Origin of the sequence: Polaribacter marinaquae (assembly GCF_038019025.1) — a bacterium.
In the GTDB taxonomy this organism is placed as follows: domain Bacteria; phylum Bacteroidota; class Bacteroidia; order Flavobacteriales; family Flavobacteriaceae; genus Polaribacter; species Polaribacter marinaquae.
Window position 1 is genome coordinate 2763986 of record NZ_CP150496.1, and the last position, 57671, is coordinate 2821656.

Genomic DNA, 57671 nt, shown 5'->3' on the forward strand with positions numbered 1-57671 from the left:
GTAATAAGACTCAGCATTTTTAATCTTATCTAAAAAATTACTGTAAACAAGGTTGTAAAAAGAAACATCGTCTTTTAACAATTGATTGTCAATTTCATATTTATATTTCGAGAATTTTTTAATGTCTTTTTGAGTAAAGTATCTTTTATTTGGGTCTAAACCATCAATAAAACTATTAAATACTTGCTCAGAAAAATTGTCATTCATGTCTTTTACAACAAAATGACCTCTTGTTAAAATGTTTTTTAAAACATATACTAAGATTTTATCTTTTTCTGGGTCTGGTTCACTAAACTTAGTATTTGCTTGTAAGCTACTAAATAGCATTAAAAATGCTAGAAACGATATTTTAATTCTAAATGCTTTCTTCATAAACCTTCTGTCGTGTGATGTTTTGTATAATTACTGTTGTGCTGCTACTAAACTACTAAAATAATGCCAAATATTTAAAGTTACTAACGCTAATGTTAATTTTTACTTTTAGCACTAAAATTTATTAGTTACAAATTTAACCAAATGTAAACGCTTAGATTCTTTACAAATTGTTAAAAAGAAACTCCTATAAATAAATTACATTTGTATTTAAATTTTACAATTATGCAAGAAAAGCCTTTAATTTTAGTTACAAATGATGACGGAATTACTGCTCCTGGTATTAGAGCATTGATAAAAATAATGAATAAAATTGGTGATGTAGTTGTGGTTGCGCCAGATAGCCCGCAAAGCGGAATGGGACATGCAATTACTGTTGATAATGTTTTAACTTGTAACCCAATTACTATAGATGAAGGACCACAATTAGAATATACTTGTTCTGGTACGCCTGCAGATTGTGTAAAAATGGCAATTAGCGAAATTTTAAATAGAAAACCAGATTTGTGTGTTTCTGGGATAAATCATGGCGCAAACTCTTCTATAAATGTAATTTACTCTGGTACAATGAGTGCAGCGATAGAAGCAGGAATAGAAGGTGTGCCGGCAATAGGTTTTTCTTTGTTGGATTTTAAATGGCATGCAGATTTTAAACCATCAGAAGAATTTGTAAAAAATATTACTTTAAATGCACTTTTAAACGGAATACCAGAAGGTGTGGTTTTAAATGTAAATATTCCTGATTTAAAAAAGGATGAAATAAAAGGAGTAAAAGTTTGTAGACAGGCTAGTGGTTATTGGAAAGAAGATTTCGACAAGCGTAAAAGTCCTTTTGGTAAAGAATACTATTGGCTTTCTGGGCAATTTGTTAATAAAGATAAAGGGCAAGACACAGATGTTTATGCGTTAGAAAATGGATATGTTTCTGTAGTTCCTGTTCAATTTGATATGACAGCGCATCATATGATTCAAAAACTAAATTCTTGGGAACTGTAAAAAAAGATATTTTAATAGGATTTTTAGTGGCACTATTTGCCACTTTTGGTGGTGTTTTTTTGTATTTAGAATACTTTTCTAAATTTAGTTTTGATGATACCTTAAAAATGATTGAAGAAGGAAAGTTGTATGGTAAAGTTTTGTCTTTAGCCGCAATACCTAATTTATTTGTCTTCTTTGTTTTTATAAAAAAGAAACAAGATCATAAGGCAAAAGGTGTTTTATTAGCAACAATTCTTATCGCGTTAACAACATTATTATTAAAGTTTTTCTAAATGAAATATTATATAATTGCTGGTGAAGCTTCTGGAGATTTACACGGTTCTAACCTAATGAAAGAACTGTTGAAAAAAGATACTGCTGCAGATATTCGTTTTTGGGGAGGCGATTTAATGAAAAATGTTGGCGGAACTCTAGTAAGTCATTATAAAGAAAGAGCTTTTATGGGTTTTTTTGAAGTTCTAAAAAACCTTTCTAAAGTTTTAGGATTTATAAAAGATTGCAAAAAAGATATTGAAAAATTTAATCCGGATGTAATTGTTTTTATTGACAATTCTGGTTTTAATTTGCGTGTTGCTAAATGGGCAAAAGAAAAAGGTTTTAAAACTAATTATTATATTTCTCCGCAAGTTTGGGCAAGTAGAGCAAGTAGAGTTAAAGATATCAAAAGAGATGTAGATCAATTATTTGTTATACTTCCGTTCGAAAAAGAATTTTACAAAAAATACGATTACGATGTTACGTTTGTTGGGCATCCTTTAATAGATGCAATTGCAAATAGAGAGCGGGTTTCTGAAAGTGATTTTCGTAAAGAACACAATTTATCTGATAAAAAAATTATTGCTTTATTACCTGGTAGTAGAAAACAAGAAATTACAAAAATGCTTTCTGTAATGTTGTCTTTGGTGTCAGATTTTTCTGAATATCAATTTGTAATTGCAGGTGCGCCAAGTCAAGATTTTTCGTTTTACCAGCAAATAATACAAGATAGAGAAGTAGCGTTTATCAATAACAAAACCTACGATTTGTTAAGTAATTCTTATGCAGCATTGGTTGCATCTGGTACAGCAACTTTAGAAACAGCGTTATTTAAAGTTCCGCAAGTTGTTTGTTATAAAGGTGGTTATATTTCTTACCAAATAGCAAAAAGAATAATTACTTTAAAATTTATTTCTTTGGTAAATTTAATTATGGATAAAGAAGTGGTAACAGAATTAATTCAAGAAAACTTTAATAAGAAGAATTTAAAAAAGGAACTAAATCTTATTTTACAAGAAGCGTCTAGAGAGCAAATGTTTTTAAATTATTTTGAATTAGAAAAAAAACTCGGTGGCCAAGGAGCATCTAAAAACGTAGCTACGGCAATTGTAAATTCATTAAAATAAAAAATTTGAAGATGAGAAATTGGTATGTTGTTGTATTACTGTTATTATCTTTTGTAATTACGTCTTGTTCGTCAACTAAAAATGTAAGTAATTCAGCAAAGAAATCAGTAAATAAGCCAATTTCTAAAGTAGATAGAGTTGTTGCCAATGCTTTAAAATACAAAGGGGTTAAATATCGATTTGGCGGAACAACTGCCAAAGGTATGGATTGCTCTGGTATTGTTTATGTTTCTTACTTAGACGAAAATGTACAATTGCCTAGAATTTCTAGAGATATGGCAAAAAGAGGAAGAAAAATTGCCTTAAAAAATGCCAGAAAAGGAGATTTGCTATTTTTTAAAACTTCAAAAAAAGGAAGAGGTATCAATCATGTTGGACTTATTGTAGCTGTTTCTTATGGTAAAATTAAATTTATTCATGCTACTACATCTAGAGGTGTAATTGTTTCTGATTTATCTCAAAAATATTGGAAAAACGCCTATGTTAAAACAAACAGAATCTTATAGTTTTTTTTAGTAACTTGACGTTGCTATGAAAAGGTTAATTAAATACGTGCCTTTACACTTTTTGGTGTTTTTAATTTTAGGAATCTGTTTGCAGTTTTATTATGAAATTTGGCAATATGGTTTTCTAAAATTATCTGTTGTATTTAGTGTTTTTCTTGTTTTAAACATTCTTAATATTAAAAAGCAGTTAACTACAATAACTTCTTTTTTAATCTATTTCTTTATAGGTGTTTCTGTAACGTTTCTCAACGATTCTCGAAATTATAAAAATCATTACGGTAATTTTAATAAAGAGGAAGCGCAAGTTCTTTTAAAAATTACAAAGGTTTTAAAACCAGGAAACTATTATCAAAAATATATTGCTGAAATTATAGGTTTAAATCAGCATAAAACTAGAGGAGAGGTTTTATTAAATGTTCAAAAAGATACTATAGATCTTAGGTTTTCTATTGATGATCAGTTGTATGTAAAACCTATTTTTAAAGAGTTAATTCCGCCTTTAAATCCGTATCAATTTAATTATAAATCGTATTTAGCAAAACAAGGAATTTATCATCAAATATTTATAGAAAAAGAACAATACCAAATATCAAATTTAGTAGAAACTTCGGTGGCTGGTTTTGCAGAAAAAATTCGGAATAATATTATTACGTCTTTAGAAAAAAGAAGTTTTAGTAATGATGAGTTGGCTGTAATTAAGGCGCTTTTATTAGGTCAAAGACAAGATATTTCTAAAGGTTTGTTAACAGATTATCAAAATGCAGGCGCAATACATATTTTAGCAGTTTCTGGTTTACATGTTGGTATTTTACTATTAATTCTAACTTTTATATTAAGACCAATAGACAGGTTTAAAAACGGTAAATATATCAAAGCAATAGGTATTATTGTTTTCTTATGGATGTTTGCATTTATAGCAGGTTTATCTGCTTCTGTGGTTAGGGCGGTTACTATGTTTTCTTTTGTAGCAATTGGGCAGTCATTTCAAAAGAAAACACTAATAGAATTCTCTTTAATTACCTCAATGTTATTCTTATTGCTTGTAAAGCCAATGTTTTTATTTGATGTTGGTTTTCAGTTGAGCTATCTAGCTGTATTCGGAATAATTTGGGTTCAACCAAAACTAGATTCTTTATATGTTCCAAAATATTATTTAGATAAAAAAATATGGCAATTGCTAACCGTTTCAATTGCAGCCCAAGTAGGTATTTTGCCCTTAAGTATATATTACTTTCAACAATTTCCGGGTTTGTTTATGCTTTCCAATATAGTAATCATTCCTTTTTTAGGGATTATTCTCGTTGCAGGAATCGTTGTAATAATATTATCCGTTTTAAATATTTTACCACAGTTTTTAGCTGATTTTTACGGAATAATAATTTCTTTAATGAATAGTTTTGTTCGCTTTATTTCTCGTCAAGAGCAGTTCTTATGGCAAGAAATTGCTATTTCATTTAAAATAATGTTAATCTTGTATTTTATCATTTTTTCGGCTGTTTTCTTTTTATTGAAGAAGAATTCAAAACGCTTGGTAATCTTTTTAGTATCAATAGTATTGTGTCAAAGTATTTATTTTTTAGAGCACAATAAAGCAAAAGAACAAAACGCTTTTATGGTTTTTCATAAGAGTAGATTTTCTGTTGTTGGAAATAAAATTGGAAAACAACTAAATATTCAGCATAATATAGATTCTGTTTCTGTAGATGATATTAAAGCTGTTAAACCTTTTATGCTTTCAGCAAAAATAGAGAAGATTAATAAAGTTGATTTTAAAAACTATGTAAATTTTAAAGGAAAAGATATTTTAATAATTGATAGTTTAGGAGTATATCAATTAGAGAAAATAATTAACCCTATTGTGATTTTACAAGATTCGCCAAAAATAAATTTGGAAAGAATGTTGAGTATTCTAAAACCAAGTTTGGTTATAGCTGATGGCTCAAATTACAAAAAAGACGTGTTGTTTTGGGAAAAAGTATCTTTAAAATTAAACGTTCCGTTTCATTATACAGGTCAAAAAGGCGCTTTTATTTTAACTGATTAAAATTACAAGCTACTTTTAAAGGCTTTATCGAAATCTTTCCAATTGGTAGTTTTGTATTTATCCGCAGAAAAATAAACTAATATTTTTTCAAACATTTCTTTTTGTTGATAACCAGGTATATTTTGAAGTAATTCTTCATCTTCGGATAGAAATATGGTTGATGGATACGATAGTTTTCCGTTCATTATAGTAGCTGGTAGTTGATGAAATCCTCTTCTGCCACTTTTTTGAAACTTAAATGTATGACCGTTGTAGGTTATATCTTTTTTCTCTTCTCCGTTTAACTTAATTGCGTAAAAATTATCATTAATTATTTTGATAATAGTCTTGTTAGAGTAGGTTTCAATATCCATTTTTTTACAGAAACCACACCAATCTGTATACACGTCAATTAAAATTGGTTTAGGTGTTTTTGCATTTAATGCAATTGCTTCTTCAAAAGACAACCATTTAATTTTGTCTTGCGAGTGCAAAGACAATGATACTAATGTTAACGTTAAAATGAAGATTAATTTTCTCATGATTTATTATTCGCAATTATAATACCAAACTTACAAATAAACTTTTAGGTATAAAAAAACCTCATAAACATAATTTATGAGGTTTTTTTTTAAGTATTTTTTTATTAATGTACGTTACCCATTAATTTTTTCATTAACGGAGAAAACAATAAAACTACTGCTCCTGCTCCTAATGCATAAAGTGCAATTAAATGGAAACCATCAGTATATACACTTAGAGTATCTAATGGATTAATAACTTGACCAGGAACATTTTCTATGGCTAATTCTTCAGAAATAAAACCTACAATTTGAAATGCAAATGCAGAAGACAAAAACCAAACTCCCATCATAAAAGCAACAATGTTTTTTGGTGATAAATCTGTAATTTTTGATAAACCTACAGGAGACATAAATAACTCACCTACAGAAATTATAAAATACATTGCAAACAAATAATAAAAAGGAACCATTCCATTTTCGTTAGCACTTAAACCACTTATAGATAAAATGTAAAAACTTGCACCAGCTAATAATAAACCTAAACCAAATTTATACGGCGTTCTAGGGTTTAATTTGTTTTTAGATAAATAACCCCAAAGTAAAGAAATAGGAATTGCTAAAATGATAATAAACATAGAGTTTAATGCATTTGTTTGACTAGCACTCATTATACCTTCTAAGGCAACATTTCTAGATGCAAAAAGTGTAATTACACTTCCAGATAATTCATGGAAACCCCAGAATAATGTCATAAAAAATGTAATTAAAACTGCCATAAATAACTTTTTACGTGCAACAGTATCTAAACTATACATTATATAACCTAAGTATGCTAAAACTGCAAAACCAATAAATTTAAAGATTCCGCTAACGTAATTCGCTTGCCAAGAAGAAAGTAAATAAGCAATCACCGGCACAAATAAAACAGCTATTATTGGAATCAAAGTTTTTTGAGGAATACCTGCAACTTTCTTTTCGTACACTTCTTGACTTGGTGGCATACCTTTGTCTCCAAAAACATTCTTTTTAATACCACTCCAAAAGAAAATTAAACCTGCCATCATACCTATACCAGCTAAACCAAAACCATAATGCCAGCCATATTCTGCAGCTAACCAACCACATAATAAAGGCGCAACAAAACCACCAATGTTAATTCCCATGTAGAAAATGGTAAAACCAGAATCTTTACGTACATCTCCATCTTTATAGAGAGCACCTACAAATGTTGAAATGTTTGGTTTAAAAAAACCATTACCAACAACAATTAACGCGAGTGCTAAGAAAAATGCAATATCATTTTCTATAGCTAATACAAAATGACCAATGGCCATTAAAATTCCTCCTAAGAAAATAGAACTTCGCATTCCTAATATTTTATCAGAAATTTGACCACCAATTACTGTTGATGCATATACTAAAGAACCGTAAGAAGCATAAACTACTGCTGTAGCTGCATCTCTCTCTGCGATTGCTTTAAAGATTTCGTTTACCATGTAAAGCGTAAGTAACGCTCTCATTCCGTAGAAACTAAAACGTTCCCATAATTCTGCAAAAAATAAGTAAAATAACCCTTTTGGGTGACCAAACATTTGTGGGTCTTCAGTAGCTGTACTAACTCCTTTGTCTAACATAATTATCCTTTAATTTTTGTTGTTGAATTTGATTTATTAATTAAATGCGTTTCTACAAAATTTGTCATTTTTGTATATAAATTTAAACGCGTATTTTTTCCTTTGTAAATGCCGTGTGTTCTATCTGGTACAATAAACATATCAAATTGTTTATTGGCATCAATTAAAGAATTTATCATTCTGTAACTATTTTGTACATGTACATTATCGTCTCCTGTACCATGAACCAGTAAATAATTTCCTTTTAATTTTTCTGGATAATTAACAGGCGAATTATCATCATAACCAGCAGGGTTTTCTTGTGGTGTTCTTAAAAAACGTTCTGTATAAACAGTGTCATAAAATCTCCAAGAAGTTACAGGTGCAACCGCAATTGCAGTTGTAAAGATATCACTTCCTTTTAAAAGTGAATTTGTACTCATATGTCCGCCAAAAGACCAACCCCAAATACCGATATTATTTTCGTCGATATAAGAGCGTTTTGCCAATTTTTTTGCTGCAGCAATTTGATCTTCCGTTTCGTATTTTACTAAATTTAAATACGTAGATTTTTTAAAATCACTTCCTTTAAAACCTGTTCCTCTACCATCTACGCAGACAATAATCATCCCTTTTTGGGCCAACATATTGTGCCAATAGTCGTTACTTGCATTCCATTTATTAGCAACTTGTTGTGACCCCGGACCCGAATATTGAAACATTAATAAAGGATATTTTTTATTTTCATCAAAATCTGCAGGCTTAATCATCCACATATTTAATTCGTTACCATTAATAGAAATTGTAGAAAATTCTTTCGGACTCATTTTGTACTCAGATAATTCTTCTTTTAATTCTGAATTATCTTTGATAACCTTTAGCATTTCTCCTTCTGCTGTATATAAAGAATAAATTGGAGGAATTTCTGATGAAGAAAAAGTATTGATAAAGTAATTTAAGTTTTTACTAAATGAAGCAGTATTTGTGCCATCTTTATTACTAAGTAATTTTTTATTTTTTCCGTTTAAATCTATAGAATAAACGCCTCTATTGGTAGAACCATTTTCTACAGATTGATAATAAATTGTTTTTTTAGATGCGTTATAACCGTAATAATTTGTTACTTCCCAATCTCCTTTTGTAATCTGATTGATTAATTTTCCAGAGAAATCATAATGATAAATATGGTTAAATCCGTCTTTCTCACTTGTCCAAATAAAGCTGTTATCATTTAAAAAAGTAAGATTGTCTGTAATATCTACATACGCTTTATCAGTTTCGTCTAATAACAAACTAGAACTGCTTCTTAATGCATTTACTTTATGTAGTTTTAAATTGTTTTGATGACGGTTTAAAGTTGTTGCAACCAATACATTTGCATCATTAGACCATTTTATTCTTGGGATGTATTCATAATTACCTAAAGCAATTTTTTTGGTATTTTTAGAAGAAAGAGTATACATGTGTAAAGTTACTTCTGCATTTTTTTCACCTGCTTTTGGGTATTTAAATACTTGCTGATTTGGGTAATTTGCTGTACCAACCATGTCCATGGAAAAAGTAGGAACATCACTTTCATTAAAACGTAAAAAAGCTAAATATTTACTGTTGTTACTCCATTCGAAAGCTCTAACAAAACCAAATTCTTCTTCGTAAACCCAATCTGTAATTCCGTTAATTACATTGTTAAATTTACCATCTTTGGTTACTTGCGTTACTTTATTTCCGTTGGTAAGATTTAAAATATAAATATTGTTATTTTTTGCGTAAGCAATTTTTTTACTATCCGGAGAAAAAGTAGGCTCTTGAATATCTTTACCAATTAAAGTTAATTTTTTAGAATTAATATTATAGTAATAAAATGTACCTGTAAAAGAACGTCTGTAGATTTTTTTAAAATCTGTGCCTAAAATAACAGAAGATTCTTCTGCATTAAAATTATAAGAATCAAAACTTTTTAAATCCTTTAAACTAGCACTATTTACTATAGTCTCTACTTTTTCTAAAGTTTTATAACTGTATTTATCTACAGTTGTATTTCCTTCATCATCAGTATTTAGTAAAGAATAAAAATCACCATTCATAGAATTTAAAGCATTCATTCTTTTAGCCGAAAAAGTGCCATTCCAGATTTCTTCTAAAGTGATTTCTTTGTTTCCTGTTGTGTAATTAGTTGATGTTGTGGTTTTTTCTTTGCAACTAACAAGTAGAGATATAGTTGCTAAAATGAAGATTTTTTTCATTATAGACATCGTTTTAATAAAAGTTTGTCAAGTTTACGTAAAAATCCGCAAAAAATGTTTTAAAAATTGAGAAAACTTGAATATTGTATAATGTTTTAACGGATTGAATTATATTTGTTGCTGATAGTTTATAGCATATAAAATGAGTAAGAAAATAAAGGGTTTTTCTAAATTAACAAAAGAAGAAAAGATCAATTGGATTGTAGAAAATTATTTTAATAATAATTTAAATGTTGTTGATATTATAAAACAATATTGGAATTCTGATGCGCAACTACAACAGTTGCACGACGATTTTATAGAGAATACCATTTCTAACTTTTATTTGCCAATGGGTGTTGCGCCAAATTTTCTTATAAACGATAAAGATTATGTTGTGCCAATGGTAACAGAAGAGAGTTCTGTTGTAGCTGCAGCTTCTTTGGTAGCTAAGTTCTGGAGTACAAAAGGCGGATTTAAAACAACCGTTTTAGGTACTACAAAAATTGGGCAAGTACATTTTATGTTTGCTGGCAATAAAGAAGATTTAATCTCTTATTTTAATAAAAATAAAACCGAATTGTATGCGGCAACTGCATCCATAACTAAAAATATGGAAAAACGTGGTGGCGGAATTTTAGACATACAGTTAATAGATAAAACAGATCAGTTAGAGAATTATTATCAATTACATATTACTTTCGAAACCAAAGATTCGATGGGCGCTAATTTTATTAATTCTTGTTTAGAAGCTATTGCGGCTAAGTTTAGAAATGATGAAATTGAAATTGTAATGAGTATTTTATCTAATTACGTTCCAGAATGTTTAGTTAGAGCAGAGGTAAGTTGTAAGATTGAAGATTTGGGTGTAGAAAATCCACAGAAATTTGCAGAGAAATTTTACCAAGCTGTTAAAATTGCCGAAGTAGAACCTTACAGAGCAGTAACGCATAATAAAGGAATTATGAACGGAGTTGATGCGGTTGTAATTGCTACTGGTAACGATTTTAGAGCTGTAGAAGCTGGTGTGCATGCGTATGCTGCAAAAGACGGAAAATATACAAGTTTATCTCATTGTACGATAGACAACGGAATTTTTAGATTTTGGATAGATTTACCTTTAGCATTAGGTACGGTTGGTGGTTTAACGGCACTACATCCGTTAGCAAAATTATCTTTAGAGATGTTGCAAAAACCGTCTGCAAAAGAATTAATGCAGATTATAGCAACTGCTGGTTTGGCTCAGAATTTCGCTGCTTTAAGAGCACTTACAACAAAAGGAATTCAGCACGGTCACATGAAAATGCATTTACAAAATATATTAAATCAATTAGGTGCTAATGCAGAAGAAAAAGAGATTATTGCAAATCATTTCGAAGGAAAAACAGTTTCGCATGCTGCGGTTGTATCTAAATTCGAAGAAATAAAAAAAAAATCTATTAATTGGGTAGATTTTAAAAATGAATCTAGTTTAAGAGGTTTACTTAACAGTCTAGAAATAGAAACTCCTGCCATTTTTGGTAAAATGAATGGACAACAAATGGTAGAACATTTGGCTTTGTTATTAAAGGTTTCTAACGGCAAAATAGATGCAGATTTTTTTGTTGAAGAAGAAAAATCATCTAGAAGAAAAGCTTTTTTAGACACAGATAACGAATTACAAGTTGGTTTTAAAGCCTCGATGCTATCAGAAGAACCAGTTCCTGCAAAGTTTTCTACCTTAAAAGATTCTATTGAAGATTTGATATTGCAAATAGAGAGTTTTGAAACTCATTTTAAAACAAATGCAACAGAGAATCATCCATTTTTTGGAGAGTTAGATTACCAATATTGGTGCAAGTTTCATGTAAAACATTTTACACATCATTTTAAACAATTTAATTTAGTTTAATGAATTATTACTCAAACGGAAAACTGTTATTAACAGGTGAATATTTAGTCTTAGATGGCGCAAAATCTTTAGCGTTACCTACTAAGTTTGGGCAAGATTTAATTGTCGATCAAATAAAAGAAGCGCAATTAATTTGGGGAAGTTTTACAGATAAAGGAGAATGCTGGTTTGAAGCAGTTTTTGATTTGAAAAAAATGCGATTGGTTAATTGCACATTTAATTCAGAAAAAGAGGGTGGCGGAGATATTATTGCTGAAACATTATTAGATATTTTAAGAGAAGCAAAGAAATTAAATCAAAATTTTTTAGAAGTCGAACACGGTTTTGTTGTAAAAACAATGCTTACTTTTCCTAGAAATTGGGGTTTAGGCACATCGTCTACTTTAATTAATTCTATTGCAAGTTGGGCAAATGTAAATGCTTTTGATTTGCTATGGAATTCTTTTAAAGGGAGTGGTTATGATATTGCTTGTGCTCAAAATAATACGCCAATTTATTATAAAATTAAAGCAGAAAAACCAGTTGTAGAGCAAATAGAATTCAATCCAAAATTTAAAGAAAATTTGTTTTTTGTGCATTTAAATCAGAAGCAAGATTCTAAAGAAGGTATTGCAAAGTTTAGAGAAAGTAATTTAAATTTTGATAAAGAAATTAAAAGGATTTCTCAAATTTCTGAAGAGTTTGTTCAATCTAAAAATCTACAAACTTTCGAAAATTTAATAGTAGAACACGAAAATATTATTAGTAGTATTATCAAACTTACACCGGTTAAAGAAAAATTATTTCCAGATTATTTTGGTGCTATTAAAAGTTTGGGAGCTTGGGGCGGAGATTTTGTATTAGTTACAGGAAACGAAAAAACACCTGCTTATTTTAAAAACAAAGGTTACAAAACAATTCTTTCATATTCAGAAATGATTTTGTCATAGAATCATTTAGATTAATTAAATACGTAATTCAAGTTTAATCACATAGATTTTTGAATTTATAACAAATATAAAATGAAAAAAATAGTAATAATAGGTGGTGGTGCAGCAGGATATTTTACAGCAATAAATGCAAAAGAAAATAATCCTGATTTAGATATTACTATTCTTGAAAAAGGAAAAGATGTCTTACAAAAAGTTAAGATTTCTGGTGGCGGAAGATGTAATGTTACACATGCTTGTTTTGAACCTAAAGAACTTGTTAAATTTTATCCGAGAGGAGAAAAAGAATTGTTAGGTCCTTTTCATCAGTTTATGACAGGTGATACCTTTGAGTGGTTTGATGATAGAGGTGTTCCTTTAAAAATTGAAAATGATAATCGTGTTTTTCCAGAAGCAAATACAAGTCAGGCAATTATAGATTGTTTTCAAAAGTCTGTGAGTAACTTAGGAATTAAAGTGTTGACAAATTCGGGTGTAAATTCAGTTTCTAAAGAAAATAACAAATGGAGTCTAAACACTAAAGAACAAGTTTTTGCAGCAGATCAATTAGTGATTGCAGCAGGAAGTTCTAAAAAAGTGTGGGATTTATGCAAAACCTTAGATCATGCAGTGGTAGAGCCAGTTCCATCTTTGTTTACATTCAATATAAACGATAAAAGATTGGTCGATTTATTAGGAACTTCTGTACCAAATGCAACTGTAAACATTATAGATTCTAAATTAGAAGCTTCTGGCCCATTATTAATAACGCATTGGGGTTTAAGCGGTCCTGCAGTTTTAAAATTATCTGCTTTTGGTGCAAGACTTTTAGCGGACAAAAATTACCAATACAATGTTGCTGTAAATTGGTTGTCTAGACCAACCGATAAAGTTTTAAATGTGCTTTTAAATTTAAAAAAGAAAGAACCTAGAAAAACAGTTATTTTAAAATCTCCTTTTACAGAGATTTCTAAAAGATTATGGGAACGTTTTGTATTGTTTGCATCGATATCTAAAACTCAAAATTGGGCAGATTTAAGCAACGCACAATTAGAAAAGTTGGCTAAAGAGTTAACAAATGGTATTTACAATGCAAATGGCAGAACTACGTTTAAAGATGAATTTGTAACTGCTGGCGGAATCGATTTAAAAGAAATTAATTTTAAACGTTTTGAAAGTAAAAAGCATAAAAATTTGTTTTTTGTAGGCGAAGTTTTAAATATTGATGCAGTAACAGGAGGTTTTAATTTTCAGAATGCTTGGACAGGTGGCTTTATCTGTGCGAAAGCATTGGCAGAAGAAGAGTAAATGTTTATAAAAAAAAATCATAAAAAATTATAAAATGGCAAGAGCAGAATCTAACGAGTTTTTAATAGGAAAAATAGCGCCAGATTTTAACTTAATCAATACTGTAGATAATTCTTTTGTGAGCTTATCAAGTGCAAAAGGATCTGTTGGTACCGTAGTTATGTTTATTTGTAATCATTGTCCGTTTGTAATTCATGTAAACCCAGAATTGATAAAAATGGCCAATGAATTTCAAGAAAAAGGAATTCGTTTTATTGCGATTAGTTCTAACGAAATAATAAATTATCCGCAAGATGCACCAAAGTTTATGAAAGAAGTTGCAGAGGATTTAAAATATCCATTTCCTTATTTATTTGATGAAACACAAGAAGTAGCCAAGGCATATGATGCCGCTTGTACGCCAGATTTTTATGTTTTTGATAAAGATTTAAAAGCAGTTTATCATGGGCAATTAGACGATTCTAGGCCAGGAAATGGCGAATCATTAACGGGTAAAGATATTAGAGCAGCAATACATAATTTATTAGATAATAAGCCCGTTTTAGAAAACCAAAAACCAAGTGTTGGTTGCGGAATTAAATGGAAATAAATTAAAAATTAAATAATTCATTAAAAATTATAAGTAGAAATGAATATAGAAAACGCACAAAAACAAGTAGACGATTGGATTAAAAATCATGGAGTTCGTTATTTTAATGAACTTACAAATATGGCACAGTTAACAGAAGAGGTTGGTGAAGTCGCACGAATTATAGCTAGAAGATATGGAGAGCAAAGCGAAAAAGAATCTGATAAAAGTAAAGATTTAGGTGAAGAGTTAGCAGATGTAATGTTTGTAGTTTTGTGTTTGGCAAATCAAACCGGAATAAATTTACAAGATGCTTTTGAAAAAAAGTTAGATATTAAAACCAAAAGAGATCACGATAGACATCATAACAACGACAAATTAAAATAAAATGAGTTTTTTTAGGAATTTTGTAGCTGGTGCTAAAATTGTTGCAGCTAAATTACAAACTAAAATATTTTGGATTAACTTTTTAAAAGTGGCGCTTCCTTTTTTTGTTTTAGTAACCATAATTAGTTTATTAATTAATAGTTCTAGTGCTATTTTTTCAGGTGATTTTGCTAAAGTGAATGCAACAAATTTTTCTGAAGGAAAATGGAAAAACTTTTGGGGTTTAAAGTTTTTTATTAGTGTATTTTACGGCATGTACGTAACACTTAAAAAAATGTCTTAAACGATACTTTTAGTTTCTCTACCAAAAATAGGAATTATAATAAAAAACAAAACGTATAGTAATAAAAGAAAAGAAGCTGCATGAAATAATAACTGCATTTGTTGTAGCTTATTAACTTTTATCTCAGACATTTTTTGATATTCTTCTACAATTTTATCCATAGAAACTAAGAATCCGTTCTCATTATCTCTAATTGTTTTTAAAGATTTTACGAACAACGTGTCATTATGAATGTCGTTTAAAATAGCAGAGGATGCGTCTTCTAAATTTTTATAATACGATTGGTTTTCTTTGTACAGATCGTTTAAATCTTGATTGTTGTAAAATTTTAAAACGATATTATTGATGTAGTAATTTCCTATTTTAAAATCTTGATACGTTTCTCTAAAATCTAACATTTTATCTTCAAACGAATCTGTATTCATAGCATTACTTGCAAAAAAAGCATCTTTTGTCAATTTTTGACTATACATTCTTTGCTTACCTGCTTTATTAATAATTTCGGCGTCGTAAGATTGCCTTTTGATGTCAAAGTGAAAGATAATTTGATTTGATACAACAAGTAAGGTAAAAAGTATAAAAGATAGGGTAACCTTTTTTTTCATTTCTGGGGATTTTGAATTGCAAATTAAATTAAAATAGTTTGAATAATAAAAAAAGCGACTATAAAGTCGCTTTTTTTAATTTCTATTTTACAAATTAGTCTAATTGTATAAGGTCTATATCACTTTCTTTTACTCTTCTATTTAGCTCTTTTACGCCATTTGTAAATAAAGCATTTAGTTTTAATAATTCAGCATCAATTTCTTTAGTAATTTCATTTTTAAATTCGATAGCTTGTTGTGTAGGTGCGTAATTACCGGTTCTAGTTAACGAATTTAAATGTGCTAATTTATTGTTTAGTCGAATAGGAAAGTTTAATGGATCTTGTCCGCTTTTAGATTTTGTTTGATATAGAGTTTCTTCAATTTTAGTAATATCTTTTACCAATTTGTTTGCAAAGTCTAAAAGTTCTTTATGTTTTTTTCTGTCTTTAATAGATTTCTTTAAAGCACCAACCTGAGTTCTAATTTTCTTAACATTTTTTAAAGCTTTATGAATTTCTGTCATTTTAGCATTAATTTCATTAATAAAATCGAACTGAGCCTTCATTTCTTCTTCAGAAACTTCAGAAGAAGGGTTTCTTAAAATATTAAAATCTTTAGTTATGTTTTGGTTATTAACGGTTAATGTAACTTTGTATTTACCGGGTAAGGCCATTGGGCCATTTAAAGAAGCCCACCAAAGAATCATACCTTTTACAGATTCTGCACCTGTATACATCATATCCCAATAGAAAATGTTATTACCATCTTTTACAGATAATTTTGCTTCTTTTTCTTTTGTATTTGGTTTAGTACTAAACTTTTTTATTAAGTTATTATTTGCATCAAAAAATGAAAGCGAGATGGTGTCTTTTTTATTTTCTTCTTTTATAAAATAAGAAACAGCAACACCACCTGGATGATTAGTGCCAGCAGTTCTAGAAGTTCTTCCTCTACCACCGCTCATGTTATAAGCATCTTTTGGTTTGTAAAGAATTACGTTTGCGTTTGTATTTCTTTCAAGTTGATGTAGAGGTGTTAAATCATCAATAATCCAAAGAGCTCTACCTTGTGTAGCTGCGATTAAATTATCGTTTTTAATTGCTAAATCAGTAATTGGTACAATTGGTAAATTTTTCTGAAAAGTTTCCCAATTTTTACCGTCATCAAAAGAAACGTACATTCCTTTTTCTGTACCTGCATATAATAAGCCTTTACGTTTTGGGTCTGCTCTTAAAGCTCTCGTAAAACTTTCATTTTCGATTCCGTTTACGATTAATTTCCATGATTTACCATAATTCTCGGTTTTATAAATATAAGGTTTGTAATCACCAGATTTGTATTTAGTACCAACAATATATGCGCTTCCTTTGTCAAACGGACTAACTTCAATACAATTAATCATCATCCATTCTGGCATTTTTTTAGGCGTAACGTTTGTCCATTTTTCTCCGTTGTTTTTAGAAACGTGTACCAAGCCATCGTCAGATCCTGTCCAAATTAATCCAGGTTCTAGAGAAGATTCTGTAGCTGCAAAAATAGTTCCATAGTATTCTACACCCGTATTATCTTTTGTAATTGGTCCTCCAGATGGCCCTAAAGTTTTTGGGTCGTTTCGAGTTAAATCCGGACTAATTAATTTCCAAGATTGTCCTTCATTTTCGGTAATATGTAAATGATTAGAAGCTGCATACAATCTCTTTTTATTATTTGGAGAAAAGAATATTGGAAAATTCCATTGAAAACGATATTTAAAATCTTCAGCACCATGTCCCATTGGGTCGTCTGGCCAAACATTAACAGCTCTTGTTTCACCTGTTTTATGATTTTTTCTAGTTAGCAAACCTCCGTAACTTCCACCATAAACAATATCATCATTTAAAGGATCTACAGCAATGTGTGCACTTTCTCCTCCTGCAGTAGGTTCCCAATCAGAATCTGTAATAAATCTTCCTGCGGTTCTATGTGCAATTCTTATTGTAGAATTATCTTGTTGTGCTGCCAAAATTCTATATGGAAAATGGTTATCAGTAGTTACTCTATAAAACTGAGAAGTTGGTTGGTTGTTCATTGTACTCCAGTTTTCTCCAGCATCAAAAGAAACTTGTGCGCCACCATCATCACCAATAATCATTCTTTGGTTATCTTCTGGTGCAATCCATAAATCATGATGGTCTCCGTGTGGTGCATTGTATGTTTTATAAGTTTTTCCTCCGTCTGTAGATTTATGATAACGAACATTTAAAACATATAAAATGTCTTCATCTTGCGTGTCTGCATACAAACGTGTGTAATACCATGCTCTTTGGCGTAGTTTTCTTTCAGCATTAATTAAACGCCAAGTATTACCTGCATCTGTAGATTTGTACACACCACCTTTTTTGTTTTCTATTAAAGCGTAAACAATATCAGAATTTACAGGCGAAACAGTCACTCCGCTAATTCCCCATATTCCATCAGGAAGCCCTTTGTTTGTAGAAATGTTTGTCCATGTTTCTCCTTCATCGGTACTTTTCCATAAAGCAGAACCATCTCCACCAGAAGATAAACTGTACGGAGTTCTTCTGATATTCCATGTAGTTGCATATAAAATTCTTGGGTTATTAGGGTCTATAATTAAATCTACTACACCAGAATTTTCATTAGAAAATAAAACTTTTTTCCAATTTTGACCACCGTCTATAGATTTATAGACACCTCTTTCTTGCGTTGGTTTGTATAAATCTCCCATAACGCCAGCAAAAACAATGTTAGAATTTTTAGGATGAACTCTCATTCGCGGTATGTGTCTGGCACTTTTTAAACCAATATGTGTCCAAGTTTTACCAGCATTTTCAGATTTCCAAACGCCATCACCAGAAGAAACATTTCCTCGAACCGTTTTTTCTCCCATACCTACGTAGATAACGTTGTTATCAGATTCAGAAACAGCAACAGCTCCTACAGAACCACCAAAAAATCCGTCGGAAATATTTTGCCAAGTATTACCTGCATCATTAGTTTTCCAGACACCACCACCGGTTGCGCCCATATAAAATAGATTTGCCTTACCAGGTACGCCTGTTACAGCAGCGCTTCGACCACCTCTAAACGGACCAATATTTCTCCAAGTAATAGGATTAAAATTTTCGCTAGAAACTTTGTTAGCATTTTTTTGTGCATTAACTTTGACATTTACACACAAGAGCATGCAAAAGACTAATAATAAGTGTTTTTTCATGTTGGTTAGTTGTAATTAAAGGTTTAAAAATAAGAATTAAAATCAGTTTTTAGAATGGACATATTGTTAAATGTTTTAAAGAATAGTAAAATAAATGAGGAAATCACAATTTCTGGTTCTAAAAGCGAATCTAATAGATTGCTTATTTTACAAAACCTTTTTCCTGAAATAACGATAAATAATTTATCAGATTCTGATGATTCTGTACACATGCAACATGCACTTTCTACTGATAAAGAAATTGTAGACATTGGTCACGCAGGTACAGCAATGCGTTTTTTAACATCTTATTTTGCAGTTAAAGAAAATAGAGAAGTTGTTTTAACAGGTTCTGAAAGAATGCAAAACAGACCAATTGAGATTTTAGTAAATGCATTAAAAGATTTAGGTGCAGATATTAGTTATGAAGATAAAGTTGGATACCCACCAATACGTATTAAAGGAAAAAAAATAATAAAAGATAAAGTTGCAATTAATGGTAATGTATCTAGTCAATACATCTCATCTTTACTATTAATAGCATCAAAATTAGAAAAAGGATTAGAAATTGAATTGGTTGGTAAAATCACTTCGATACCTTATATAAAAATGACTTTAACGTTGCTAAATCAAATTGGAATAGAAACTTCATTTGAAGGTAATTTAATTAAAGTTTTACCCAAAACAACTGTTGATAAACAAACTGTTGTTGTAGAGTCTGATTGGTCTTCTGCAAGTTATTTTTATTCGATTGTAGCTTCATCGCAAATAGGGTCTTCAATTCAATTGTCTGCCTATAAGCAAGAAAGTTTACAAGGAGATTCTTGTTTAGCAGAAATTTACAAGCACTTTGGTGTAGCTACTAGTTTTTCTGATAATTCTATTACATTATCAAAAGAAAAAGTAAGCAGCAAAGAGGTTTTAGAGATCGATTTAAAAAACGCCCCAGATATTGCACAAACAATAGCAGTAACTTGTTTTTCTGAAAACATTGCGTGTAATTTAACGGGTTTACATACACTTAAAATTAAAGAAACCGATAGGTTAGAGGCTTTAAAAGAAGAATTGACAAATTTAGGTGCATCAATTTCTGTGACTAATGAAACGTTACATTTAGAAGAACGTTCTTCAATCAAAGAAAATATAGCAATAAAAACCTATAACGATCATAGAATGGCAATGGCTTTTGCACCTTTGGCGTTAAAAGTTCCTATTAAAATTTTAGATGCAGAAGTTGTTACAAAATCGTATCAAAAATTTTGGAAAGACATGCAACAAATTGGTATTAAGGTAGAAGAACTTTAAATTAATAGGCCAAACACTTGACAACGCCTATCTCGATATCGTATATTTGCATCTTTTACAAGAAATACATATATGAAATTATCGCATTTTGAATTTGAATTGCCAGAAGAATTATTGGCAGTTTATCCTGCAGAGCACAGAGACGAATCTCGTTTAATGGTGTTAAATAGAGCAGATGGTACTATTGAACATAAACAGTTTAAAGACGTTATTAATTACTTCGACGAAGGTGATGTAATGATGTTAAATAATACCAAAGTTTTTCCTGCTAGAATGTTTGGTAACAAAGAAAAGACAGGTGCTAGAATAGAGGTTTTCTTATTAAGAGAATTAAATGCAGAAAATAGATTGTGGGATGTTTTAGTAGATCCTGCAAGAAAAATTAGAATAGGAAATAAATTATTTTTTGGTGAAGACGATAGTTTAGTAGCAGAGGTGATAGATAATACGACTTCTAGAGGAAGAACTTTACGTTTTTTATTTGACGGTTCTTACGAAGAATTTAGAGCTAAATTATTAGAATTAGGACAAACACCATTGCCTAAAGAAATTAATAGAGAAGTAGAGCCTTCAGACGAAGAAAGATACCAAACTATTTTTGCCAAAAATGAAGGAGCTGTTGCTGCACCAACTGCAGGTTTACACTTTTCTAAACATTTATTAAAACGTTTAGAAATAAAAGGAGTTGATTTTGCAGAAATGACTTTACACGTTGGTTTAGGTACATTTAGCCCAGTAGAGGTAGAAGATTTGTCGAAGCATAAAATGGATTCTGAGCAAATTATCATTCCAGAAGCTTCTGCAAACATGATTAATAAAGCTAAGAAAGACAAAAGAAGAGTTTGTGCAGTTGGTACAACTGTTATGAGAACAGTAGAATCTTCTGTATCTTCTAAGCAAGAATTAAATGCTTTTGAAGGTTGGACAAACAAATTTATTTTTCCACCTCACGATTTTAGTATTGCTAATGCAATGATTACTAATTTTCATCCACCAAAATCTACTTTGTTAATGCAAGCCGCCGCTTTTGGAGGTTATGATTTTGTAATGGAAGCTTACAAAGAAGCAATTAAAGAAGGATACAAATTCTCTACTTACGGAGATGCAATGTTAATTCTATAATATTTTTAATATTTAGAAATACAATATATTAAAACTGACACTTTTTTAAAGTGTCAGTTTTTTTATGCATATTTTTGCAACAGAATTTATTTTGAAATCATTTAATTTTTAATCCTTCTATTTTGAATAAAAAGAAAGACATAAGAGCCTTAACAAAAGAACAATTAAGAGATTTTTTTGTGGCAAATAATGATAAAGCATTTCGTGGTAACCAAGTTTACGAATGGTTATGGAGCAAGTCTTTACATACTTTTGAAGATATGACAAATATCTCTAAAGCTACCAGAGAAATGTTAGAAGAAAACTTTGTGATTAACCACATTAAGGTAGATTCTATGCAAAAAAGTAAAGACGGTACCATAAAAAACGGGATTAAATTACACGATGGTTTGGTTGTAGAATCTGTTTTAATTCCTACAGAAAAAAGAACTACAGCTTGTGTTTCTAGTCAAGTTGGTTGTAGCTTAGACTGTAAGTTTTGTGCTACTGCAAGATTAAAAAGAATGCGTAATTTAAATCCTGATGAAATTTACGACCAAGTAGTTGTTATCGATAAACAAAGCAGATTATATCATAACAAAAAACTAACAAATATTGTTTTTATGGGAATGGGAGAACCATTAATGAACTATAAAAACGTATTAAAATCTATAGAGATGATAACGTCTCCCGAAGGGTTAGGAATGTCATCAAAAAGAATTACAGTTTCTACATCGGGTGTACCAAAAATGATTCGTAAAATGGCAGATGAAGAAGTTAAATTTAATTTAGCAGTTTCATTACACTCAGCAATAGACGAGGTTAGAACATCAATAATGCCTTTTAATACAAATTTTCCTTTAAAAGACTTAAAAGAATCTTTAGAATATTGGTACGAGAAAACCAAAAGAGCAATTACTTATGAGTATGTTGTTTGGGATGGCATAAATGATAGAAAAGAAGACATCAAAGCTTTGGTAGATTTTTGCAAATATGTACCGTGTAAAGTTAATTTAATAGAGTACAATCCAATAGACGATGGTGAGTTTCAACAAGCAAGTTCATCAGCAATAAATAATTATATTTCTAATTTAGAAATGCACGATATTACAATAAATGTAAGAAGAAGTAGAGGTAAGGATATTGATGCGGCTTGTGGTCAATTAGCAAATAAATCTTAAATAGTAAAAAAACAATTTTCGACCTATGAATTTAGTGGAACAAATTAAACAACCAATCATAAAAGAAATGGAACTTTTTGAAGAAAAGTTCAAAGATTCTATGTTGTCTAAAGTTCCGTTATTAAACAGAATTACCTACTATATTGTTCGTAGAAAAGGAAAACAAATGCGACCAATGTTTGTTTTTTTAGTTGCTAAAATGGTTTCTGATGGTGGTTTTGATGAAAGAACTTATAGAGGCGCATCTGTTGTAGAATTAATTCATACAGCAACATTGGTGCATGATGATGTGGTAGATGATAGTAATAGAAGAAGAGATTTTTTCTCTATAAATGCCTTATGGAAAAATAAAATTGCAGTTTTAGTAGGCGATTTTTTATTGTCTAAAGGTTTATTGCTTTCTATTGATAATGAAGACTTCGATTTACTAAAGTTGATATCTATTGCTGTAAGAGAAATGAGTGAAGGAGAACTACTTCAAATTGAAAAAGCTAGAAAATTAGACATTACAGAGGCAGTTTATTTTGATATTATTCGAAAAAAAACAGCAACTTTAATTGCAGCTTGTTGTGGTATTGGTGCAGCATCTGTAGGTGTAAACCAAGATTGTGTGCGTAAAATGCGAAAGTTTGGAGAATACATCGGAATCGCCTTTCAAATTAAGGATGATTTATTTGATTATTCTGATGCTAAAATCGGAAAACCTACCGGAATAGACATTAAAGAGCAAAAAATGACTTTGCCATTAATTTATACTTTAAATAATTGCTCTAAAAAAGAGAAAGCATGGTTAATCAACTCTATTAAAAAGCATAATAAAAATAAAAAAAGAGTAAAAGAAGTAATTGCATTTGTAAAAGCAAATGGTGGTATCGATTACACAATCGATAAAATGAACAGTTACAAATCGAAAGCCTTGGCGATTCTTAAAGACTTTCCAGATTCAGAGTATAAAAACTCTTTATCAACTATGATTGATTATGTAGTAGAACGTAAAATATAGTTTGCTTATTCTAATAGTTTTGTTAAATTTGGTTTTATTGCTATAAAACTGAATTTAATACTATGAAAATTTATCAAAGCCTTGTGCTTTTATTTGTGCTAACATGTACACAAATATTACAATCTCAAAATTCTTTAGGGTTTACTTTTCCTGCTACTAACGCAGAGAGAAATCAAAAATGTAGTTATTTTACAAATGCTTTTAGACAAAAACCTAAAGAAGTTGGTTTTGGAATTAAAAGAGAAGGAAATAATTTATATTTTACTACTAATAATAAAAAATGGTTTACTGCTCTATTTAAAAAATCAGGAGATGGTATTGCTATTGATGTGGTTTCTAAGTCTAGATATAAATGTGAAAATGAATTAGATGCTTCTCAAATTAAAGGAACCGTTTTACCTGCAGTTTTTGCACAGAAACTATTAAGAGGTTTTAAAAAAGTTACTGGTACTAATAGTTTTAGAACATTAGTAGGTTCTGTACCTGCTGCTTTGGCAAAAGAAGAGTTAGAGTTTAATATCTTATTTCTAAACAACAAAGCATTATGTAGATATCAAACTACTTACAATTTAGATTCTTATGGTTGGGATTTGTTAGATATGGGTGTTTATTTAGATTCATTAACCTATAAAGATAAAAGCATCAACACTTCAGATAAATTTATTACAAAATATAAAACTTTAAAGTTTGTAATACCTTTTCAAAAGAATAAATACGACTATTCATCAGAAGATATTAAGCCGTTATATGATAGTTTAAGATTAACAGATTTTAATATTAAAAAGATAAATATTAAAGCTTACGCATCGATAGAGGGTAGTTTAAAAAGAAATATAGAACTCCAAGAAAAAAGAGCCAATAGTATTGTAAAATCTTTACAAACTTTTCAAAAACCAAATATAGTTACAGAGATTTCGTCTTCAGAAAATTGGGTAGAATTTTTAAATGATATTTCTAAAACAAAGTATAAAAGTTTTAAAACTTTGCCAAAACAAACAATTAAAAATAAGGTTGTTGGCGAAGTTTCAAAAGATTTAGAAAAATATTTACAAAAGCATCGAAAAGCAGTTGTGATATTAGAATTAGAGCGAAAAGACAAGTATAAAAATATGTCGAAAGAAAAGTTGGTAGCAACATTTAACGATCTTGTTCTAAAAGAAAATATAGAAGAAGCTTTAGTAGTGCAGAATTCTATTTTTGAAAAACTTAAAAGAGAAAGTTCGCCAGATTTATTAAATACTTTAAATGTACCTAAACAAAGAAAATTTGTACCAATTCTTAATAAGAATAGTATTTATAAGTATATATTAAACTTAAGTTATGCTAAAATTGCTTTTGATGAACTAAAAAAAATCGAAAAGTTAGATCCTAAGAATAGAAACATAAAGTATAATTTGATAGTTGTAAAGTTTATCATTTGGAAAAATAATTGGGAAAAAATCGAAGCAAATTCGTTTAAACAAGAAATTTTAAAGTTAAAATCTTACGGAATCAAACAACATTTAATTGATAGAATGTTGGTGAATTTTCATATTGTAAAAGCAGAAAAAGATATGAGAGCTAGAAAGTACGATGAAAAAGATGCTTCTGTAGAATTTATTATAGATACTTACGAAAACTTTAATTTATCGAATTACGATTATCTAAGTTTAGCACAATTTTTAACTTATTATGCAAACACAGATGAAGCTACAGAGGTTTTAGATGAAAAAGTAAAAACAATTACCATAGATGAAGATTTACTTTTTTATTATTTAAATTTAACAATAGTAGATGAGTACGCTGTAGATTCTCAAAATTACAGAACAATCATGTTAAATGCTATCGAAATGAATAGAGACCGTTTTTGTAAGTTATTTAATTCTTCTTTAGAAGATGGTGTTACTTTTCAATTACTAGAAAATAAATATTTAAGAGCTACTTACTGCGAGAATTGCACTAAATAGATAAGTTTTATAAACTTAAAAGCTCTTCTATAAACTCTCTAGAATTAGACAATCTTGGTACTTTATGTTGTCCGCCAAGTTTGTCTTTTTTCTTTAACCAACTATAAAACAAGCCTTCTTTAGCTAAATGAACTTTAGGAGGCATTAATGTAATATTTAAATAACGTTTAGCTTCGTAATCAGAATTTATAGACTTTAAAGCATTGTCTAAAACTTCAGAAAAATACCCCATAGATTCTGGTTTATTAATAAATTCAATAATCCATTCATGGCCACCTTTTTCTTTTCCTTGCATAAAAATTGGTCCAACGGTATAATCTGCAATTGTTGCAGCTGTTTTTTCACAAGCCAATTTAAGAGCATCTTCTACATTTTCGATATTTAATTCTTCACCAAAAACATTAATATAATGTTTGGTTCTACCTGTAATTTTAATTCGATAAGGTTCTAAAGATGTAAATCTAATTGTATCACCAATTAAATAACGCCATAAACCACCGTTTGTAGTAATAACTAGTGCGTAATCTATATCTTTTTTAACATCAGCTAAAGTAATTGCATTCGAGCTTTCACCTTTATATTCGCTCATCGGAATAAATTCATAGAAAATTCCGTAGTCTAACATCAACAATAATTCCTTCGAATTATTTCTGTCTTGTATTGCGAAGAATCCTTCGGAAGCATTGTAGATTTCGTAGTATTTAAAATCGGATTTTGGTATGATTTTTTTGTATTGTTCTCTATACGGATTAAAGTTAACACCACCATGAAAATAAACTTCTAGATTGGGCCAAACTTCTAAAATATTGTCTTTGCCAGAGCGTTCTAAAACACGATTTAAAAGAACCAACATCCAACTTGGCACACCAGCTAAACTTGTAATATTTTCGTTAATAGTTTCATCAATAATTGCATCCATTTTTGTTTCCCAATCGCTCATTAAAGCAACTTCTTGACTCGGTGCTGAACTAAAATCTGCCCAAAAAGGCATGTTTTCGATGATAATTGCAGACAAATCGCCAAAATAAGAGCCATTGTCTTGGTAAACTTCCGAGCTTCCGCCCAAACGCAAGCCTTTACCAGTAAAAAGTTGGGTTTTAGGGTTGTTGTTTATGTATAAACACAACATGTCTTTACCAGCTTTCATATGGCAATATTCTAACGCATCATCAGAAACGGGTATAAATTTACTTTTAGCATTTGTTGTACCACTCGATTTTGCAAACCATTTAATGTGCGATGGCCAAAAAATATTTTGTTCGCCTTTTCTACAGTTTTCTATAAGTGGCTCAAATGTTTCGTATTTCTGAATCGGAACATGTTTAGCAAAATCTGCATGATTTTTAATAGAACTAAAATGATGTTCTTTACCGAAAGAAGTTTGTTTGGCAGTTTGAATCAATTTTAAAAGCAATTCATTTTGTACATCTTTTGGGTACTTTAAAAACAGTTCAATTTGGTGTTTTCGTTTCTTCAAAAACCAAGAAATTATAGAATTGATAATCTGAAAAGCCATAGAAATTCGTAAGTTTGTTTAGTACGATTTTTATGCAGTTTGCAATTTAAAATCGAAGTTTAAAAATACTAAAATTTGTGAGATGATTTACCAAGGAGTTTTAAAAAAAATGATGACCGAAAATGCAGAGGAAATTCAGTATTATTTAGATATGAAAACTGATTTTTTAAACATGAACCAGTTAATTAACAAAGAAATATCTTTAAGTTTTGTTACTTACGAGTGTTTAAATTGTGGTTTAGAAAAAACCATATATAGACAAGGTTTTTGTAAATCTTGCTTTTTTGAAACGCCAAATGCTGGTGATTGGATAATGAAACCAGAATTAAGTAAGGCACATTTAGATGTTGAAGATAGAGATTTGGCCTACGAAAAAAAGGTGCAATTACAGCCGCATATTGTTTATTTAGCTAATTCTAGTAATGTAAAAGTTGGTGTTACAAGAAAACAACAAGTACCAACCCGTTGGATAGATCAAGGTGCGCATGAAGCTATAGAAATTGTAGAGGTGCCAAATCGATATTTAGCTGGTATTACAGAGGTTGCATTAAAAGAACATGTTGCAGATAAAACCAATTGGCGTAAAATGCTTAAAAATGATATTGAAGATGTAAACTTAGTCGAGTGGAGAGAGAAGTTAAAAGAGTTTATACCAGAGGAAGCAAAAGAATATTTTATCGAGAATAATTCTGAAACAAACATCAATTTTCCTGTACGTAAATATCCAGCAAAACCTAAAAGTTTAAACCTTATTAAAACCCCTAAATATACAGGTAAATTAGTTGGTGTAAAAGGGCAGTATTTAATCTTTGATGACGAAACTGTTTTTAACGTTAGAAGTAATGAAGGTCTGGTTGTAAGTATCGAGGTTTAAATTTGAATTGATGAAAAATTTTATAAACCTTGCTTTTTTACTTTTATTATTTGTTTTTCCAGTTTCTGGACAAGAACTTTTAGAAGGACAAAAAAGATGGAGTGCAACCGAAAAATTATCTTTAGAAGATTATAGTATTAAAAAAAACTATGATGATGCTATTCTTAGTCAGTTTTTAATCTCATACGAATCTAAAGGTTTCGATTTTTTTAAAAAAAATCTGAATAGTAGAGTTGAGAATATTTTTATTGGGAAAGGTTCTTATATAGATACTACAAAAATTAATAACTTAGAGAAGCAACTAGAATTTCAGCAATTGCAGTTCGATTTAGCAGAAATACAAGCAAGAAAATTTAGAAAAAGGCTTTTTTTGGGAAAAAAGAAGTTAGTTAAGGGATTTGAAGTGATGAAATTAATTAGTAATGAAATATCGAATGAGTTTGCCGAAATTCGAATGAGATTCATAAATGAAACAAATAATGGTAATAATTTAAAGGTTTTAGAAGTTTGGAAATCGAAGGTGAAGAGTGAGTTGAAGGAATTAAATGAATTTCGCTTTGAAAACAGAAAGAAAATAAAAAAACGAGACTAATAGTTTACGATAATTAAGAATTATGAAAAACAATTTACTAAAAGTTGCATTGGCACAAATTTCACCGGTTTGGTTAAACAAAGAAAAAACAATCGAAAAAATACAAAAATCGATTGTAGATGCTTCAAAGGAAAATTGTGAACTCATTGTTTTTGGTGAAGCTTTGCTACCAGGATATCCGTTTTGGGTCTCTTTAACAGATGGTGCTGCTTGGGATTCTAAGGTTCAAAAAGAAATTCATGCACATTATGTTAGAAATTCAATTACCATAGAAAAAGGCGAATTAGATGCTATTTGCGATTTAGCTAAAGAGTATAAAATTGCTGTCTATTTAGGAATTATGGAACGTGCTCAAAATAGAGGCGGACATAGTATTTACGCTTCTTTAGTTTATATCAATGCTGATGGAATTATAAAATCTGTCCACAGAAAATTACAACCAACGTACGAAGAACGTTTAACTTGGGCGCCTGGAGACGGAAATGGTTTACAAGTACATCCGTTAAAAGAATTTACCGTTGGAGGCTTAAATTGCTGGGAAAACTGGATGCCTTTACCTCGAACTGCTTTATATGGTTTAGGCGAAAATTTACATATTGCTGTTTGGCCTGGTAGCGATTACAATACAAAAGATATTACACGATTTATAGCAAGAGAATCTCGTTCTTATGTAATTTCTGTATCTAGTTTAATGAGCACAAAAGATTTTCCTACAGAAACACCGCATTTAGATAAAATACTAGAAAAAGCACCTGCTGTTTTAGCAAATGGAGGTTCTTGTATTGCTGCTCCTAACGGAGAATGGTTGGTTGAACCTGTTTTACACAAAGAAGGTTTAATTATCGAAACTTTAGATTTTAATAGAGTTTTAGAAGAAAGACAAAACTTTGATGTTGTTGGGCATTATTCGAGACCAGATATTACCAAATTGCAGGTAAACAGAGAAAGACAAAGTACTGTTTCTTATAAAGATTAAGTATGATTTTTGAACAAAAGGAAATTCGACTAAAACCTTATGCAAGAGGTTTTCATTTAATTACTGATACAATTATAGCGGAATTTCCGGCATTTAGTAAAATTGAAAAAGGAATTTTAAAGATATTCATAAAGCATACATCTGCCAGTTTAACTATAAACGAAAATGCAGATGCTACAGTAAGATCAGATTTTGAAAAACACATAAATATTTTAGTGCCAGAAAATGCGGCTTATTACGAACATATTTACGAAGGTAGCGATGATATGCCAGCACATATTAAAGCATCACTTTTAGGCTCTTTTGTAGAAATACCCATAACCAAAGGAGTGTTAAATTTAGGTATTTGGCAAGGTGTTTACTTAGGAGAACACAGAAATAATGGTGGTTCTCGTTCTATTGTTGTAACAGCTTTTGGTGTTTAATAGTTAAGCCTTAGCTAATTTTTCTAAAACACTTTCTACTCCAAAATTATCATTACTTGTAGTCGCATAATTTGCAATTTCTGTGATGTCTTTATGAGCATTTTCCATTGAAAAACTAAAAGCAGCTTCTTTTAGCATTTCAATATCGTTATGGTAATCACCAAAAACCATGGTTTCTTTTTTAGAGACATTTAATAAGTTTTGCACTTGTCTTAAAGCATTGCCTTTATTGGCTTTGTCTGTAGAAATATCTAACCAATTTTTACCAGAAACTTTTAAAAGATATTCATTTTCTAAATGTTTTATTGCTGGTAAAATATAAGCTTCTGATGATTTAAAGTTATATACCGCTATTTTTAAAATAGGAGTGTGTTTTACAACATCTAATAAGTCGTCTACTTTGTTATAATTATGGTAATATTCTTTAAAATAACCAATAAATCGCTCGTCTTTACTTTCTATAAAAGCAGCGTCTTTGGTACATAAAACAAAATTGGTATCTTCTATGTCTCTTAAAATCGGAATAATTTTCTGAATCTTAGAAGCTTCTAAAGATTCTTGTAGTAATATTTTATCTGCTTTTTTTGCAATTGCTCCATTTTCTGCAATAACATAAATATCATCTTTAATTGTAGCTAATTTATCTACAATACTGTGGTATTGTCTTCCGCTAGCGGCACAAAATGTGATGTTTTTTTCTTGTAGTTTTTTAAAAAGTTCGAAAAATAACGGACTAACTTCTCCTTTTGAGTTTAGTAGTGTTCCGTCCATATCAGAAACTACTAGTTTTACGTTACTTAAATCCATTTATTTAAGATTTTTTAGTAGAGTTTCGTTCTACTAAATCTGTTTTAATAATTACCGTTTTAGGTTGGTCTTTAGGAGCCGCTTTGTTTTCTAATCTTTCAATTAATAGTTTTGCTGCAGTTGCGCCCATTTTTTCTCCATGCTGACTCACAGTAGTCATTTTTGGTTGAGAATGTCTCGCTAAAATTCCGTTAGAAAAACTAACAACGGCAAAATTTTCGGGTACTTTTAAACCTTTTTTCTGTGCAATTTTCATTGCTGCAATTGCAGAAGATTCGTCTGTCGCAATCACTGCATCTATTTCATTTGCATCAAAAATAGGAGCTAAAATACTTTCATATTTTTTATAATCTTCTTCAATAATATTTATAATTAGTTTATTATTCACCGGCAAACCAGCTTTTTCTAAACCTTTTAAATAACCTTGATGTCTTTTTTTACCAATTTCTAAATTGCTAATTGTAGAGATAAATGCAATATTTTTACTACCAGCTTTAGCTAAGTATTTTACAGTTTTAGAAGCACCTTTAAAATCGTCTGTAATAACTTTATCGCAATTAATAATTTCTGCAACTCTATCAAACATTACAATGGGTGTGCCATTGTCTAAAATATCTTCGCAATGTTTAAAGTCGTTTTTTAACACGGTTTCTTCTGCCAAAGAAAGTATAAATCCATCGATACTTCCGTTAGAAAGCATTTCCATAGTTTCTACTTCCTTGTCATAAGATTCGTTAGAAATACAAGAAATAATTTTATAGCCTTTTTCGTTGGCAACTTTTTCGATACCATTAAATACCTGTGCAAAAAAGTAGTTTAACATATTTGGTATAATAATACCAATTGTTTTTGTAGACCTGTTTTTAAGGCTTAACGCATTAAAGTTAGGTTTGTAGTTGTTTTCTTTTGCGTATTTCTGAATTTTTTCTTTAGTACTTACGCTAATTTCATAACTGTCGTTCAGCGCTTTAGAAACCGTTGAAATAGATACACCAAATTGTTTAGCTATGTCTTTTATTGTAAGTCTTTTCATATATGGTAAAAAATTAGTGACCAAAATACAAAAAACTCAGTAGATAAGAAGAAGTTCGCTGTAATTTTACAATTTCTTCATTTTATAGTCTTGCCAAAGTTCGTAACTTATAAAAGAATAAAGCACAAAATACTCTAAGAAAACAATAGATAAGTTTTCTTGCCAAGGTGTATTTGCATAGGCTTGATACGTTAAAATTATTAGTAAAGACCAAACTACCGGAAACTTGTATTTTGTAAATACACTTAAAATTAACGGAGTAGCAACGTACCAAGGGTGCACAGTTGTTGCGGTAAAATAATAAAAACACAAACCAAATAGCATCGCAGTAATTAACTGAATGCTGCTTTTGTTTTTTCTAAAAAAAGTTACATACAGTAAAAAAAGTATTGTTAAAACAGGTGTTATTTTACCAATGATAGCAATTTCGTTGTAACCTCTAAAAAAGTAGCCAATTTCTCGAAAGATATAGTAAAAACTTGCATTAAATTCAAAGTTACGAAACCACAAACCAACCGAATTAGAATAGTTGTGAATTAATTCTGATGAGAAAAATGGTAAGAATAACAAAGCTGTTACAATTAAAATGATACTATTAAATGCTATGAATTTTAAGAGCCCTTTAAAATTGATTTTAAAACCCAACCAGTTTTCTTTTGCTTTAAAATTAACTTTGCTATATACAAACCATTGAAAAAATAATGGTAAAAATAACAACGGAATTAATTTTACCGATACTGAACATGCAATTAATATGGCTGCAAAAATCCATTTTTGCTGTTGCAATTTATACAAGGCCCAAACTAAGAAAAAGAGCATTACAGATTCGAAATGTAGATTACCAGTCATTTCTATAATAATAAATGGATTTAATACATACCAAAAAATGTTTTTAATTGGTAAGTTTAGATTTTGTAGAAGTTTTTTTCCGAAGTATAGAATTCCTAAATCTGCTAAAATAATTAGCGTTCTTAAAACAATTACAGATCCGAAGATGCTCTTACTAGCAAATAGTGCAGCAATTAAAAAACATAACTGATTTAATGGCGGATAATTGGTGAAATGACTTCCGTTTAAAGAACCCATACCAGCATACAGCTCTTTGGCATCTGCAATGGGCTGTATGTTTTGTTGGATAAAAGTTTCTGGTAAAGATAAATACGGATTAAAGCCGTTTAATAGCATTCTTCCATCCCAAATAAATCTATAAAAATCTTGTGATAGATTCGGAATCGAGAATAGAAAAACCAAGCGAAATAGAATGGCTATTGCAGCTAATGTTTCAAAAGAAGTTTGTTTGTTTTTTATCAGTATAAAAAAACCGGTAAACAAAGAAAACCATAAAAAACACACGGTATAAAAAGCAGTTCTTTCAATAAAATAAGCAAAAAGAAAATAAGCAATTATACTTAAACAAACTGCAAATGCTGTGGTGTATTTTTTTAAAAAAGCCATTATGCTTTAGAAAAAACAGATTTAAAAAACACGTAGCTAAAACCTACAAAAAGCATAAAGTGAAAAGGAAACAACCCGAAATCACCACCTTGATTTCCTACTACAAAAGCACTGTACATTCCAAAAACAAAATAAATAGCTAAAATGCCTTCTAAAACAACATGAATAGAAGGTTTCTTTTTGATGTATTTATTGTTTTTCCAACCGTCTTTAATTGTTTTAATATTAAATTTAGGAGTTCTCACAAACTCACTTTTCTTACCTAAATGCCCTTCTAAAACCGCAATTGTATTGTGTAAAGAAAAACCCATTGCAATAGAGAAAAAGGTAAAGAAAGCACCAATATATTTTATGAAATTTTTAAATCCGCCGCCATAAATATTCTTGTACATATGCCAATAACAGATAAAAAAGATAAGCGAGCTTACCACGAAGAAGCTCATTACATAAAAGTAAATTTTAAGATGCTCGTATTCGTTTTTAATGTATAACATAGGTATACTTAAAACGGCTACTAAAAAAATACAAGTAAACATAGAACTGTTTAGTAAGTGCAATAAACTGTGAATTTTAGTTTTAAGAGAAACATTATCACTTTTTATAACACGTTTCATCATTTTTTGAAAATTCTCTGCACCACCTTTGTTCCATCTAAATTGCTGTGATCTAGCTGCACTAATAATTACCGGCAATTCTGCTGGTGTTTCTACATGCTCTAAATATTTAAACTCCCAGTTTTTCAATTGTGCACGGTAACTTAAATCTAAATCTTCGGTTAACGTATCGCCTTCCCAATTACCAGCATCATAAATACACTCTTTACGCCAAACACCAGCAGTACCATTAAAATTGATAAAATGGCCTTTACTATTTCTACCAACTTGTTCTAAAGTAAAATGTGCATCTAGGGCAAAAGCTTGTATTTTTGTAAGTGTAGAGTAATTTCTATTGATGTGTCCCCAACGAGTTTGCACAACACCAATGTTTTCATTTTTAAAATAAGGTACAGTTTGTAATAACCAATCTTTTTGAGGTAAAAAATCCGCATCAAAAATGGCTATGAATTCTCCTTTGGCAATTTTTAGCCCTTCTTTTAAAGCACCTGCTTTAAAACCTTGCCTGTTGGTTCTTCGAATGTGTTGTATATCTATTCCTTTATCTTGAATTTCTTTGATATGTTTCGCAGTAGTTTCTACAGATTCATCTGTAGAGTCATCTAAAACCTGAATTTCTAATTTGTCTATAGGGTATTCAATTTTAGCAATATTCTTTAGCAAGCGTTTCATAACATACAACTCGTTATAAACAGGCAATTGTATGGTAACAAACGGAATTTCTTTTGGGTTAGAAAAATCTAGTTTTTCTGATGTGTCTTTTTTCTTTCTTGCTTTTAAGTAATTAAAAAGTAAATTTAATTGTGCTATTGCGTACATTAAAATAAGCAAAAGAGATATAGAATAAATGATAATTACGATGTATTCTAAAACCATTATTTAAAACTGTATTTGAAGATCCAACCTAAAATTTTTATGCCCGCAAATATACTACCTTTTACGGTTCCTGAAACTTTAGAGACACCTATTCTGTTTCTATATTTCATAGGTATTTCTACATACGTTAGTTTTTGTTTTAATGCTTTTAACTGCATTTCTACTGTCCATCCGTAAGTTTTATCTTCCATTTGCAATGCCAGTAACTTATTGTATTTAATAGCCCTAAATGGTCCTAAATCTGTAAAATTAGCATTAAAAAACAGTTTCATTAGGCTTGTAGCTAGCCAATTACCAAATATTTGTTGCGGCGTCATTGCACCTGTTTCTCTTAATTCTTTTACTCTTGCGCCAATTACAAAATCTAAATCTTGTTGCTCTATTGGTGCAATTAATTCTGTAAGTTGCTCTGGATAATCAGAGTAATCTCCATCTAAAAAAACAACAATTTCTGGCTTTATTTCTTGTTTAGAAATGTAATCCATTCCTTTTAAACAAGCATAACCATACCCTTTTCTGTTTTCTGTTAAAACAGTTGCACCAGCTTTGGCGGCGTTTTCTTCAGTTTTGTCGGTTGAGTTATTGCTAACTACAATAATTTCGTCTACTATTTTGGGAATGTCTCTTATAACGTTTCCTATAGAATCTTGCTCGTTATAAGCAGGAATGATTACTTTAATATTTGAATTCATTAAAATTTTGCGTTCGGATTGTCTTTCTTAAAACTATAGTAAGAAGTCCATTCTCCAATTTTTTTATTAGACTTGTAGCGTTCAGATTTTTTTAAACGGTTGTTGTAGTATATTAGCGAATAACCATCTTTTAGGCCATTCTTATACTGAATTTTTATTTTTTTGTTTTTAGAATAAAAAATCCACCAGTTACTTGCTTTATTGTTTTTATAACCACCTTCTTTAAGTAGGTTATTATTTTCGGCGTAAAAATACCAATAACCCGTTTTTTTACCACTATTAAAATGACCTTTTTTTTCTATGGTTCCGTTTGTGTAGTAAAAAGTCCAATAATCTGTTTTCTTATTGTTTAGCATCCATCCTTCGGATGTTAAATTTCCTTGATTATCGTAATTTTTAATAAATTCTTTTTGATTAAAGTTCGTTAGAAAAAATAAAATTGTTAGGTATTTAAAAAGCATACTATTGGTTATGTGTTTAAGTTGTCGTTATAATAAGTGTAAACTTTCAGGGGGTACTTTACATACGTAAAATTTTTTTTTTGGTTTTTTTTAAAAAAAATAAAACCGCACTTCTTTTTTTCTCGTAGGTATGGTGTCACTAACAATTAAAAAACAAACATTATGACAAAAAAAATGAAAACACTTTTAGGTTTATGCCTTTTAGTATCGAGCTTTACAATAGCTCAGAGTCCGGTAAATGGTTTTATGAAAAAATCTGGTGAAGGTTCTGTAGTCGTTTCTTATTCTAAAGAAAATTACAGTAAAGTATTTTTAGTACCCAATGAAATTGATGGCGTACCTGTTTTTAACGATGTAAGTATTAGTAGTATTTCTTTATTCGGAGAAATTGGAGTTTCAGACAATTTTAATATTGTATTAAATGTGCCTTACATTAAATCCGAAGGAAATGCATCTGATGCAGTTTTAGAAAACAACGGTTTTGAAAATGTAAGAAAAGGAGTACAAAATTTAAAAGTGTATGCTAAATACAGATTACACACTTTAAATTTTGAAAACAGTAGTTTAGATTTTATTGGTGCAGCGGGTATAGAAACACCAATTGGTAATTACAGTGCAAACGAAGGTTTACAATCTATTATTGCAATAGGTAACGAAGCAACAACCTACAATGCTTTTGGTGTTGCTACGTATAAAATGAACTCTGGTTTTTTTGCAACAGGGCAATTAGGATACAGTGTTAGAGGTAACGATGTGCCAAATGCTTTATTAAGTGAGTTTAAATTAGGGTATGCAGCTTCTAAGTTTTACGTAGATGCTTTTGTAGCAAACCAATTATCAGATGATAGTGGTGTAGATATTTTAGGCGAAGGGTTTACAGGGTTTTTTCCTGCAACACGTGTAAATTATACAAGAATTGGTATCAACGCATTTTATCCTTTTACAGATTCAATTGGTATTACTGCGGGTACAAACACGTATATCTCTGGTAGAAATTTAGGAAAAGCTACAGGATCTTACGGTGGCGTTGTCTACTCATTTTAATTAAAAACTTAATAAAACATACAATCATGAAAAATTTATACAAACTAAAATATATATTTATTACAATTTTAACAGTAAGCTTAGTATCTTCTTGTCAAACCGAATCTAGTTTCGAAGATGAATTACCATCAATAGCAAATATAGCGGTATCTAATGCAGACTTTAGCACTTTAGAAGCGGCAGCAGTAGCAGGTGGTGTTGCAGGAGTTTTAAGTAACTCTAACCCAAATGATGCAAGCGGAGCATACACTGTTTTTGCACCAACTAATGATGCATTTGCGCGTTTAGGATTGAATGAAAATACACTTGGGGTTCTTCAAAAAACATTTTTAACAAACACTTTATTATACCACGTTTCTAACGGAAACTTAGCAGGAAATACAATTAGTGATGGCGGTACGTCTACATCTGCACTTTCTTTAGATAGAAGATTTATCGAAAGAGGAGAAGATACTTACATTAACGGTTCTAAAATTTTAGCTACAGATGTTACGGCAAGTAATGGTACTGTGCATGTAATTGATAAAGTGATGATTGCTAGTGGTGCAGATATTGTACAAACTGCAATAGCTTTACAAAGTGCAAACGTATTTACTTCACCAGAATTAACATATTTAGTAGAGGCTGTAGTATATGCAGAATTGGCAGAGGCTTTAACAGCATCAGAAGGGAGTCCTTCTTTTACAGTTTTTGCTCCAACAGATCAAGCATTTATTGATTTAGGTGCTGCCTTAGGATTGACATTTACTTCGCCAGCAGATATCCGTCAATTACCAAAAGAAACTGTACAACAAGTACTTTTAAATCATGTTATTGCCAACGATGGTAAATTTACTTCAGAATTAAGTGCAGGTACTGTAACTCCTTTAGGAGGAGACGATTTAACATTAGGTGCTTTTACAAACGGAACACTTACTGTTACAGGTGCCGGAAACGGAGGAGAAGTTGCTAATATGGGAATTCCTGATGTACAAACAACAAATGGTATCGTACACGTAATCGATAGAGTATTGTTACCAAACCTATAAAAACTTTTTTAGTTTTTTGATTTGAATTTATAAGCCACAGATTTTATCTGTGGCTTATGTTATTTGAAAAGGTTTATAGTTGATATAACTATTTAAGCTGAAGAGTTAAAACGATATACTAGTCAACATAAAGATTCTATCATCCTTAAATTTAAGCTTTAAACAACCACAAAAAAAAGGACGCCTAATAGCGTCCTTTTTTAAATTAAACTTGATATGTTGGTAATTATTTCTTGTTTACCAAATCCATTAAATCAACATCGTTTCCTAATAAAACATCAGTAGGATTTATTCTTCCTTCTTCCGGACCGTTTTCTAATTTTAAAACACCTCTAGGGCAAACTGCAGAACATACACCACAACCAACACAACTAGAACGTACAATGTTTTCTCCTTTTTGTGCATAAGCTCTAACATCGATACCTTGCTCGCAATACGTAGAACAGTTTCCGCAAGAAATACATTGACCACCGTTGGTTGTAATTCTAAATCTAGATTTAAAACGTTGTACAAAACCTAAATAAGCTGCTAATGGGCAACCAAATCTACACCAAACTCTATTACCAAAAATTGGATAAAAACCAGTACCGATAACTCCCGCAAAAATAGAACCGATTAAAAAGCCATAAATATCTTGAATTGTTTGTGTTTGAATGCCTAATACTTGTCCTTCGTTTGTAAAGAAAGTGTATAAAGCAAAACCAGTCATCACTAAAACAAATATTAATACAGAATGAATTACAATGCGTTCTACTCGCCAAGAAAGTAAGGTTTTACTAGACAATTGTCTGTAAGGGTCTCCTAGCGTTTCTGCCAATCCACCACAACCACAAACCCAAGAACAATACCATCTTTTTCCGAAGAAATACACCATAACAGGCACAACTACAATCGTAAGTACAACACCCCAAACTAAAATGAATAGACCTAAACCACCGCTGGCTAATAATTCCTCTAAATTCCATTTAAAAAAGAAATCATAATCTAAAGGAAACGCATTTTTAAAGTCGTACCATGGTTTTTCGAATCGCACTAAAATTTCTGGAATCAAAAAAGCAAATACTATTTGAAAGAATAAAACAGATGTAGTTCTTAATATTTGGTATTTATTATGGCGATATTTAATGTACATTCTAACAGCCATTACTGTCATTACAACACAATATAAAAATCCGTATAAAAACCATTGGCTTGCAGGGTTTCCGCTTATAAATTTACTAATAGGATCTACCAAATACACCCAATTTACAATGTAATCTGGATAGAAGTATAGCAGTATGTAAAAACTAACTAGAAACACAAAAGCAAACCAACCAATCCAACCGCGATTGGTAGCAGCACTTAAAAAGATACCATCATTTTTAATACCAGGTTTTCCTAACAAAATTACATCTGGTACAATAAACATAAGTGCACCTATAATACCCAAACCAAAGGTTAAAAACCATGCCCAACTCGTTTGTTGTGCCGCAAAACCTTTACCAGCCTTTTTGGCAAGTGTATAGCTAAGACTGTGTGGTTTACCAGAGATTTTATATTGAAACTGAGCTCCTTTTTTCTCCCAATTTTTAGCTGCATCGTATTTTGCAATTAAATCATCGTAATGTTTATTAGCATTTGCATATGCTTTTCTAGTACGGCTAGAGAACTCAAAAATAGACAAGTTGTCTTTGGTTACGACTGCTTGTTGCAGTTCTTTGGCAATTACTTCATTTTTATAGTTTTGATCCTTTAAAAAAGTATCAAGTTCTGTTTGATTTAAATTAAAATCACCTGTAAAAATTAAGGCTATAAAGGTGGCTAAACCTATAAGAAAAAGTAGTAATCCTGTTTGTTTTATTGCTTTCATCATCTTATGCTTTGCTAAAAATTCTTTTCCAGCTTTTCTTTTGTAGTTGTATATTGGTGTTGTTTTCTTTATTGAATTTTGCTACAATTTCTTTTTCGTGAAGTTTGTAAAATTCTGGATCAAAATTAGCGTCTGCTAAGAATTCTAAAACATGTGATATGTTTTGCTTTTCTGTAAGCCATTTGTCAAATATTTCATGGCGCATTCGAATGCCAAACGTATTAATTCCTAAGAATTGTTTAGTATCCTTATCAAAAGAAATGGTAATGCATTTATTTTCTGATGGATGTTTCCATTGAAAATACGCTTCGTTTTCTTTCTTATTTCTTTCGCTAAACACCCAACCATATGTTTGATATTCAATGTCTAAAAATTTTGCAGAATTAAACCAATGTCCGGGTTTGTATGCTATTCTATTGCCACAAATAGTTTCTGCTAAGGTTTCTCCCATCATCCTGCCCGTGTACCAAACTGCTTCAATATTTCTTCTTTGTCCGATGGCTTCGTGTTGTTCTGCACAATCTCCAATGGCATAAATATTAGCCACATTGGTTTCTAAAAAACGATTTACTTTTACACCTCTACCAAGTTCGATATTAGATTCTTTTAAGAAATCTATATTTGGGGTAACACCAGCAGTTAAACCAACAACATTACAAGCAATTTCTTCACCAGTTTCTTCAATAATAATAGAAGTTACGCGTCCGTTTTTATCTGCTTTAATTTCTTTTAAGTTGGTGTTTAAACGCAAATCTATGTGGTGTTCTTTAATATGCTGATTTATCATTTCAGATTCTTGAGCAGGCAAAACACCGTTCCAGAAACTGGTTTCTCTCACTAAAAAAGTAACTGGTATTTTTCTACTGCGTAGCATTTCTGCCAATTCAATACCTATCAAACCACCACCAACTATTACGGCTCTATTACACGCTTTATTATCTGGTGCAAGTTGTTCTAGTTTTTCTAAATCTTGTTTGTGGTACATGCCAATAACACCTTCTAAATCTTGCCCAGGCCAACCAAACTTATTTGGTTTAGAACCTGTAGCAATAATTAATTTATCGTAGGCTAAAATTTCACCAGAAGCTAATTCAATATTACTGTTTTCTGTATGTACTTTTGTTACCAAACCTTCTTTTAAGGCAATGTTGTTTTTATCCCAAAACCAATTTTCATAAGGTTGTGTATGTTCAAATTTCATGTGCCCCATGTACACATACATTAAAGCAGTTCTAGAAAAGAAATATTTGGTTTCTGCAGACACAATGGTAATTTGTTTGTCAGACTTTTTTCTAATGTGTCTTGCTGCAGTTACGCCGGCAATACCGTTCCCAATTATTACAATATGTTCCATAGTTGATTGATTGTTGCTTTTATGTCGAAGCTAAAGTTAAGAACTTAAAACTGAAACTTCATTTTAATTAAATTTAGAATCATTATAAATAGATTTTCTAGAAAATGTTTGTAAGTATCTAAAAATTGTAAAGACTTACTTAAAAAATTTACCAACATTAAAATCAACCAATAATGAAAAAAGTTTTAAGTAAAAGTTTGTTTGTAGCCTTTTTAGCTATAGGTTTACAAGTGCAAGCGCAAGAAAATGATGCACCTGCAAAAAGCAATGTGCAAACGTATACGCCATCAAAATTATTAAACAAGGGGCAGTGGGATATTAAGTTTTTTAACAATTTGTATACGGAAACCAAAGGGAAGTTTAACGGAGTAAAAGCAGACAAGGCAAGAGAAAATTATTTTACATCAACGTTAGAAGTATTTACGGGTGTTTCTGAAAATAACAGAATTAATGTAGGTGTATTGTTAGAATATCGTTCGAATACAATTGGCGGTAGAAGTGCAACGGCAGTTTTCGATTTAGGCAATGATGCAACAGCAAGAAAAGGGCTTTCTTCTTTTGCACCAGCAATTAAATTTCAGCCATTAGAAAATGTAGGAAACTTCTCGATACAATCTGCTTTTCACATTCCGATTTTAGAAAACGAAACAGAAAATGGTGTTTTTTTAGACCAAACGGCGTACACTTTTCAGAATCGTTTTTTTTATGATTACACACTACCAAGCGGTAACTGGCAATTGTTTACAGAGTTAAATACCGAGTATAATTTTGGCGAAGAAGATAGTTTTGCAAATAAGACGTTTTTATTAGCACCCGGGATTTTTATGAGTTATTTTCCTTCGGATAAATCTACTGTTTTAGGTTTTGTGCAACACGCGCAACGTTTTGGCGATTTTACACAAGATTATACCGCGCTTGGTTTTGGTGGAAAATACCAATTAACAGACTTGTTAAACTTAGAGGTTTTGTATAGTAAATTCATACGTGGTAACGATACTGGTTTAGGACAAAGTTTTAACATTGGTTTAAGAGCGCTATTTTAACAAAAAGAAGTATTTTTATGGAGATTTATGAAAACAAAAAAACTCCTATTGCTCTTAGTAATTCTTTTAAACTTCTCTTGCAAAAGTCAGTCTAAAAAAATAAACGGAGTAAGCTTTGTAGCATCAAGAGATACTATTAGCACACAACACATTACACCAGTTTTAAAGGCACAAAGCAATTATGTTGCATTGATGCCTTTTGGCTTTATAAAGAATTTGGCAACACCAACAATTACGCATAACACCAAAAGGCAATGGTTTGGTGAAACAGAAAATGGATTGTTGCAATACGCAAAACGTTTTCAAAAAGAAAATGTGCGCATTATGGTAAAACCACACATTTGGGTGTGGCGAGGAGAATTTACTGGTAACATAAAAATGGATTCTGAAGAAAATTGGCAAGTTCTAGAAGATTCTTACACAGCTTTTATTTTAACCTATGCAAAGGCAGCAGCATCTTTAAATGCAGAAATTTTTTGTATTGGTACAGAGTTAGAGCAATTTGTTGTGAATAGGCCTGCATTTTGGCAGCAACTTATTCAGAAAATAAGAGCAGTTTACAAGGGCAAATTAACCTATGCTGCCAATTGGGATGAATACTCGCGAGTACCTTTCTGGAAAGAAATCGATTATATTGGTATAGATGCCTATTTTCCTGTAAGCGATTTAAAATCGCCCACAGTGGCAGACTATGAAGCGGGTTGGCAACCGCACAAACAAGCAATTCTAAAACTTCAAAAATCTGTAAAGAAACCTGTTTTGTTTACAGAGTTTGGGTATAGAAGTGTAGACTTTAATGGTAAAGAACCTTGGGACTCTAATAGAATAGAAGGTTCGGTAAATTTACAAGCGCAAGCCAATGCATTGCAAGCAATTCACAATCAATTTTGGCAAGAAGAATGGTTTGCTGGTGGTTTTATATGGAAATGGTTTCATAGACACGCTAACGTTGGTGGCGAAAAAAACAATAGATTTACACCGCAAAATAAACCAGCAGAAGAATTAATTAGAAAATTATATGGTCTTTAAAAAAATAGCATTTCTTTTTTTATGTTTGGCAATTGTTTCTTGTTCAGAAGATACAGACATTACCATACCAAGAACTTTACAAGAATACATTGCAACCAAAGCAAGTGTTACCGAAAAAACAGTAGTTGCTTGTGCTGCAAGTGCAGTATCTAATACAAGCACCACCTATATTTTTTATTATCCAGAAGAAGGGGCAACAGATATTCGTTATTACGAATTAACATCGCCAGATGCAGACAAAGATAATTTCGAAAATTACAGAAGAGAAAGTTTAGATAGTGAAGCTGTTTTTGGTGGTAAATTAGGGCGTTTTACACGTTCTAGCGACATAGAATCTTGGTGTTTGCTTACCTATGTAAAAGAAAACGAACTAAGAATTTCTGAACCTATAAAAATTAACAATCAAACTAAAGCTACAGAATATTCTAATGATGTTCAAATAGGATACAAATCTACCGTAGAACCTAATTTTACATGGAATGATGGCAAAATCGATGAGAATGTTATTTATTTTGAAGTAATTTCAGATGAAGAAAATGAGTTTATTTCTGGTACATATACTACAGAGAAGTTTTTTCAGTATTATGATGAAAGCAATGTTTTAGCATCGCCAAAGTTAAATGAAGCTGCACCAAAAGATTTGGTAGAAGATGAGATTTATAATTTTACCATGATGGGCGTAAGCGAAGATAATTGGGTTAACCTTATTATAGAAGATCAATTTATACCGCAAAACCTATCAGAATACATTGCAAAGAATTCCGATAAAACAACGCAAGAAGATGCAATTGCATTTGCAGGTTCTGCAAACGGTAATGCGGCGCAAACCAATATTTATTTTTATCCGTTAACTGGTGCTTACGATTATCGTTATTATGAAACCGCAGATACTACTGTAGATCCTTTAGATTTTAGCAATTATACAAGAAGAAACTTTACAAGTGCAGCACAGTTTGGTGGTAAGTTTAGACGTTTTACAAATGAGGTTACTACAAATGTGTATTGTCTGGTTACTTATCTTTTAGACGATACATTGTACATTTCTAAACCTATAAAAACAAAAAACGCAACCAAGCAAACCCAATGGTCTACTGCTGTTGATATTGCATACCCAAACACATTAGAACCTGTTTTTACTTGGCAAGATGGTACGTTTACAGATACAGACAAATACTTTGAAGTACTTACGTTAAATGACGATACTTTTATAACAGGTACTTATACAAAAGACAAGCAGTTTGCGTATTATAACGAATCGAATATTATAGTTGCAGATAATATTCATACAAGTACACCGCCCGCTTTGGTGTTAGACGATTCTTATAAATTGTACATTTATGGTTTAGATACAGATAATTGGCTTAACTTAGTTATTCAAAATACATTTATAGCTCAATAGCGTGATTCAAAAGAGTTTCTTGTTCTTATTTTTTAGTTTTTGCATGCAAGTAACATGTGCGCAAAAAACAACAATTGTTTCTTTAGAAATAGTAGGGCAAGATAAAATTAAAACAAGCTATTTAAAAAAGATAATAACCACAAAACAAGGCGAAGTATTAGATTCTGTAAAACTGAATCAAGACATCACATTTTTAAAAAGATTGCCTGCTGTAAGTCATGCTTATTTTAATGTAACTCGGTTGCCCAATTTTAAAAGCCATGTAAAAATTGGTATAGAAGAGAATTTTACACTTTTACCAAGTTTAAATTTCTGGACAACCACCAACAAACAATTTGCTTATAAACTTGGTTTGTACGAGTATAATTTTTTAGGAAACAACACTACGTTTGGTGGCTTTTATCAAAATAATGGTTTTCATTCTTATGGTTTTACCTATCGCGCACCCAATTTGTTTTCCAAAAAATGGGGATTGGCAATCAGTTTTAAAGACTGGAAAAGTGAAGAGCCGTTGTATTTTGGTGAAAAAACAGCCAATTACTTGTACAACAATACTTCGGTAGAACTGCTAGGTTTGTATCAACTGAATTTAAAGCATCGCATCGATTTCGGTATCAGCTTTTTTTCAGAGAAATATAAATACTTGTCTGGTGAAACCGCAGAAGGTGTACCATTGGCGTTAGATTTAGATAAAAAACTTTTAAAACTGGTGTATCAATACAATGGTTTAGATTATTACTACCAATACGTTAGCGGTTTTAAAAGTGTCTTATACACGCAATATGTTACTACGCAAAACGATTTTCAAAATGATTTTTTAATTGCTTGGAACGACTTTTTCTATTACAAAAGGATTGGTGCTAAAGGCAATTGGGCAAATAAATTACGTTTGGGTATTGCTTCTAATGAGAATTCACCTTTTGCGCCCTTTGCTTTAGATAACAATGTAAATATTAGAGGTGTTGGTATTTTGGTAGATAGAGGTACTGGTGTTGCGGTTTTAAATTCTGAATATAGACATACCGTTTACGATAAAAAGTGGCTGGCAATTCAAACCAATGTTTTTACGGATGCAGGTACTTGGCGAGAACCTGGCGGACAATTAAGCGACCTTTTTAAACAAGAAAAATTAAGAGTATTCTCTGGAATAGGGCTGCGTTTTATCAGTAAAAAAATATACAATGCTACTTTTAGAATCGATTATGGTTTTAAAGTCTACGATACCAGAAATACGACAAAAGGAGGGTTGGTTTTTGGTTTAGGGCAGTATTTTTAACCTTAATTTAAAGCAAATACTTAAAAAGTTAGCTAGAATCGTTTAGTTTTGTTTATTAAACAACACAACAAATGAGCACTTTTGCAATTGGAGACATTCACGGCGGTTTAAAAGCCCTAGTACAAGTATTAAATAAACTAGAAGTTACCGAAGAAGACACACTTATTTTTATGGGAGATTATGTAGATGGCTGGAGCGAGTCTGCACAAGTAGTTTCTTTTTTAATCGAGTTGTCAAAAAAAATCAACTGTATTTTTATCAAAGGAAATCATGATGTTTGGTGCGAAGAATGGCTAAAAGATGAAAGTGTAAATCCTACTTGGTACATGCATGGTGGTAAAGAAACCATCGATAGTTATGATGGTTTTACTGCAGCAGAAAAAAGTGAGCACTTAACATTTTTCGAAAACCTATTATTGTACCATTTAGACGACGCAAATAGATTGTTTTTACATGCCGGTTTTACATCAATGCACGGTGTTGTTAAAGAAATGTTTCCTGGTAATTTTTACTTTGATAGAACTTTGTGGGAAATGGCTTTGGCAATGAATGTTACCATCGATAAAAACAACCCAACGTATCCGAAGCGATTGCAACATTATGCAGAAATTTATATAGGACATACACCAACAACTAATTTCGGAATACCGACACCAATGAACAGAGCCAATGTATGGAATGTTGATACAGGTGCTGCTTTTAAAGGAAAGGTATGTGCAATGAATATTGATACAAAAACGTATTATCAAAGTGATAATTTACCAGGTTTGTATCCTGATGAAAAAGGAAGAAATTAAACACGAGCTACCAAATAAATACTGATTTACGTATAAATTAAAAAGCCCGCTATTGCATAAAAACAATAACGGACTTCTAACGTGAACTATTAAAAAAAAAAAATTAACTTTCTAGTTTTAAGACCAAGTCTTCAGAATTTACAAGCGTGCCTTCATGTAAAATAATGGCATCTATAGTAGCATCTTCGTTGGCTGTAATGGTTGTTTCCATTTTCATGGCTTCGATGATAAATAAAGGCTGATTCTTAGCAACTTTATCACCTTTCTTCACCAAGATTGTAGATAATAAACCCTGTAAAGGTGCACCAATTTCGTGTGCATTCTCTTTAGCTGCTTTTATATTTTGTATAGTTTCTACTTTTACAGAGGTGTCTTTTATTTGCACAGATCTTCCTTGTCCGTTTACCTTAAAGTAAACAGTTACCAACCCCTCTTCATTGGCTTTACCTATAGAATCTAGGGTAATTAACAAGGTTTTTCCTTTGTCTAACTCAACTATAATTTCTTCGCCAACTTCCATTCCGTAGAAAAAGTTTTTAGTTGGTAGGTTAATCAAACTATCGTACTTTAAATGCTTGTTGTAAGCATCTGTAAATACCTTCGGATACAATTTATACGATAAGAAATCTGTAAAATCAATCGGTCTACTTAAATCGTTTTCAAATATCTTTTTAAAGTCTTTGTACTCTTCATCAATATCTAAAGCAGGTATATGTGCATTTGGTCTATCTGTATAAGGTTGTTCGTCTTTTAAGATAAGTTTCTGCAAATCTTTTGGGAATCCGCCAACGGGTTGCCCTAAATCACCTTTAAAAAATTGAACTACAGATTGCGGAAAAGAAATGGTATGTCCGCGTTCTAACACATCTTGCACCGTTAAGTTGTTACTAACTAAGTACTGTGCCATGTCACCCACAACCTTAGAGCTTGGTGTAACTTTTACAATATCGCCAAAAAGTAAGTTTACATCTGCATACATTTTGGTAATTTCATGAAAACGATCTTCCAAACCCAATGCTTGCGCCTGTGGCTTTAAGTTCGAATATTGGCCACCCGGAATTTCGTGTTTAAAAACTTCACCAGAACCTGCTTTTAAACCAGACTCAAAAGGGTAGTAGTAATCTCTTACTGTTTCCCAGTAATTAGAATATTCGTTTAAAGATTGATTGTTTAAATTGCTTGCTCTGTCGTTAAATTTCATCATTTCTACCACAGAGTTAAAGTTGGGTTGCGAGGTTAAACCAGACAAACCACCCAAAGCAACATCAACAACATCTACACCTGCTTCTATTGCCTTTAAATAGGTAGCAGCTTGTATAGAAGAGGTATCGTGCGTGTGCAAATGAATCGGAATATTTACCGTTTGCTTTAAAGCACTTACCAATTCGAAAGCAGCATAAGGTTTTAACAAACCAGCCATGTCTTTAATTGCCAAAATATGCGCACCCGCATTTTCGATGTCTTTGGCTAAAGTGGTGTAATATTTTAAGTTGTATTTGGTGTTTTTTGGATTTAAAATATCGCCAGTATAGCAAATAGAACCCTCTGCCAAACCATTGGTTCTGGTTCTAACATGTTCTATACAAGGTGCAATAGATTCCATCCAGTTTAAAGAGTCGAAAATTCGAAACAAATCGACACCATGTTCCCAAGATTGCTCTACAAACTTGGCAATTAAATTATCTGGATACGCCGTGTAACCTACACCATTAGACCCACGAATTAGCATTTGCAACAATACATTTGGCATTGCTTTTCGTAACAATTGCAAACGTTCCCAAGGGTTTTCTTGTAAAAAACGCATGCAAACATCAAAAGTAGCGCCACCCCAAACTTCCATACTAAAAATATTGGGGTTGTTTTTAGCATATCCTTCTGCAACCTTTAGCATATCAAAAGTTCGCATTCTTGTTGCCAGCAAACTTTGGTGTGCATCTCTCATGGTAGTATCTGTAAAATGAATTTGCTTTTCATTTTTTAACCATTGCGCAAATGCATCAGGCCCTAATGCAGTTAGTTTGTCTTTTGTACCTTCAGGATACGCAGCATTGGCATCAAATTTAGGTACAACAGGTTTTATAAATTTCTTTGTAGGATCTAATTTTTTAACATCCGCATTTCCGTTTACAATCACATCACCCAAATAGGTAACCAATTTGGTAGCTCTATTTCTAGGCGCTTTAAACACAAATAAATCGGGTGTTTCTTTGATAAAATTAACAGTAACATCTCCTTTTCTAAAAGTTTCGTGTTTTAAGATATTGTCTAGAAAAGGCATATTGGTTTTAACACCTCGAATACGAAACTCTGCCATGGCTCTGCGTACTTTTCTACACGCGCCATCTAAAGTTCTACTATTTGCAGTAACTTTTACCAACATCGAATCGAAAAAAGGCGAAATAATAGCCCCTTGATACACACTACCAGCATCCAATCGAATTCCGAAACCAGACGCACTTCTATACGTGGTAATTTCACCATAATCGGGTTTAAAATCGTTCTGAGGATCTTCTGTAGTAATTCTACATTGCAGCGCATAACCGTTTATTTTAATGGCATCTTGACTCGGTATTTTAATCTGTTGGTCGGTTAATTTATAACCACCCGCAATAAACAATTGAGTTTTTACCAAATCGATATTGGTAACAACCTCTGTAACCGTATGTTCTACTTGTATTCTTGGGTTTACTTCTATAAAATAAATAGATCCATCATCATCAACTAAAAACTCTACTGTACCAATATTGTTATAATTTACAGCTTTACAAATGGTAATTGCGTAGTTGTACAAAGCATCTTTTGTTTCTTGCTTTAAATTGTAAGAAGGTGCAAATTCGATTACCTTTTGGTAACGACGTTGCACAGAACAATCGCGCTCAAACAAATGCACTGTATTGCCATAATTATCGGCAACAATTTGTATTTCTATATGTTTTGGGTTGGCAACAAACTTTTCTAAAAAAACGGTATCGTCTCCAAAAGCATTTAGTGCCTCTCGTTTACTTTCGTTAAAAGCTTTTTTTAATTCGGCAGCCTCTCTAATAACACGCATACCCCTACCGCCACCACCAGAAGCTGCTTTTAGCATTACAGGATAACCAATTTTAGATGCTTCTTCTAAAGCTGTTTCGATACTGTCTAAAGGATTTTCGTTACTTTTAATAACGGGTATGTTATTTGCAACCGCCACTTCTTTGGCTGTAATTTTATCGCCTAAAGATTGAAGAACTGTAACTTTAGGACCTACAAAAATAAGACCATTGTCTTCACATTGTTGCGCTAAATCTGCATTTTCAGACAAGAAACCGTAACCTGGGTGTATGGCATCTGCACCACTTTTTAAAGCGATTCTTATAATTTCTTTGATATCTAAATAGGGCTTTAATGGGGCATTGTCTTCACCTATTTGATACGATTCGTCTGCTTTGTACCTGTGTAACGAATAGCGATCTTCGAATGTGTAAACTCCAACGGTTTTTACATTTACCTCTGTACAGGCTCTAAAAATTCGAATGGCAATTTCACCGCGATTGGCAACAAGTACTTTTTTAATCTTCATTTCTTTGGATATTGTTTTTAGTTTTTAGTGAAAATTTCTTGCTAAAGATACTAAGCGAAATCGATGTAGTTGGCTTTTTTTTCATTTTTTTTAAGATTTCCTTAACATTTAACGGTTTTATTACTGATGTATGAATTTAAACGGGTGCTTTTTATATAATGACGATTTTTTGAATGTGTGGGGTTTGGGGTTTGGGTTGAGAGGGAAGAGTAGAGAAGTAAGAGATAAGAAATAAGAGATAAGAAACAAGAGCAGAGAATAGAGAGTCAAGAAATAAGAGACAAGAGGTAAGAGGAGGAAGTTATGATAACATACAGTAGCGACCTATTTTAAATTTCGTAAGAATTCAAATTGTAAGTAACGGCAAGCATCCAAAGAGGACAGAGCGTAAAGTAAATGTCCAGTGGACATTTATAGCGAATGGGCCAGCTTGCGCTATGGCGTCTGGATGCGATAGTGGATTACAAAGTAGAATTCAAGAAAATTAAAAGTACGTCTAGATTTTTGGTTCTTTTCATCAATGGAAAAGAATAAGGGTAGAAAGAAAAATGAGTCAAGAGGCATGAGACAAGAGACAAGAGACAAGAAACAAGAAGTAAGAAACAAGAGTCAAGAAGAGAGAATCATGATAACATACAGTAACGACCTATTTTAAATTTCGTAAGAATTCAAATTGTAAGTAACGGCAAGCATCCAAAGAGGACAGAACGTAAAGTAAATGTCCAGTGCACATTTATAGCGAATGGGCCAGCTTGCGCTATGGCGTCTGGATGCGATAGTGGATTACAAAGTAGAATTCAAGAAAATTAAAAGTACGTCTAGATTTTTGGTTCTTTTCATCAATGGAAAAGAATAAGGGTAGAAAGAAAAATGAGTCAAGAAAAATGAGACAAGAAACAAGAGCATTTGTCACATCGAGTGAATTTTACGATTGCAATGAGTAAAATTAGTATTGAGATGATTTTTGAAGAAGATTAAAAGAGTTCTCGATACAATTTATCGTACCTCAAAATCCCTCGAACTCATAAAAATCAACTAATCCCTTTTTCCAAAAGGATACAACTCTTGTTTTACAAAACCCTTCGGAAATTGCTCATCACCCTCAAAACCAATTTCGATGTCTCTACCAGAATACGGTATATAATTCGTTTTAAAAAGATAATCCCAAATACTAAGGGTAATTCCGAAATTAACGCCTTGTTTGCGTTCTTCTGGCAATACTTTTGCATGATGCCAAATGTGCATTTTCGGGTTGTTTAAAATATACTTTAACCAACCATAATCCCAATTGATGTTGGCATGGTTTAAGTGCCCAATGGTAATATTAAAAAAATGGACAACTGCTACATCTTGTGCGGTAAAGCCGCCAATAATGGCTAACGGAATGTACTTTAAAGAATTGTACACTACGGGTTCCATCCAATGGTAACGCAAATGCGCTGCAAAACCCATTTCTTTTACCGAGTGGTGTACTTTATGAAAGTTCCATAAAAACTCATAAGAATGCAATAATCTGTGTGTGCACCATTGCACAAAATCAATTACAATAAAAAAGATAAAAATACGGAGTGCAAACGGCAAAGTGTTGAGTTCTAATACCTGAAAATTGGCAATAGACAAGCCTACAACGCCTAAGATATCATTAAAAACTTCGGCTGCCGCATTTGATAAGGCAATCAATACCAATAAGTTTAACAAAAAGAAATTGAAAAACATGTAAAAGGTATCTAGCCAAAAATCTTTACGAAACAAAGACTGATTCTTACGCCAAGGAAAAACAGCTTCTAAACCCCAAACCAAAAGCGAAATTAAAATCAATCCGTAAAAATAATTCTCCCAATTCAATTCAAAAAGAACAGATTGTTTGATGTAGTTCCAGTAATCGGAATACGAATTTTTAAAGATTTCTATATACTTGTTCATGGGTTTAAAAAGTACACGGTTTTTATGGTGTATGCTATTGGTCTTATGCTAAGTGCATATCTTACAGAAAAGCGCTAATTAATTGCAATGCCTTACAAAGCAAAATTAAAACAATAAAGACTAAAAAGAAAGGAAAGATGCCTTTGTAAAGCAAAAATTAACGGTTTTGTTAAAAACTTCAAGGGATTTGCGAATAACTATCTGTTTATGGTATCTAGAAAAAAGTTTAGTTTTACAACTCGTTGTTATAGTGTTGTTTATTGCTGGTTTAAGCTGTTAAATTGTTTAAAATAGTTGATAACTTTAAAATAAACTTACCAATGGGGACCTTTTTAAAAAGAAAAAAGGTATTAGTTTTACAGCAAGCGTATTACAACTGTATTTATGTCAATAAACTGTTTATAAATTTGTTTTTACGGTATAACCTGATGTAGTATCTTTATAAAATACAAAAAAGCCGATAAGATGTTGCTTAAAGGCTTTTTGTAAACGGTAACACTAAAAGAAGTGTGTAGTTTCATATTGAGACCATAAAATTACAATTCTTCTTTAAGCTTACCAAATTTATTTTATTAAAAATAAAGCAGTACAACAGACTGCAACTTGGTAAACACATGACTTAATTTTTTAGCGTACAACTCCTGTAAGTAATTGGTTTACTTATAGTTTAACTACATTAAAACGTATGTGGTTGGGCATGCTATTGCAGAGTTTTAAAAGCGTACACAAAGAGGAATCGCCTTGCAAGTGCCTCTAAAAACAAAGGTTGTAAGAAGAATTGTAATTTTAAAATATACACTAAATGTCGATAAAATTTAAGACAATAGAGAGGAAAAATCCTCAAGATAGAACATTAGACGCAAAATATTACGCAGCTGTAGTTGCCAATGGTAGCGTAGATTTTGAAACGTTAGCAGAAATGATTTCTGAACAATCGGCACTGTCGGAAAGTGATTGTTTGTCGCTGTTAAACATCTTAGAGGTAAATATTATTAGAGAGTTAAAACAAGGGCGTATTGTGCGTTTGGGTAAATTAGGAAACTTTCAAATAAGTTTAAGCTCGAAAGGCTTTGAAACAGAAGGAGAAGTTTCTGCAGAAGGCATTACCAATACACGCATTCTTTTTAGACCTGCGGTAAAGTTAAGAACGATGCTTAAAAACTTAAAGTTCTCTAGAACAACCTAGTACGCTTTTGTAATTACTGGGTGTAAACATCAAGTAATTTTTAAAAATCCCAATAACTACGGTTATTGGGATTTTTTTTGCCCAAAAACAACGCTCACTGCGTACGTACGCAACTTTTATCGGAGTAGGGTGGAGTAAAAGTTGCACCCTGATGCGGTAGTAATTGCACCCTGATGCAGTGAAAGTTGCGTCTAACTCGAATAAAAAGAGAATTTATTTGCATTGAAACTTCGTTTTTTTTACTCTTAAGCTAAAAAAGATTCCTATTTTTAACGTTCAAAAAATTGCAAAAAAAAACAAACTTTTAAATGTCAGAAGAACAAAAAAAACTACTCGAAAAACAATTATGGGCTATTGCCAACCTATTACGTGGCAAAATGGATGCAGACGATTACAGAAACTACATCTTAGGCTTTATATTCTTTAAATATCTTTCAGAGAAGTTACATTTATACGCTAATAAAATATTAGCACCAGATGGTTTAACCTATGAGCAGTTAGATGAAAATTCAGAAAATGGTAAAATATATGTAGAAGCTGTTAAAAAAGCCTGCGTAAAAGAGTTAGGTTACTTCTTAAAACCAAGTGAATTATTTACATCTATTGCTCAAAAAGGAAACAACCTTTCAGAAATAGAAACCAATGATAATGATGAAGCAAAGCATTTCTTTATTATTGAAGATTTAGAGCGTATTCTTACCAATATAGAGCAAAGTACAATGGGTACAGAATCAGAAGACGATTTTGTAAAACTATTTGAAGATTTAGATTTAACTTCTGGAAAGTTAGGAAGAACCGTAAAAGCACAAAATGAAACCATCGCAAAAATCATAACCCATTTAGATGAAATTGATTTTAGATTAGAAGATAATGACAGCGATTTATTAGGGGATGCTTATGAGTTTCTTATTGGTCAATTCGCTGCAAGTGCTGGAAAAAAAGCAGGTGAATTTTATACACCTCAAGAAGTATCTACCATATTAGCAAAAATTGTAACTACTCGTAAAAAGCGTTTAAAATCTGTATATGACCCAACGTGTGGTAGTGGCTCGTTGCTATTACGTGTAGCTAAAGAAGTAGATGATGTCGGTATGTTTTACGGTCAAGAATTAAATCGTACAACGTACAACTTAGCACGTATGAATATGATATTACACGATGTAAATTATCGTGAGTTTGATATTAAACAAGAAGATACCTTAGAAGAACCACAACATATGGTTATCGACTTAAAAGCCGAAGCTATTGTGGCAAACCCACCATTTTCTGCAAAGTGGTCTGCAAAAGGAATATTTAGTACAGACGATAGATTTAGTCAATACGGTAAATTAGCACCCAAAACAAAAGCAGATTTTGCATTTGTACAGCATATGATTCATCATTTAGATGAAAATGGTATAATGGCAACCGTATTACCTCACGGTGTATTATTTAGAGGGAGTTCAGAAGCTCATATTAGACGTTATTTAATTGAAGATAGAAATTATATAGATGCTGTAATTGGTTTACCTGCAAACATCTTTTTTGGTACAGGTATTCCAACGTGTATTTTAGTAATAAAAAAATGTAGAGAGGTAAACGAAGATGTATTGTTTATTGATGCTTCCAATCATTTTGAAAAACAAGGAAAAGACAATAAGCTACTACCAGAGCATATCAACCAAATTGTAGATACTTATACTAATAGAACGGTAACAGATAAATACAGCCACAGAGCAACATTACAAGAAATTGCAGATAACGATTACAACCTAAACATACCGCGTTATGTAGATACCTTTGAAGAAGAAGAACCTATTGATATTAATGCAGTAGCCAGCGACATACAAGCGTTAGATTTAGAAATTGCTGAAACAGATAAGCGCATTGCTGCCTATTGTAAAGAGTTAAATATTAAAACACCCTTTTAATCTATAAACTATGGAAAAAAAATTAGAGCCAAGTTTGCGATTTAAAGACTTTAATGATGTTTATAAAAATTATGTTCTTAATGATGTTTTAGATTTATTGACTGATTTTGAATCAAATGGAAGTTTTGCGTCTGTAAAAGAAAATGTAAATATCTATGAGGAAAAGAATTATGCGTGGTATGTAAGGGCAACAGATTTAGAGAATAATTCAAGTTTAGATAAAGTAAAATATGTAGATGAGCACAGTTATAAGTTTTTAAAAAAAACGCCTTTATTTGGTGATGAGTTATTAATAACTAAAAGAGGTGAAATAGGTAAAGTATATTTTTTTAAATCTGAAAAGGATGTTAAGGCTACTGTAGCACCAAATATGTATCTTCTAAAACTGAATATGTTAGTTGATTCTAAATACGTTTATTATTCATTTATAAATAACGATGGTAATAAAAAATTAAAAAGAATTAATGCATCTACTACAATAGGTGCATTGTATAAAGATGATGTTAAGTCAATTAAGGTAAGATTTCCAAAAATCGAAGAACAACAAAAAATAGCATCATTCCTTACAGATGTAGATGATAGAATTACCAAACTCACCAAAAAGAAAGAACTTTTAGAACATTACAAAAAAGGTGTAATGCAAAAAATCTTTAATCAAAAATTAAGATTTAAAGATGATGAGGGTAATGAGTTTCCTGAATGGGAAGTAAAGATGTTGGGAGATGTTTTTACATTTAAACAAGGTTTTCAATTTGGAGTTGAAGAACAATCTGAAACTTACTTTAAAGGTTCTGTTGAATTTATAAGAATTATAAATGTTACATCAGATAAAAATGATAAGAGATATGTTTTAGACCCTGGCAAAGAACATCATATAAATAAGGAAGATTTGTTTATGGTACGTTATGGAGATGCAGGTAGAGTTGCAAATGGTTTTACAGGAATAATTGCAAATAATATGTTTAGACTTCTACCAAATTTTGATATTAATAAATTGTTTTTCTTTTATAATTTAGGCAGACTTTATAACAAAATACATTCATTATCTGGTTCGTCGACAATGCCAGCAATTAGTTTTAGTACAATTAATAAATTAAAAATTATTGTACCATCTCTTGAAGAACAAACCAAAATAGCCAATTTCTTATCAGATATAGATATTAAGATAGAGGTTTTAAACACCAAAATAGAAAACAGTAAAACCTTTAAAAAAGGGTTGTTGCAGCAAATGTTTGTGTAGCGTCATTGCTAGTTTTATTGTCATTGCGAGGAGGTACGACGTGGCAATCTCACGAAACGAGAAACAAACAACAAACAGATTGCTTCACTACGTTTGCAATGACAAGTAGGCAAGCAATAACAAATGGAAATAATGAAACCAGGATTTGTTTACATACTAACCAATAAAAACAATACCACCTTATACGTTGGCGTTACTGCTAATTTAGTAGAGCGCATACAACAACATAAGGATAAAATAAACCCTAAATCGTTTACAGCACGTTACAATTTAAATAAGTTGGTGTATTATGAAGCTTTTCAAATGATAGGTGATGCTATTGCAAGAGAAAAACAATTAAAAGCAGGAAATAGAGCAAAAAAAATAGATTTAATAGAAACAGAGAATCCTAATTGGAACGATTTAGTACAAAAGGCTATAGATTGCTTCGTGCCTCGCAATGACATGTAATTATGACAACACAACCAGAACAAGTATTAGAAAATAACTTAATAACGCAACTTATTAGTTTAGGCCATAAAGCCGTAACTATTAAAACCGAAGACGATTTAGTTAGTAATCTAAAATTACAATTAGAAAAACATAACAAAACCACTTTTACAGATTCAGAGTTTAGGCGTATTCTAACCGATTTATCTAAAGGTAATATTTTTGATAAAGCTAAGTTTTTACGTGAGCCAAAATATGTACTTCAAAAAGATAACGGTGATAAAGCATATATCGAGTTTATCAATCAAGACTTCTGGTGTCAAAATCAATTCCAAGTAACCAATCAAATTACAATAAACGGTAAAAGAGAAAACCGTTATGATGTTACTATTCTTATTAATGGCTTACCATTAGTACAAATAGAATTAAAAAAACGAGGTATAGAGTTAAAAGAAGCACATAGGCAAGTATGCAGATACCAACAAGAATCTTTTGCTTCAAACAATGCCTTATTTAATTACGTGCAACTCTTTGTAATTAGTAACGGAGAAAATACAAAATACTATGCCAATACCTATAAGCAAGGTAAAATGCCGAGCTACAAGTTTACCTCGTATTGGAGCGATAAAACCAATAAAAGAATAACACAATTAGATAGCTTTGCAAGTCTCTTTTTAGAGCCTTGTCATATCGCTAAAATGATAACTAAGTACATTGTTTTACACGAAAAAGATAAAGTGTTAATGGTGCTTAGACCGTATCAGTATTATGCAGTAGAATCAATTATAGCCAGAGTTAAAAACTCCGATAAAAACGGTTATATATGGCATACTACAGGTTCAGGTAAAACATTAACATCCTTTAAAGCAAGTCAAATACTAACAAACAACCCTAAAATTAAAAAAGTGGTGTTTGTGGTAGATAGGCAAGATTTAGACGACCAAACGGTAAAAGAATTTAGAGCTTTTGATAAAGAAAG

The 57671-nt window shown here is 31.2% G+C and carries 49 protein-coding genes and 1 pseudogene (2 of these 50 running past the window's edge); 33 read left to right on the forward strand and 17 right to left on the reverse strand.

Annotated features, from left to right (window positions below; all coding sequences use genetic code 11):
• Window positions 1-372, reverse strand: the 5' end (the start) of a protein-coding gene (locus WG950_RS12295; protein ID WP_340932731.1) for a carboxy terminal-processing peptidase. Its footprint begins 1755 nt before the window's first position; only the first 372 of its 2127 coding nucleotides appear in the window; the start codon lies at window positions 370-372; the stop codon falls past the left edge of the window.
• A 225-nt stretch (window positions 373-597) separates the two neighbouring features.
• Between WG950_RS12295 and surE the strand changes: the two genes are divergently transcribed.
• The 5 genes from surE to WG950_RS12320 are packed head-to-tail and all read left to right on the forward strand — an operon-like array spanning window position 598 to window position 5303.
• Entirely contained in the window at window positions 598-1368 is a 771-nt protein-coding gene (gene surE / locus WG950_RS12300) for a 5'/3'-nucleotidase SurE (protein WP_340932732.1), read from the forward strand.
• Window positions 1356-1643 carry a hypothetical protein gene (locus WG950_RS12305; protein ID WP_079737186.1) on the forward strand — a complete coding sequence of 96 codons (288 nt, stop codon included), beginning with the start codon at window positions 1356-1358 and terminating at the stop codon, window positions 1641-1643. Before surE ends, WG950_RS12305 begins: the two co-directional genes overlap by 13 nt.
• Window positions 1644-2753 carry a lipid-A-disaccharide synthase gene (gene lpxB, locus WG950_RS12310; RefSeq protein WP_340932733.1) on the forward strand — a complete coding sequence of 370 codons (1110 nt, stop codon included), beginning with the start codon at window positions 1644-1646 and terminating at the stop codon, window positions 2751-2753.
• Between the two features lie 11 nt (window positions 2754-2764).
• Complete coding sequence (locus tag WG950_RS12315) at window positions 2765-3259, forward strand: C40 family peptidase (RefSeq protein WP_340932734.1); 495 nt, start codon at window positions 2765-2767, stop codon at window positions 3257-3259.
• A gap of 25 nt (window positions 3260-3284) precedes the next feature.
• A complete protein-coding gene (locus WG950_RS12320) occupies window positions 3285-5303 on the forward strand; it encodes a ComEC/Rec2 family competence protein (RefSeq protein ID WP_340932736.1) in 2019 nt (672 codons plus the stop codon).
• Between the two features lie 2 nt (window positions 5304-5305).
• On the opposite strand, the gene WG950_RS12325 is transcribed toward WG950_RS12320, so the two are convergent.
• From WG950_RS12325 to WG950_RS12335, 3 genes are all read right to left on the reverse strand, one after another.
• Window positions 5306-5824, reverse strand: a complete 519-nt coding sequence (locus WG950_RS12325) for a thioredoxin family protein (RefSeq protein WP_340932738.1) — start codon at window positions 5822-5824, stop codon at window positions 5306-5308.
• Between the two features lie 104 nt (window positions 5825-5928).
• On the reverse strand, window positions 5929-7440 hold the full coding sequence (locus WG950_RS12330; protein ID WP_340932739.1) for an oligopeptide:H+ symporter: 1512 nt from the start codon (window positions 7438-7440) through the stop codon (window positions 5929-5931).
• A 2-nt stretch (window positions 7441-7442) separates the two neighbouring features.
• On the reverse strand, window positions 7443-9662 hold the full coding sequence (locus WG950_RS12335; RefSeq protein ID WP_340932740.1) for a S9 family peptidase: 2220 nt from the start codon (window positions 9660-9662) through the stop codon (window positions 7443-7445).
• A 142-nt stretch (window positions 9663-9804) separates the two neighbouring features.
• Between WG950_RS12335 and WG950_RS12340 the strand changes: the two are divergent.
• From WG950_RS12340 to WG950_RS12365, 7 genes and pseudogenes are all read left to right on the forward strand, one after another.
• Window positions 9805-11076 (forward strand): annotated as a pseudogene (locus tag WG950_RS12340) (hydroxymethylglutaryl-CoA reductase, degradative); the annotation flags it as partial.
• Window positions 11077-11322: 246 nt separating this feature from the next.
• On the forward strand, window positions 11323-11532 hold the full coding sequence (locus WG950_RS14150; RefSeq protein WP_377501037.1) for a DUF1569 domain-containing protein: 210 nt from the start codon (window positions 11323-11325) through the stop codon (window positions 11530-11532).
• On the forward strand, window positions 11532-12461 hold the full coding sequence (locus WG950_RS12345; protein ID WP_340932743.1) for a GYDIA family GHMP kinase: 930 nt from the start codon (window positions 11532-11534) through the stop codon (window positions 12459-12461). The genes WG950_RS14150 and WG950_RS12345 overlap by 1 nt, the downstream gene beginning before the upstream one ends.
• Window positions 12462-12533: 72 nt before the next feature.
• Window positions 12534-13748, forward strand: a complete 1215-nt coding sequence (locus tag WG950_RS12350) for an NAD(P)/FAD-dependent oxidoreductase (protein WP_340932744.1) — start codon at window positions 12534-12536, stop codon at window positions 13746-13748.
• 34 nt (window positions 13749-13782) lie between these two features.
• Entirely contained in the window at window positions 13783-14337 is a 555-nt protein-coding gene (locus WG950_RS12355) for a thioredoxin family protein (RefSeq protein WP_340932745.1), read from the forward strand.
• Window positions 14338-14376: 39 nt separating this feature from the next.
• Entirely contained in the window at window positions 14377-14703 is a 327-nt protein-coding gene (locus WG950_RS12360) for a nucleotide pyrophosphohydrolase (protein ID WP_340932747.1), read from the forward strand.
• 1 nt (window position 14704) lies between these two features.
• Entirely contained in the window at window positions 14705-14986 is a 282-nt protein-coding gene (locus WG950_RS12365; protein WP_340932749.1) for a hypothetical protein, read from the forward strand.
• Here the strand turns inward: WG950_RS12365 and WG950_RS12370 are convergent.
• Both WG950_RS12370 and WG950_RS12375 read right to left on the reverse strand, forming a co-directional pair.
• Entirely contained in the window at window positions 14983-15591 is a 609-nt protein-coding gene (locus WG950_RS12370; RefSeq protein ID WP_340932751.1) for a type IV pili methyl-accepting chemotaxis transducer N-terminal domain-containing protein, read from the reverse strand. The two genes, WG950_RS12365 and WG950_RS12370, sit on opposite strands and share 4 nt — an antisense overlap.
• A gap of 94 nt (window positions 15592-15685) precedes the next feature.
• Window positions 15686-18790, reverse strand: a complete 3105-nt coding sequence (locus WG950_RS12375) for a VPS10 domain-containing protein (RefSeq protein WP_340932752.1) — start codon at window positions 18788-18790, stop codon at window positions 15686-15688.
• 54 nt (window positions 18791-18844) lie between these two features.
• Here WG950_RS12375 and WG950_RS12380 point away from each other — a divergent pair, with 54 nt between their 5' ends.
• From WG950_RS12380 to WG950_RS12400, 5 genes are all read left to right on the forward strand, one after another.
• Window positions 18845-20074 (forward strand): 3-phosphoshikimate 1-carboxyvinyltransferase, encoded by a 1230-nt coding sequence (locus WG950_RS12380; protein ID WP_340932754.1) that lies wholly within the window; start codon window positions 18845-18847, stop codon window positions 20072-20074.
• A 72-nt stretch (window positions 20075-20146) separates the two neighbouring features.
• The gene (gene queA / locus WG950_RS12385; RefSeq protein ID WP_079737170.1) at window positions 20147-21196 is read left to right on the forward strand and encodes a tRNA preQ1(34) S-adenosylmethionine ribosyltransferase-isomerase QueA; all 1050 of its coding nucleotides are present in this window, start codon (window positions 20147-20149) and stop codon (window positions 21194-21196) included.
• 122 nt (window positions 21197-21318) lie between these two features.
• Window positions 21319-22356, forward strand: a complete 1038-nt coding sequence (gene rlmN, locus WG950_RS12390; protein WP_079737169.1) for a 23S rRNA (adenine(2503)-C(2))-methyltransferase RlmN — start codon at window positions 21319-21321, stop codon at window positions 22354-22356.
• Window positions 22357-22381: 25 nt separating this feature from the next.
• On the forward strand, window positions 22382-23359 hold the full coding sequence (locus tag WG950_RS12395) for a polyprenyl synthetase family protein (protein ID WP_077809967.1): 978 nt from the start codon (window positions 22382-22384) through the stop codon (window positions 23357-23359).
• A 62-nt stretch (window positions 23360-23421) separates the two neighbouring features.
• A complete protein-coding gene (locus tag WG950_RS12400; RefSeq protein ID WP_340932758.1) occupies window positions 23422-25305 on the forward strand; it encodes a hypothetical protein in 1884 nt (627 codons plus the stop codon).
• Between the two features lie 7 nt (window positions 25306-25312).
• Here the strand turns inward: WG950_RS12400 and WG950_RS12405 are convergent, their stop codons facing one another.
• Complete coding sequence (locus WG950_RS12405) at window positions 25313-26821, reverse strand: GH3 auxin-responsive promoter family protein (protein WP_340932759.1); 1509 nt, start codon at window positions 26819-26821, stop codon at window positions 25313-25315.
• 82 nt (window positions 26822-26903) lie between these two features.
• Here WG950_RS12405 and WG950_RS12410 point away from each other — a divergent pair, with 82 nt between their 5' ends.
• The 4 genes from WG950_RS12410 to WG950_RS12425 are packed head-to-tail and all read left to right on the forward strand — an operon-like array spanning window position 26904 to window position 29688.
• On the forward strand, window positions 26904-27695 hold the full coding sequence (locus WG950_RS12410; protein ID WP_340932760.1) for a DUF2797 domain-containing protein: 792 nt from the start codon (window positions 26904-26906) through the stop codon (window positions 27693-27695).
• Between the two features lie 10 nt (window positions 27696-27705).
• Window positions 27706-28287: a hypothetical protein gene (locus WG950_RS12415; RefSeq protein WP_340932762.1), complete on the forward strand. Its 582-nt coding sequence runs from the start codon at window positions 27706-27708 to the stop codon at window positions 28285-28287.
• A gap of 22 nt (window positions 28288-28309) precedes the next feature.
• Window positions 28310-29263 carry a carbon-nitrogen hydrolase family protein gene (locus WG950_RS12420; RefSeq protein WP_340932764.1) on the forward strand — a complete coding sequence of 318 codons (954 nt, stop codon included), beginning with the start codon at window positions 28310-28312 and terminating at the stop codon, window positions 29261-29263.
• Window positions 29264-29265: 2 nt separating this feature from the next.
• On the forward strand, window positions 29266-29688 hold the full coding sequence (locus WG950_RS12425) for a secondary thiamine-phosphate synthase enzyme YjbQ (RefSeq protein WP_340932766.1): 423 nt from the start codon (window positions 29266-29268) through the stop codon (window positions 29686-29688).
• Window positions 29689-29691: 3 nt separating this feature from the next.
• Here WG950_RS12425 and WG950_RS12430 read toward each other — a convergent pair whose 3' ends face one another.
• The 6 genes from WG950_RS12430 to WG950_RS12455 form a co-directional block, all read right to left on the reverse strand.
• Entirely contained in the window at window positions 29692-30495 is an 804-nt protein-coding gene (locus WG950_RS12430; protein ID WP_340932767.1) for an HAD family hydrolase, read from the reverse strand.
• Between the two features lie 4 nt (window positions 30496-30499).
• Window positions 30500-31528, reverse strand: coding sequence for a LacI family DNA-binding transcriptional regulator (locus WG950_RS12435; protein WP_079737161.1), 1029 nt, complete (start codon window positions 31526-31528; stop codon window positions 30500-30502).
• A 66-nt stretch (window positions 31529-31594) separates the two neighbouring features.
• The gene (locus tag WG950_RS12440; protein WP_340932769.1) at window positions 31595-32983 is read right to left on the reverse strand and encodes a mannosyltransferase; all 1389 of its coding nucleotides are present in this window, start codon (window positions 32981-32983) and stop codon (window positions 31595-31597) included.
• Window positions 32983-34473 carry a cellulose synthase family protein gene (locus WG950_RS12445; protein WP_340932771.1) on the reverse strand — a complete coding sequence of 497 codons (1491 nt, stop codon included), beginning with the start codon at window positions 34471-34473 and terminating at the stop codon, window positions 32983-32985. The genes WG950_RS12440 and WG950_RS12445 overlap by 1 nt, the downstream gene beginning before the upstream one ends.
• Complete coding sequence (locus WG950_RS12450; RefSeq protein ID WP_340932773.1) at window positions 34473-35165, reverse strand: glycosyltransferase family 2 protein; 693 nt, start codon at window positions 35163-35165, stop codon at window positions 34473-34475. The genes WG950_RS12445 and WG950_RS12450 overlap by 1 nt, the downstream gene beginning before the upstream one ends.
• Entirely contained in the window at window positions 35165-35626 is a 462-nt protein-coding gene (locus tag WG950_RS12455; RefSeq protein ID WP_340932775.1) for a hypothetical protein, read from the reverse strand. Before WG950_RS12455 ends, WG950_RS12450 begins: the two co-directional genes overlap by 1 nt.
• A 174-nt stretch (window positions 35627-35800) precedes the next feature.
• Here WG950_RS12455 and WG950_RS12460 point away from each other — a divergent pair, with 174 nt between their 5' ends.
• Complete coding sequence (locus WG950_RS12460; protein WP_340932777.1) at window positions 35801-36670, forward strand: hypothetical protein; 870 nt, start codon at window positions 35801-35803, stop codon at window positions 36668-36670.
• A 26-nt stretch (window positions 36671-36696) separates the two neighbouring features.
• Window positions 36697-37698 (forward strand): fasciclin domain-containing protein, encoded by a 1002-nt coding sequence (locus tag WG950_RS12465; protein WP_340932778.1) that lies wholly within the window; start codon window positions 36697-36699, stop codon window positions 37696-37698.
• Window positions 37699-37924: 226 nt separating this feature from the next.
• Here the strand turns inward: WG950_RS12465 and WG950_RS12470 are convergent, their stop codons facing one another.
• Complete coding sequence (locus WG950_RS12470) at window positions 37925-39547, reverse strand: 4Fe-4S binding protein (protein WP_340935262.1); 1623 nt, start codon at window positions 39545-39547, stop codon at window positions 37925-37927.
• Window positions 39548-39551: 4 nt separating this feature from the next.
• Window positions 39552-40901, reverse strand: coding sequence for an FAD/NAD(P)-binding oxidoreductase (locus WG950_RS12475; protein WP_340932779.1), 1350 nt, complete (start codon window positions 40899-40901; stop codon window positions 39552-39554).
• Window positions 40902-41074: 173 nt separating this feature from the next.
• Between WG950_RS12475 and WG950_RS12480 the strand changes: the two genes are divergently transcribed.
• The 5 genes from WG950_RS12480 to WG950_RS12500 all read left to right on the forward strand — a co-directional run bounded on the left by WG950_RS12480 (window position 41075) and on the right by WG950_RS12500 (window position 46445).
• Window positions 41075-41944, forward strand: a complete 870-nt coding sequence (locus tag WG950_RS12480) for a transporter (RefSeq protein ID WP_340932782.1) — start codon at window positions 41075-41077, stop codon at window positions 41942-41944.
• Window positions 41945-41992: 48 nt separating this feature from the next.
• Window positions 41993-42973, forward strand: a complete 981-nt coding sequence (locus WG950_RS12485) for a glycoside hydrolase family 113 (protein ID WP_422894380.1) — start codon at window positions 41993-41995, stop codon at window positions 42971-42973.
• Entirely contained in the window at window positions 42963-44372 is a 1410-nt protein-coding gene (locus tag WG950_RS12490; protein ID WP_340932786.1) for a hypothetical protein, read from the forward strand. Before WG950_RS12485 ends, WG950_RS12490 begins: the two co-directional genes overlap by 11 nt.
• A gap of 43 nt (window positions 44373-44415) precedes the next feature.
• Window positions 44416-45648 carry an outer membrane protein assembly factor gene (locus tag WG950_RS12495; protein WP_340932787.1) on the forward strand — a complete coding sequence of 411 codons (1233 nt, stop codon included), beginning with the start codon at window positions 44416-44418 and terminating at the stop codon, window positions 45646-45648.
• A gap of 71 nt (window positions 45649-45719) precedes the next feature.
• On the forward strand, window positions 45720-46445 hold the full coding sequence (locus WG950_RS12500; RefSeq protein ID WP_340932790.1) for a metallophosphoesterase family protein: 726 nt from the start codon (window positions 45720-45722) through the stop codon (window positions 46443-46445).
• A gap of 103 nt (window positions 46446-46548) precedes the next feature.
• On the opposite strand, the gene WG950_RS12505 is transcribed toward WG950_RS12500, so the two are convergent.
• Window positions 46549-50004 (reverse strand): pyruvate carboxylase, encoded by a 3456-nt coding sequence (locus WG950_RS12505; RefSeq protein ID WP_340932792.1) that lies wholly within the window; start codon window positions 50002-50004, stop codon window positions 46549-46551.
• 1035 nt (window positions 50005-51039) lie between these two features.
• On the reverse strand, window positions 51040-51927 hold the full coding sequence (locus tag WG950_RS12510) for a sterol desaturase family protein (protein ID WP_340932793.1): 888 nt from the start codon (window positions 51925-51927) through the stop codon (window positions 51040-51042).
• Between the two features lie 802 nt (window positions 51928-52729).
• Here WG950_RS12510 and WG950_RS12515 point away from each other — a divergent pair.
• From WG950_RS12515 to WG950_RS12535, 5 genes are all read left to right on the forward strand, one after another.
• Complete coding sequence (locus tag WG950_RS12515) at window positions 52730-53113, forward strand: HU family DNA-binding protein (RefSeq protein ID WP_077809945.1); 384 nt, start codon at window positions 52730-52732, stop codon at window positions 53111-53113.
• Window positions 53114-53421: 308 nt separating this feature from the next.
• Window positions 53422-55023, forward strand: coding sequence for a type I restriction-modification system subunit M (locus WG950_RS12520; protein ID WP_340932794.1), 1602 nt, complete (start codon window positions 53422-53424; stop codon window positions 55021-55023).
• Between the two features lie 10 nt (window positions 55024-55033).
• Complete coding sequence (locus WG950_RS12525) at window positions 55034-56263, forward strand: restriction endonuclease subunit S (RefSeq protein ID WP_340932796.1); 1230 nt, start codon at window positions 55034-55036, stop codon at window positions 56261-56263.
• Between the two features lie 132 nt (window positions 56264-56395).
• A complete protein-coding gene (locus WG950_RS12530) occupies window positions 56396-56713 on the forward strand; it encodes a GIY-YIG nuclease family protein (RefSeq protein ID WP_340932798.1) in 318 nt (105 codons plus the stop codon).
• Between the two features lie 2 nt (window positions 56714-56715).
• Window positions 56716-57671 carry the beginning of a type I restriction endonuclease subunit R gene (locus WG950_RS12535; protein ID WP_340932799.1) on the forward strand. The gene runs 1891 nt beyond the window's last position, so 956 of the gene's 2847 nt are visible here — the first part of the coding sequence; its start codon is at window positions 56716-56718; its stop codon lies beyond the right edge, outside the window.

Excerpts from the sequence above, each read along its gene's own strand:
- WG950_RS12445 (WP_340932771.1), bottom strand. The coding sequence starts at position 34,473 with ATGGTTTTAGAATACATCGTAATTATCATTTATTCTATATCTCTTTTG.
- WG950_RS12455 (WP_340932775.1), bottom strand. The coding sequence starts at position 35,626 with ATGCTTTTTAAATACCTAACAATTTTATTTTTTCTAACGAACTTTAAT.
- WG950_RS12465 (WP_340932778.1), top strand. The coding sequence starts at position 36,697 with ATGAAAAATTTATACAAACTAAAATATATATTTATTACAATTTTAACA.
- WG950_RS12365 (WP_340932749.1), top strand. The coding sequence starts at position 14,705 with ATGAGTTTTTTTAGGAATTTTGTAGCTGGTGCTAAAATTGTTGCAGCT.
- WG950_RS12525 (WP_340932796.1), top strand. The coding sequence starts at position 55,034 with ATGGAAAAAAAATTAGAGCCAAGTTTGCGATTTAAAGACTTTAATGAT.
- WG950_RS12470 (WP_340935262.1), bottom strand. The coding sequence starts at position 39,547 with ATGAAAGCAATAAAACAAACAGGATTACTACTTTTTCTTATAGGTTTA.
- WG950_RS12400 (WP_340932758.1), top strand. The coding sequence starts at position 23,422 with ATGAAAATTTATCAAAGCCTTGTGCTTTTATTTGTGCTAACATGTACA.
- WG950_RS12530 (WP_340932798.1), top strand. The coding sequence starts at position 56,396 with ATGAAACCAGGATTTGTTTACATACTAACCAATAAAAACAATACCACC.
- WG950_RS12425 (WP_340932766.1), top strand. The coding sequence starts at position 29,266 with ATGATTTTTGAACAAAAGGAAATTCGACTAAAACCTTATGCAAGAGGT.
- WG950_RS12415 (WP_340932762.1), top strand. The coding sequence starts at position 27,706 with ATGAAAAATTTTATAAACCTTGCTTTTTTACTTTTATTATTTGTTTTT.
- WG950_RS12515 (WP_077809945.1), top strand. The coding sequence starts at position 52,730 with ATGTCGATAAAATTTAAGACAATAGAGAGGAAAAATCCTCAAGATAGA.
- WG950_RS12315 (WP_340932734.1), top strand. The coding sequence starts at position 2,765 with ATGAGAAATTGGTATGTTGTTGTATTACTGTTATTATCTTTTGTAATT.
- WG950_RS12375 (WP_340932752.1), bottom strand. The coding sequence starts at position 18,790 with ATGAAAAAACACTTATTATTAGTCTTTTGCATGCTCTTGTGTGTAAAT.
- WG950_RS12380 (WP_340932754.1), top strand. The coding sequence starts at position 18,845 with ATGGACATATTGTTAAATGTTTTAAAGAATAGTAAAATAAATGAGGAA.
- WG950_RS12435 (WP_079737161.1), bottom strand. The coding sequence starts at position 31,528 with ATGAAAAGACTTACAATAAAAGACATAGCTAAACAATTTGGTGTATCT.
- WG950_RS12410 (WP_340932760.1), top strand. The coding sequence starts at position 26,904 with ATGATTTACCAAGGAGTTTTAAAAAAAATGATGACCGAAAATGCAGAG.
- WG950_RS12475 (WP_340932779.1), bottom strand. The coding sequence starts at position 40,901 with ATGGAACATATTGTAATAATTGGGAACGGTATTGCCGGCGTAACTGCA.
- lpxB (WP_340932733.1), top strand. The coding sequence starts at position 1,644 with ATGAAATATTATATAATTGCTGGTGAAGCTTCTGGAGATTTACACGGT.
- WG950_RS12325 (WP_340932738.1), bottom strand. The coding sequence starts at position 5,824 with ATGAGAAAATTAATCTTCATTTTAACGTTAACATTAGTATCATTGTCT.
- WG950_RS12405 (WP_340932759.1), bottom strand. The coding sequence starts at position 26,821 with ATGGCTTTTCAGATTATCAATTCTATAATTTCTTGGTTTTTGAAGAAA.
- WG950_RS12370 (WP_340932751.1), bottom strand. The coding sequence starts at position 15,591 with ATGAAAAAAAAGGTTACCCTATCTTTTATACTTTTTACCTTACTTGTT.
- WG950_RS12505 (WP_340932792.1), bottom strand. The coding sequence starts at position 50,004 with ATGAAGATTAAAAAAGTACTTGTTGCCAATCGCGGTGAAATTGCCATT.
- queA (WP_079737170.1), top strand. The coding sequence starts at position 20,147 with ATGAAATTATCGCATTTTGAATTTGAATTGCCAGAAGAATTATTGGCA.
- WG950_RS12335 (WP_340932740.1), bottom strand. The coding sequence starts at position 9,662 with ATGAAAAAAATCTTCATTTTAGCAACTATATCTCTACTTGTTAGTTGC.
- WG950_RS12510 (WP_340932793.1), bottom strand. The coding sequence starts at position 51,927 with ATGAACAAGTATATAGAAATCTTTAAAAATTCGTATTCCGATTACTGG.
- WG950_RS12360 (WP_340932747.1), top strand. The coding sequence starts at position 14,377 with ATGAATATAGAAAACGCACAAAAACAAGTAGACGATTGGATTAAAAAT.
- WG950_RS12350 (WP_340932744.1), top strand. The coding sequence starts at position 12,534 with ATGAAAAAAATAGTAATAATAGGTGGTGGTGCAGCAGGATATTTTACA.
- WG950_RS12395 (WP_077809967.1), top strand. The coding sequence starts at position 22,382 with ATGAATTTAGTGGAACAAATTAAACAACCAATCATAAAAGAAATGGAA.
- WG950_RS12490 (WP_340932786.1), top strand. The coding sequence starts at position 42,963 with ATGGTCTTTAAAAAAATAGCATTTCTTTTTTTATGTTTGGCAATTGTT.
- WG950_RS12520 (WP_340932794.1), top strand. The coding sequence starts at position 53,422 with ATGTCAGAAGAACAAAAAAAACTACTCGAAAAACAATTATGGGCTATT.
- WG950_RS12480 (WP_340932782.1), top strand. The coding sequence starts at position 41,075 with ATGAAAAAAGTTTTAAGTAAAAGTTTGTTTGTAGCCTTTTTAGCTATA.
- WG950_RS12345 (WP_340932743.1), top strand. The coding sequence starts at position 11,532 with ATGAATTATTACTCAAACGGAAAACTGTTATTAACAGGTGAATATTTA.
- WG950_RS12460 (WP_340932777.1), top strand. The coding sequence starts at position 35,801 with ATGAAAACACTTTTAGGTTTATGCCTTTTAGTATCGAGCTTTACAATA.
- WG950_RS12440 (WP_340932769.1), bottom strand. The coding sequence starts at position 32,983 with ATGGCTTTTTTAAAAAAATACACCACAGCATTTGCAGTTTGTTTAAGT.
- WG950_RS12355 (WP_340932745.1), top strand. The coding sequence starts at position 13,783 with ATGGCAAGAGCAGAATCTAACGAGTTTTTAATAGGAAAAATAGCGCCA.
- WG950_RS12500 (WP_340932790.1), top strand. The coding sequence starts at position 45,720 with ATGAGCACTTTTGCAATTGGAGACATTCACGGCGGTTTAAAAGCCCTA.
- WG950_RS12420 (WP_340932764.1), top strand. The coding sequence starts at position 28,310 with ATGAAAAACAATTTACTAAAAGTTGCATTGGCACAAATTTCACCGGTT.
- WG950_RS12450 (WP_340932773.1), bottom strand. The coding sequence starts at position 35,165 with ATGAATTCAAATATTAAAGTAATCATTCCTGCTTATAACGAGCAAGAT.
- WG950_RS14150 (WP_377501037.1), top strand. The coding sequence starts at position 11,323 with ATGCTATCAGAAGAACCAGTTCCTGCAAAGTTTTCTACCTTAAAAGAT.
- surE (WP_340932732.1), top strand. The coding sequence starts at position 598 with ATGCAAGAAAAGCCTTTAATTTTAGTTACAAATGATGACGGAATTACT.
- WG950_RS12495 (WP_340932787.1), top strand. The coding sequence starts at position 44,416 with ATGCAAGTAACATGTGCGCAAAAAACAACAATTGTTTCTTTAGAAATA.
- WG950_RS12330 (WP_340932739.1), bottom strand. The coding sequence starts at position 7,440 with ATGTTAGACAAAGGAGTTAGTACAGCTACTGAAGACCCACAAATGTTT.
- WG950_RS12430 (WP_340932767.1), bottom strand. The coding sequence starts at position 30,495 with ATGGATTTAAGTAACGTAAAACTAGTAGTTTCTGATATGGACGGAACA.
- WG950_RS12320 (WP_340932736.1), top strand. The coding sequence starts at position 3,285 with ATGAAAAGGTTAATTAAATACGTGCCTTTACACTTTTTGGTGTTTTTA.